We start from the raw sequence: 56,676 nt of genomic DNA, 5'->3' as shown, positions 1-56,676 counted from the left end.
CGATCAGCTCTTTCACCCACTCTTTTTCAGCCTTACTTGCTACGTCAGGTGGCCGGCACCAGTCAAACTCTCCGGATTCTGTGCGGATTTTGTTATAAACATCTGCGCACTCTTTTAATAGAAAGTGTTTAAAGGAAAGCCGGTGCTGATCAATGGCTGGTCCTCTTAACACTGGCGGTGTAAACCCACTGCTGAACTCGAAGATCAGGTCCATTACGAAAGCCGGACAGTCGTTAAACACATTGATCGCTCTTTTGGCAATATCCTTTTGCAATGGACGCCGGTCATTTTTTATGTGACTGCCCATCTGTGGGGAAACACCTATGTCGAATGAAAGCTGATTTACTGACATCCCCTCTTCTTCGATTAGCCGTTCGAATATTTCTCCCGCATTGATTGATTTTTTGATGTCCATAAGCTGGCACCCCCATCTTTTGTATTTTGTTGTAACTTTCTTCATACGTTTCAGTGCTTTACTGTAAAAGAAAGGTTATGCTGACTCGTCACCAGCGAGCCAAGCGTCGATTTCATCAAGGTTAAACAAAAACACTTGAGGTGAAATTTTTCGGTGCGGGATAGTGTTTGCTTTCACCCCGCGGTATAAAGCTGTAAGCGCAATGTCCACGCCGATTTCCTTAAAATATTTGTGAAGGTTCTTTACGCCAGTGACGACTCTTGCTTTTGTTTTCATTGTTTATTCCTCCTTATATGATGTTTCCAAATGTTGAATGACAGCGAGATTCGCTGTTTGTGGAAGGTGAGGCCGTAAAGCACCTCAATTATTGAGCACCTTCCTTTCTTAGCAGGTTCTTCCTTCCTGTGTTACTATTTTCATAGGAAGGAGGTGGAAATATGGACAGCAACCAAACAAATAAAATAAACCGCGTTTCATTAAAAGCAATGACGATTCATAGCTTGCAGATTATGATTGATCAATTTAAAGAATTGAGTCCTAACAATGACTTTCAAATTCTGCTGCTTACTCCCTTTGGATTTATCGCGGGAGATTTAGAGGCACTTGCTTCTACCGAAGAAATGCTGAGTCCCAATGAAAATTCGAATTTCAATTTTGATGTTTCTGCAGTTGTAACTACAAGAAACGAATTTGTTAATAAGATGAAAGATGAAAATCCTGCCGTTGAAGTTATTGATAATGGCGCTGCTCTTAACTTTAAAAATGTAAGAGTGTTTAAAGATCAGCTGTGCGAACCTATCCTGAACATGAATCAAATGCTTGTTTTTGCAGATCAGATAATATCCTTTTCGATAGTTCCTCGGGATTTTGATCAACAGGAATTGTAATTACTACAGGAGCCGCCGTTGCCGCGGTGGCTTTCTTTTCTAATTCAGCAACACGCTGTTCTAATTCCTTAATGCGTTTTTTGGAGAACATTGTTTCACCTCCTTAATGTAACGAGCTTAGATATTGTCCTTGTTTAAATGACAGCAATTTTCGCCATACTGGGAAGGTGAGGCCGTGAAGCACCTCAATTATTAATCACCTTCCTTTCTTAGCAGGTTCTTCCTTCCTGTGCTACTATTTTCATAGGAAGGAGGTGGAAATGATGATTGAAACTTATGATGATCTATTTGTGAAGCAATGTATGAGATGTCATACACCCACACCAACGGATCGAGAAGAAGGAGATGTATATTGCCAAAAATGCGCTTCTCCTCTGGCTAACCGTTGCACAAATATCAGCGACGATAACTTCAGCAACTATGAAGGATGTGGTGTTGCACTCAAGCCAGAAGCTGTGTATTGTCCAAAATGTGCAACCATTTCTCTTTTCGCAAGGGAACAGTTAATCGAGAATAAATATCCCAAAGTTGAGTTAGTATCTAACTTTGAAGATGATGAACCTGTTTTTTAATGAACAACTGTTTTTTGATCAGATAATTTAGTCGCGCAGCGTGTGCAGTAGATAGCGTCATAGTCATGGTCTGTTTTGCCGCACACGGTGCATCTCACATGCTTTTCAGGCTTCTTCACTGGTCGTCCTCCTGTTCTAAACTTAATAATTCGCAAGGCTCTACAAGCAGTAGGTTAATGATCGACCCCACGGTGGCTGGATTTGGAGTTTAGCTTATCTCCTTAGCTGACTTCTTTTTCAATTTCGATACATTCAACAACGGATTCCGTTAGTTTATCATCAAAAAAAACAGCCACTGGTACTCCTAAAACGGAAGAAATGATTTTAAGTCTTTCAACTCCCAAAGTAGTTTCGCCTGATTCTAAGTACCGGTAACCTTGCAAGGACATTTTAAGCGCATTAGCAATGTGAGTTTTAGTTACTCCTTTTGCTTCTCGAATTTTAGCTACATTTTTATGAACCATATTATCACCTCCACCCCACTAACGTTTTCCGTTAATTACATAATACTAACGATTTCCGTTAGTGTCAACTGATAATTTTAAAAAAGTCTCAAATTACGTTAGTTTTATATCATAATCCGTTAGTAGGTGGTAATATTTTGATGAAAGGGGATCTTTTATGGCTATAAACAACAGAATAAAAGAATTGAGAAAAAAGATTGGTCTTACTCAAAAACAGTTAGCAGAGAAGGTTAATGTTTCCCCTCAAGTTATTTCAAACTGGGAAAGAAAATACACCAATCCTGATCATGATGATGTAAAAAAGTTATCTCAAATATTCGATTGCTCTACTGATTTTTTACTCGGATTAGCTGATGAAACGGATTCTTCAAATAGAAATGCTTTACCGGAACTGTCTGCTAAAGACGAGCGCGACATCGCAAGAGACCTGGAAGCAATGATTAACAGCCTTGAAAGCAAAAACGGCATGGCAAGTTTCGATGGCCACACTGTCGATGAATTGGATGAAGAGGATCGGGAGCTGCTCATCGCTTCTCTTGAACAGTCCATGCGTCTTGCCAAAAGAATTGCAAAGCAAAAATACACACCTAAGAAACATCGTAAAGAGCAGGAGTGAGCCTATGCAGGTTAAAGATACCGTACAAACACTCATTCAAAAATATGGTACGAATGATCCGTTTGAAATCGCGGATCGAAACAACATCCTGCTCTCTTATGAACCGCTCGGTCGTATACTCGGTTATTACAATATGTATAAGCGAGTAAAATTCATTCATATCAATCATCAGCTGAATGAGATCGGGCAACGCTTTGTTTGTGCTCATGAGCTTGGTCATGCTGTGCTTCACCCAAAGGCAAATACACCTTTTTTAAAAAGAAATACTCTCTTTTCTGTTGAACGGATGGAAGTCGAAGCCAACACGTTCGCTGTTGAGCTACTTCTTCCAGACGAAAAAATAATTGAATATTCGGACTCGAACTATACTCTTTATCAAATCGGCGAAATGCATGGTATCCCTCGTGAGATCGTGACGCTGAAGAAGATAGAGTCATTTTTTTAGCTGTTCACTGGTACTTTTATCTTATTAAGTAAAATTGAGGTGGGGCAATTGAATCAAAAGAATCCAAACGCTGCCATAGGCTGTATGGCACTGCTTATTGTGAGCGTTCTTGTTTTTTTCGGCATCCTTATTGCGGTGTTAATGATGGATACTGGTGAAGATCAGGCTGAGCCGATGGATAATGCCTCTGGAACTGTTCAAACGGATGCTGAAGCAGCGGAAGAGCAACCTGAAACGGCTAACACAACTGTAAATTGGTCTGCAACCATTTCAACGATTGCCGCTTCAAACAAAACAGAAACAGAAAAATTTGATGAGGTAATGATTTTAGCGAATGACTATTCCCCTTCTCAAGAAGAAGTGACCGAATTTGAGCAATATCTTGTTGCTGAATTTACGAACGGCAGCTATCTGGCCGATATTAAAAATCATGACTATATGCTGGGTAACATTTTTAAAGCTGAGGTTGTGGCTGATTACTACGCTGACGACATGACAAATCCGATGGGAGACTTTTCATTCGATTTCCTCCAAAACACAAAATACACCTATCGCGGCGTTGACGCAGTGGATAGCCAGCCGGTTATGGCAAACGAGGAACAAATGAAAAAATCGTTAGCTGATATGGGGAATTAATAAAGAAGGTGAAAAGAGATGAACCAAAAAGGCTGCATGGGCTGCCTGCTTCCTTTTATCATGTTCTTAATTATGCTGACGGCGCTGTTGTTTAATCATATTTTAACGAAAGACAACATTGTTGCGGAAGAAGCGGTGATCGAGGAAACGGAAGAGCCGGCCATAAATGAGGCACCTATGGAAGAAGTTCCATCTATTGAAGAAACAGAGCCAGTCGTGGAGCAAGAGCCTGTGATCGAAGAAGAGCCGGAAACTGTTGCTCAAACTGAGACAGAAACCGAAGACCCTCTTACTGAAATAGAACAGCAGACTGAACCAGCTGTAGAAAGTGTTTATTATGAAAATTGCGGAGCGGTACGTGAAGCTGGCGCAGATCCAATTCGTACTGGCGACCCCGGTTACGGTACTCATCTTGATCGCGACGGCGATGGCGTTGGCTGCGAACAATCTTAATGAAAGGGGAATAAATCATGGGTTTTAAATTTCGAAAAAGCTTCAAAGTAGCCCCCGGTGTTAAAGTGAATGTCAGCAAAAAAGGCATTGGGACAAGCGTTGGTGGTAAATATGGACGTGTGAGCACTAGCAGCCGCGGCACAACCGTTGGCGGAAGCATTCCCGGTACCGGAGTCTCTTATTCCAAAACGACAGGCAAAGGCAAAAAGAGTACCAAAGAAAAAAATCAGCAGGCTAGTGGTTGCTTGTCCGGATGCCTCGGCTGCTTCGGTTTGATTTTTATTTTCGGTATTTTATTTGCGGCGTGTTCGGCATTTATTGGTGACGATCCGCAGCCAGATGATGTTGCGACAACTAAAGAAACAGAAACTGCTCCTGTTGAGGCTGAGAAAGACACAACGACAATCGACGCAATCAACACAAGAACCGACATGATCAAGTTCAGCCAATCGGACCAGTGGATTTCCATTGGTTCCTCACCTCCTTCTTTAAAAAAATGGCCGGTTCACCAGAGGAACAGCTTGAAGAATTGCAGGAGTTCTGGGAGATCATCAAAAAACGAGGATTAAACAAAAAATAACTCCTTCCACGTATATCAGGTTGTAGACATTTTATTCAGGTAGAAGCGATATCTACAACCTGAAATTATAAAACAGATTGTTTGCTTTTTTGCAGCTAACCTGCTCGTGTAAATTTAAAATAAAAATAGTATTCTTCTCTCACTTATCAAAACACATTAAAAAAGAGAATACCTATACTCACTAAAATGAATATAAATATCCTCTCTGTAAATAATCTTTTCATTCATTTTTCATTTCACAGGGTAGACATGTTTTGTCATCATACATAATGTCATAAGGTACCTTTCTTCCACAAGTTGTACAGATAGTTCCTTTTTCATTAATAACTATACACTTTTCACAAATAGGCCGCTGTTCATAATCAAAATAAATCCCTATTTCTTTACCACACTCTATACACAAATCATCTTCTGTATAAGTACCTACTTCTCTTAAAGCACCGTCGACGATTTCTATATCATCATATAGATTAATATCTGACCAATAATCTAAATATGAGTCTATTTCACGCTGAATTTTTACAGATATTTCGCCCTCTAACTCATGTATCCTAGGGGCTGATAAAATTATCTCTTTAGTATCGTCGTCTCTTCCCCCATATTCTTGAGAAAATGCTTTTAATTTTAAATTAAAAGTTACAATATATTCAGCTATCCCGTCATTGTAACCTTCAAAATTATATGAAATCAAATCATTTTCCAAAAAGTCTTCATCCATTTCAAAATTGCTGCCGTCATATTGAGTTAAAGTAGATGTATCAACAAACCCATCTCCTGCACTAATCAGAGCTTCTTGAACATCACTATATATAAAACTCTCTTTTAATTGTTCAATATAGTTTTCTAAATCATATCCTAAAATCCATTCTGCTGGAGTAGGAACCTCTTCATTGTACATATCAGCTACTGCTGTAAAAAATTCTTGCGAAGTAACTCCCAAAACATCCTTTTTCGTTTGTTTGTGAAATTCCTCGATTAGTTCTAATCTAAACCCTATTCTTTTCGAATCATTTATTTCAAACCAATCCTCTTTAACATCATCTGTGACAAATATCAAATTTAAATTTTTTTCTTGGCAATAAGCAAGCACTTCTTTCCAAATTAATAAGTCCCCATACGCTTGCACGCCTGTCTTTTTCTCTCCATCTTTATAACCAGGAGGTGTACGCTTTTTATATCGTCTTTCTCCTTCCGCACATAGCAAGTATATTTCATCAAGTGTGAAAGCCTCCAAAAGCTTATTATTAATAACTAGTTTATCAACTAGCTGTTTTATCATATCTTTGTTCAAAAAATTCTTATTCAATTCTTCAAAGTTTCCATGTTCTGACACATAGTCCCCAAAAATGTTTTCAAGACGTTCAATTTCATTAATAATATCTTGTCTTAATTCATCAATACGAGGAAATTTAAAAGAATCCAAAATATCAAATTGTTTCTGTAACTTACTTTTCATCTGATCAACTGGTTGAGTTAAGTTAGAAACCGCATTTTTAAACTTATTTTGTTGCCTATTTATCGAGGCTCCGTGGTTATTATCGAACTCCCTTTTCACAGTACTTGGAAGAATTAATTTATTACTAATATGATTAGTTAGTTTTGCAAAAAACTCTGCTGTTTCTGGTGAATATTCATATAGATTTAAATAAATATTTGTATCATACACGATACAAGAATTTTCATTATTAATCAGATTTATTATTTGTTTTTTTTTATTTTCAATACTCTCTGTCATACAACCCATCCTTATTAATTTATCAATCATGGAATGTTTAAATAATATTTGTACTCACTATTCGAATTAATAAAAGAGTGTATAAGAAACCATTGTATAAATGAATAATAGGTTGAAAGAAAAGATCAACTATTCACATATAGTTCTTTATGACCTGATTTACTATGCCTCAATGTTTTTCACCGGATTTTTTTGCATTTTTTGTTTTTATATCTTCCGTTCCTTCAATCCAGCTATCTGGAATTAATGCCTTTCCATCTCTCCAACGCTCAGTTACATGTTCTTGAAAAGACTCATCTTTTAAGTCAGCGTGATCAGTAATTATAACTTGGAAATTTGGTTCTAACTCTTTTACAACTTCGAATATTAAGTCAAACATTTTCTTTACGGCTTCTCTATCCTCATCTTTTAAAAATTCAATTGATCCCAGCAATTTTTCATCTTTTTCTCTTGGATAATATACCTGTGTGGGCTGATCTAAAAATAAAAATCTTGGAACAGGTCTGTTTTGTTTAGTAAAATATTTGTGTAATGCTAGGTGTGCGATCAAATGGTATGCCACCCAGTTTTCCCCACTCCCAATTCTGTAGAGAGGAATTGCTCTGTCTACTTTATCTATTACTACCGTCAACTTGGAAATATCTAAACGAACAGGGTTTCCACTGTGCTCTATATCAAAGTTATTAGCCCACTCGGTCATTTGAAAACCGATACGATTTAAAATGGATTGGATCCTTAATTCTTTTTCTTCATTATCCAGTTGACTCTCTAGGTTGCTTACTTTTTCTTTCAATTCTTCAACTGCTTGCTCTAAATCAGAATAATCTTCATTCAAATTAACGCTTTCTAGCCATAAACTAATACGCCCAATAACTCTGCTTCTTCTTACATTTAGGTCCCTTAATTCCCTTGCAGCTTGTCCTTCATTATATATTCCATCGATTATTTTGTTTATTTGATTTATTTCATCTAATATTTTTTGTTTTTCTTCTTCTTTCTTTTCAATATATTCACGGAGTCTAGGTCTTTCTCTAATAGTAGCTTCTAAATTCTTTTTCACCCTACTCAAAGAATTATTAATGGCACTAATACTTGGAATAGGGGTATCAAGTTTATTCGAACATAGCGGACACAATTCTACGTCAGTTTGAATATTATTGAACAAGTTAATCGACTCAAGTCTAAATTCCTGTTGCTGAATTTCTTTAGCATACCCTTCCGCTTCACTAGTAAACGTTTTGGCTGCGCGGATTTCCTCAGATTTATTGTTGAAATTGTCTTTTAAGTCTTGTAGTTTAAGCTGCAACTGTGTTAATTTGTCTACTTCAGGAAAATTAACTTCACCAGGAATCCAGTTTATTGTCTTTTCCAAGATTGCTATTTGTGCTTCTAATTCAGATGGATATGTCTGCAAATTAGTTAATCCAACTTCATTCGCTTCTGCTAAAAGACTTACTGCCTGGGTAACACCTTCTCCTCTAATTAATTGAACTTCTTTTAGCGCTCTTTCTGCTTTTTTTAATTCTCTTTTACTTCTAGTTAAATTTTGTTCAATGGCTAATCTATCTTCCTGTACAGCTCCTAAAAAATACGGCAAAGTATCTTTTTGTGCAAAACCTATAAATTCTTCTGACTGTCGATGGAACAAAGTCCGCTTGCTAGCAATTTCATCTTGTTGTTGCAGGCAATAAAAGAGTGCATGTTTGATATTAGCTTCCAAAGGCGGTCTTGTTTGTCCCTGTAAAGGGGTATGTAAATTTGGTGATATACCTATTTTCCGAGATAATGTATCTACTAATGCTTCATTAGTAGTATTAGCCTCAGGAGCGTGAAGAGGACTTTGAACTAATTCTCCTTCTTCGATGTAGGCGGAATTTGTAGACGCTCGGCCTAAATCAGGGTTTTCCCTAGCTATAAACATCTCGCCTTGTGAATATTTTATTCTTAATCCATACCAAGATACTGTTTCTCGAATAATTCCCTCTGGAACCATACAAGTATCCCTACCCAAGCAATACTCAATAATATCAATAAGAGCTGACTTCCCTGTACCTGATCCACCTGTAATGATATTGGTTCTACCAACTTCAAATTTCAAGGTTCTTTTTTGACCCTTTTTACTATATAGTACTATCTCGATAATTTGCAATTTATGGTTTCACTCCCCACATCATATAAATGGTTGTTGGGGTGCCTGCGCTGGCAAACCATTGCCCAACAAACTCACTTTTCTTAAAAATATCCGCTATTTCTCCTTGTTCATGTCCAGATATTTTTCTTTTTTTATATTTTTTTAAAAGTATCTTTCCTTCATCATCTATTAACAGCGCTTTATTCTGTAACAAAAAGGAAATACTCTCTTTAGTAACTGGAACTAATGCTTTGGCACGTTTTCCAAATTCAATTCTCAAATACTGATTTTGCTCCAGCCAAACGTGCATTGGTTTGCGCATTCTAGTATTAATTTGTTCGCGAGTAGGTGCATGGAGCACTATAGGAAGAATTAGAAATAATAGTGAGTAGTCAAAAGGTTTGTCGGCGACTTGATTGTATTTTTTTAAACAACGTCTGATTATTTCACTACAGAAAGCAGGGTTTAGTAAATTCGCAATTTCTTCTGGCCTTTCATCCCACGGTTTCATTTCTACCTCCTGTATATTTTTTATATAAATCCTGTAAACGTTCTATATACATACTATGCCATCCTACTTGAAGTTTATTTGATAACATATGATAACTTCCCCTTAATATATATGGCGCTGTACATTTAGGACGAATTGGAATTTCAGCCTGCTGATCAATCCAATTAAATAATGCCCTTCCTTCTTTTTGTAATACTTCTTCAGCAGATTCCTCTCCTAAATCTTCAAGCATTGTTTCGAACCTTCTCTCCCATTCGTCAATAAGCCTGTCTTCATAATTCTCAAGTTCATTAACTAAAATGAGTTCGTCCCTTATCCATCTAGATCTTTGCTCGTATGCTTTGTAATAATCACTGATTGCTTTATTAATTCTAGGTTGCCGAACAGTTATTAATTTTAATTGCTCAATAAAAACTTTTTCCTCATCTTGCAATTCGTGTCCTTCATATGTTTTTATGTTCATAAAATCCATTGGTAAATTGTCTTGTTGAAATTGCTCTTGAAGGTCGTGTATAAATTCTCTAACTTCAATATGTGAAATTGATGACAAGCCATCTAAAGACAAATGCTCAATTGCTTTATTAAACCAAAACCCTTCTAAACGTTCGTATACCGCTTTCACAAATTGTGGTCTCGCAGCATATATTAGCTCTCTTAAAATAAAATCTTTTGTATCTAAAATTGAAGGGGAATTATCTAAAATAAATACTTTACTCAATAATTTTTTTCTTTGGGAATCGCTTAAAGAAAGATATGTATCGTAAGCTTTCTTATTACCCTTGTTTTCGGATTTCTCGGCAATTCCATCTAAAATTTTCATTGCTTCATGGATATCTCTTTTATTAGTTTGACTTGGATATAATTTGCTAGCAGCTGAATCATCCGCAGCTCTATTTGTAGTAATTAACATGTATTTTACATCTTCGAATTTTGATTCATCATTCAAAAAAGCTGTACACCAGACTCGGAGAGTTTTCCACAGATCACTACTGCTATTACTTAATGAAGATTCATTACTTAAATGATGTTTTGTCTGAATGAGTTCTATGGGGGAACCATCTTTTTCAAATGCCACATCGTCAAAACGTTCAATTGATATTAGCGAATCAGGATTAGACTTTAGCAACATTAATAATGCATAGCGAACTTGATATAGATAGCCTAACGCTTGAGCATTAGCTGAAAATTCCGTGCTCAACTTTTCCAACTCCTTACTCTAAAAAGCTTTAATATTAATTTTAAATTTGAAGTATTAATCTGAAATCTTTTTCATTTTATCATAAAATTGGTACTATTTTCTTAATGAATAACAATAGTTTACATAAATCTATTCAATGTATCTCTTTTGAGATAAATTATCTAACTTTGCGACAATTTTCGCGCTTACCTCTTTTCTCCATGGTATGTTTTGTTATATACTAATCAAAACGTATGTTCCTATAATTGTAAATTGGAAAAGAGGCGTCCCTTATGACCTATGTGAAATCCCATCTTGAAAACTTTATTGAGAATTTGTACACAAAAATTTCGATTACTTCTCCAGAGCAGCTAGATATAGAACTAATTGCCAGGAGGCTCAATATAGAGGTGGGGTATAGTCATAAGAAAAGCAAGTGCGCTGAGCTTGATGGCATTATGATGATTAGACTTAATGAAAATTTGTCAAAAGCTGAACAATGGCAGGAATTTGCTCATGAGGTTTGTCATCTATTAAGACACTCAGGCAATCAAACCGAGCTGCCCTTCCCTTTTGTTCAGCTGCAAGAGTGGCAGGCAAATACTTTTGCCCTTCATTTTTGTATACCGACTTTTATGCTTGAAAAAGCAGATCTGCCTTTTGATAGACGGTTGGCTATCAATAAAGCTGCAAAGCTATTTAACGTGGAGCATGCTTTCGCTGAGGAGCGTCTTGCTCTCTGGGAGATTCAAATGATGGGCGCCATGTACGAAAAGTCCTCTTCCTTCTTTTAGGAAGAGTCATCTTTTTTCTGTAAGTGATCGTGTATGCTCCCTTTTACATTAAGGACGTTGAAAAAACCTTTTTGTATTTGTCAGCTGATTGAATACTACTCGATTTTCATAAAAGCTTAAAATGAGGTCAAAGAACGCTGCTTTTGACCAGTCTGGAACATTTGGATTTATGACGGATTTTCCATCGGAATAAGGTAAAATAGAATTAACAAGAATCTTTACTCAAAAAGAAAGGAGCGTGCCTTATGTCGAGTTATATTGTTTTAGATAAGAAAAACCCGGACGACAAGACAGAGCTTCCCCGCATAAAGATAACCGTTGAGTTAGGTTATGATGAGCGCGGCAAACGGATCCGGCGCAAAAAGACTGTTTCTCTCAAAACACTTTCCGCTCGTGCTGTTAAGAAGGCAATCACTGAGTTTGAGATTGAAGTAGCGACCAGCAGCCCGATTGATACGAATAATCTTAAATATAGGGAAGCTGTTGCATTGTGGCTTGAAAATCATGTGTCACACCTCTCTTTTCAATCACAAAAGGCATATCAGCAAAATATCCAGGCGGCATTAGACTTTTTCGGAGAAATGAAGCTAAAGGACTTAAAGAAATTCCATATTGTCGAATTTATGAACCATTTAACAGAAGATGATGTGAAGTCTGCCGATTATAAGATGCGGGTAAACCGGCTGATGCTGCAAAAAATGGTTGAGTGGGACCTAATGCCGGAGAATGTGGCAAAGACAGTCAAAAAGAAAAAGCAACAAAAGAAAGAAATGCTGTTTTACGATGTAAATGAGGTAAAGCGACTATTTGAGATTCTGGAAGACGCCATGCCGAAGCATCGAATGGCTATAAAAATGGCTGTCCTTTCCGGTATGCGCCTTGGAGAAATTTTAGGCTTGACGATGGAAAACGTGAATTTTGCGGACAATACCATTACAGTGAAGCATACGCTGGTTCATGACACAAAAAAAGATATTTATTACCTGGGCGATCCGAAAAACAAGAAAACACGTATCATCCCTATGCCGGATGATTACATGAAAGAATTACGTAAATACATCAATGAAGTGAAGAAAACTCGAATGGCCTATGGTTCCGAATGGAGAGGCATCGAAGGAATGGATTTAATCTTTTGCCGCCCAGACGGATATCCGCACCTTCCACAGACTTTTTTGAAATACTTTATAGAGTTTACGGAGAAACATGGCCTAAAGCGAATTCGATTCCATGATCTGCGCCACACTCACGCTTCCCTTTTATTATCGAACGGCGTGAATATCAAAGTTATTCAAGAACGACTGGGTCACAGCACGATTACATTGACCATGGACACATACTCGCATTTAACGAAGGAAAACGAGCAGGAAGCTGTTACAAAATTAACGAGCATCTTTTAATGTTTTTTATACTTCGGTCCCCTTTTGGTCACCTGAAACAAAAAATAACGATAAAAAATGATAGAAACCCTTGATAAATAAGGGTTTCTATTTTTATGTCCAGATAAGGATAAATTATCTTCACTATACATAATAATATTATCGTTAAGGAGAGATTCCATGAATCAACTTTCTATTTGGGGGTCGCAGGCGGCGTTTTTAGAGCGGCTCCAGTCAAGAAAGCATGTATTAGATGACAACCGCAATTTAACGCTTGAACATTGTTCGGACGAAGAATTTTTAGAGTATTTTTTTGCGGTCGGTATTTTAAAAGATAATCGAACTTTTTCTCCTCATACGATAAAAGCATACCGCAGCGACGCGAAAACGTTTCTTTCGTTTCTTGATGCGCACTCTCTCACTTTTCGGGATATTGGTTTTCCTGAAGTTAAAACATACAACCGCTTTATAATTCAATCGTATAAACCGAAGAGTGCCGTTCGCAAACTGGAGTTTTTTCGCCGCTTTCTTGAATTCGGCTTTAATACACGCTTTTTTTCAGCTCGTCTGTCTGTCTGGATTCAAATTTATTCAATATATAATAAACTGGATCCAGGTGCTGATAAAAAAAGGCTTTCGTATGCCGCGCTATACAAAATTGTAAAAGAAGCTGTTTCACTTGCAGGCAGCGATTCCGCTGTCAGTCCCCACTGGTTCCGCCATACTTTTGTGACATCACTTCTTGAACAGGATGTTCCACTCGCGGTTGTAAAGGATTTGGCCGGACATGCTGATATCTCCATCACGAATTTATATTTAGAGAGAATTCAAGAAGACCGGATGCACGACCATTTAAAAAATGTTCGTTTTTAATGATGCTTGAGATTCGCTCTCTCGCGCATCGAAATTATAAAAGACACATCGTTACCCATCTCGATGCAAAATAAAATAACACCCAAATCGGGTGTTATTTTTGCAGATAAAGCATGATTCCCTGCGCGCAGACAGGCATATCCACTTTGATGATCTCATACACTGGATGCGATTCCGGAACTCCTTTGGAGGACAAATATTGTTTTATTTTTCCCGCGAGCTTTTCAGAAAGTTCATTAACCGATTGACATTCTTGTGCCGTTTCTATAAATAAATCAAGCCATTCCAATACCATCTGAATGGCCTGTTTCGGATTTTCAGTCATTCCGTAGTGTCCAAAATAAATCCGGTCAGGCTGATAAGCCATTATGGTTTCGATCGATTTTTTCATTTCGTCCGGATTAAATTGGTTCGGTGACGTCGTCGGTAAATAAAAGTCTTCTCCTTCATCCACGAGCTGTGCATAGCGGATGCCGGCTGTATCTCCGGTAAATACGCCGTTTGATTTTTTATCATAAATGGAAAAATGATGATTTGCATGTCCAGGTGTGTGGATAAACGTTAACGAGCGTCCCCCCAGATCCAGCGTACCACCGTCTTCCATTTCAATTATCCGTTCGGCCGGTACAGGCAATATCGGATCAAACAGCTCATCAAATCGCTCACCATAAACCGTTTTTGCGCTGGCAATTAACCGTGATGGATCGGCTAAATGACGAGCTCCTTTCGGATGAACGATAATTTTGGCATTCGGACATGATGTTAAAAATAATCCTGCACCGCCGGAATGATCGAGATGAATATGCGTGACAATGATATATTCAATTTCCTTCGGGCTGATATCAAGCTCCTTTAACCCTTCCAGCAAATAAGGAATAGATGGACTGGCACTTGTTTCGATAATTGCTTTTTTCGATTCGTGAAATATGTATGAACCTGTTCGTTTCGTAAAGCCGGAGTCGTGAAGATCAACCATTGCGATGTCAAAACCTAATGAAACCGTTCCCAATTCAATGCACCTCTTTTTTGAAAAATAGACGAACCGCCCGCAAGCAGTCCGTCTTAAGAAACTTATTTTGATTCTGAAATCGGCACTTCCGTTATCCAGCCAAACGGATCTTCCAATGCCCCTTTTTGAATACCTGTAATGGAGTCATAAATTTTCTTTGACAACTCGCCTGTTTTCCCGTTGTTCAACACCATCTTCTCTTCTCCCCAGAGAAACTCTCCGATTGGTGAAATAACGGCAGCTGTTCCGGTACCAAATGCTTCTTCGAGTTTGCCGTCACGGTAAGCCTGAGCAATCTCTTCCATGGACAGGCGTCGTTCTGATACAGGTACATTCCAGTGTTTTAATAATTGGATGACGGAATCACGCGTAACCCCATGCAGGATGCTGCCGTTAAGTGCAGGGGTCACCACTTCACCATCAATTTTAAAGAACACATTCATGCTGCCGACTTCTTCAATGTATTTCTTTTCAACACCGTCGAGCCAAAGAACTTGTGAATATTCTTTGCCGCTGGCCAGTTCTTGTGCTTTCAGGCTTGCAGCGTAGTTACCGCCTGTTTTCGCTTCCCCTGTACCGCCTTGTACCGCGCGGACATAGTCGTTTTCTACTAAAATCTTAACCGGTGCAATACCTTCTTTATAATAGAGACCCACCGGCGACATAATGATCATAAACTTGTAGTTTTTCGCTGGGGCTACGCCTAAAAATGGCTCTGTCGCAATAATAAATGGACGAATATAAAGGGATGTGCCTTCCGCTGTCGGAATCCATTCCTGATCCACCGCAATCAGCTTTTTTAATCCTTCGATCACAAAGTCCCCATCAATTTGCGGGATACAAAGACGCTCATTTGAACGGTTCAAACGCACCATATTTTTTTCAGGACGAAATAAAAAGACCCGTCCTTCTTTTGTCAAATAGGCTTTCATACCTTCAAACACCGTTTGTCCGTAATGGAACACCATAGCCGACGGTTCAAGTGTGAGAGGCTGATATGGGACAATACGTGCATCATGCCATCCTGTCCCTTCCGTATAATCCATCATAAACATATGATCGGTAAAAATACGGCCAAACCCGAGGTTCGATTGATCCGGTTTTTCTCGTCTCGTCTCAGCTAATTGTACGGTAATTTGTTCTGTCATCTTTCAGGACTCCTCATTTTAAAAAATTCGTCAGCATTTTGCTGATGTATGTACTCAATTCATTTTACAATTTTTTCGAATATTTTTACACCATTAAATCAATTTTTTTCACTATCACTTTCATTTCCTTTATAATAGAAGAAAATGAGCTGGGGTTGCCTTTATGAATATTAATGAATTGAAAACGATTTTCGAGAACCGGACACCGGATATTCTCGGCGGTGAAAATTTTGCAAAATTCTCCTTGCTTTTGCCGCTTGTTCAAAAAGATGAAGGTCTGCACGTATTATTTGAAGTCCGATCACTTAACATGCGCCGGCAGCCAGGAGAAATTTGTTTTCCCGGGGGAAAAATTGATCCAGAAGATAAAGGACCCGATCATGCGGCTGTCAGGGAAACACATGAAGAACTAGGCATTGCGGAAGAGGATATACGTGTGTTATTCCCGCTTGATTATATGCTGTCCCCGTTTGGTACGATTATATACAGCTATGCCGGCCTGATCGACTTGAAAGAAATCAAGCTAAACAAAGATGAAGTGCATGAAATTTTTACCGTGCCTCTCGATTATTTACTGAACACGGAACCTGCTCTTCACTACATCCAGCTGCGGCCGGAACCGGAAGAAGATTTTCCTTTTCATTTAATTGCCCGCGGAAAAGACTACAGCTGGCAGACAAAGTCAATGGAAGAATATTTTTATTTTTATGAAGACCGAATTATTTGGGGGTTGACAGCCCGGATATTGAAGCATTTTCTGGATATCGTTCGCTCGATTCGTGCCGATAGTGTTTGACGCTTCACATACTATGTTTACCTGTTCCCATTCAGTTTCCATTGAAAATATGTTAATCGCTTTAGGATTCGGCACATATAACCAATGAGTGAAAAAGAGCCTTCAAAGTCCTGATTAGCTTGACAAATAGTCAGAATATACGATAATAAAGAAGAATAGAGCTAATAATGATGGGACTAGTAAATGGCCCGTATCCGGAGTAGAGAAGGAGTTCACCGGCTGAAAGACTCCTGCGGAAAACACCATTGAACCTGCCCTGTACACACATTGCTTATGAAAACATAAGCCGTCACATCCGCGTTATGGATATTAAGTGGGCGCAATTCAGCGTCAAAAAAGGTGGTACCACGGAAAGCATACCCCGTCCTTTGTTGGATGGCGAGGTGTGCTTTTTTTATTGAAAAGGAATGATACAACATGAAAAAACAGCGCATTGTCGTCAAAATTGGCAGCAGCTCGTTAACGGACGACCATGGAAATATTGTAGAAGAAAAAATTGCTGATCATACCGCCGCAATTGCGGCGGTTAAAGAACAGGGACATGAAGTGATTGTAGTATCGTCAGGTGCTGTGGCAGCCGGTTTTAAGTCTCTCGGCTACGCATCCCGGCCGAAGCTCATGGCAGCCCGTCAGGCATCGGCTGCCGTGGGTCAGAGCTTATTAATTCAGCGGTATATCTCTCACTTATCGCCAAAAGGCCTGACCGCCGCTCAAATGCTGCTGACAAAAGGAGATTTTTATTCAAAGGGCCGGTTTCAAAATTTTTATACAGCAATGACGGAACTGTTAAACCGTGGTGCTGTGCCGATCATTAATGAAAATGATTCCATTTCGATTGAAGAATTGACGTACGGCGACAACGATATGCTATCCGCCCTTGTAAGCGGGTTTTTGCAGGCAGATGCGTTAGTCATTTTAACGGATATTAATGGTTTGTACGACAGCAATCCGAAAACGAATCCCGAGGCGAAGCGGTTTAATTTCGTACCGGCTGTAACAGAAGAACTGTTGTCAATGGCAGGGGGCAGCGGTTCAGCCGTCGGTACTGGCGGCATGAAATCAAAGCTGCTTGCTGCCGATAAAGCACAGTCGCTCGGTGTCTCGGTGTTTATCGGCAACGGTACAGGAGAGCGAAAATTGCTCGATATTATAGAGGGAAAAGGAGACGGAACCTATATTGGATCGCCGATGCAGCCGCATATGCAGCGGAAAAAGCAGTGGCTTGCCCATCACGCAAAGCCGGCCGGTTCCATTACAGTTGATTCCGGGGCGGAAAAAGCGGTGGTGAAAAGCGGGAAAAGTTTACTTCCGGCTGGTGTAAAAGCGGTAGATGGCTTGTTTGACGCACTCGATGTAGTGGATGTGTTAAATGAAGCTGGTGTTTTGCTCGGCCGCGGCCAAGTGTTTTATTCATCGGTCGATCTTGAAAAAATAAAAGGTCTTCCAAGTACAGAGACGAAAGCATATTCAATTAATGAACGTGCAGAAGTCATTCATCGTGACAACTGGGTCACGTTGAAAAACGAACAATAGGAGTGAAAAAAATGAGTGAATTATTACAAAAAGCATCATTATTAAAGCAAGCTTCCTATGAAATGGCAATGAAAACAACCGAAGAAAAAAATACAGCATTATCAATGATTGCAGATGCTTTAATGGAAAAAAAAGTATTCATTTTAGCTGAAAATGAAAAAGATATGGCTTGTGGACGTGAAGCGGGTTTCACAGACTCCCTTCTTGACCGTCTCCAATTAACGGAAGATCGCCTTGCCAAAATTGCCGGTGCCGTCCGCCAATTGACAGAGCTTGCCGATCCGGTTGGTGAAACAGTTGAATCATGGACAACAGAACATGGCCTTGAAATTGAAACGATTCGCGTTCCGCTTGGCGTTGTCGGTATGGTGTATGAAGCGCGGCCGAATGTAACAGTAGATGCCGCGACATTGTGTCTAAAAGCAGGCAACGCGGTTCTTTTAAGGGGAAGTACATCCGCTCTTCATTCAAACAAAGCCCTCGTTTCCGTTATGAAACAGGCGCTTGAATCATCACCTCTTCCAGCAGATGCACTTCAATTGTTAGAAGATACAAGCCGTGAAACAGCGGGCGAAATGTTTAAGTTAAATGAGTATCTTGATGTACTCATTCCTCGCGGCGGAGCGGGCTTGATTCAATCTGTTATTAATCAGGCAACTGTTCCGGTTCTGGAAACGGGTGTCGGAAACTGCCACGTGTATATTGATGAATCGGCGCAAAAGGATATGGCAATTGACATCGCCCTAAATGCCAAGACACACCGTCCATCTGTTTGCAATGCGGCAGAAAGTCTGCTTGTGCACAAAAACTGGCCTTATCAGGATGAATTGTTTAACACGTTGAAGCAGGCAAATGTGGAAGTGCGCGGGGATCAAACATTGGCCCAAAATTACGATTTTGTCAAACCGGCATCTGAAGAAGACTGGGGACAGGAATTTTTGGCGATGACGCTTTCTGCCAAAACAGTCGAGACGACGCAGGAAGCTGTTTTACACATAAATCAATATGGCACGAAACATTCAGAAGCAATCGTCACCGAAAACGAAGACAGTGCGGACTTATTTTTCCGCGGGATTGATGCCGCTGTTTTATACCGGAATGCTTCGACAAGATTTACAGACGGTGAGCAATTCGGCTACGGCGCCGAAATCGGCATCAGCACGCAAAAACTTCATGCACGCGGACCAATGGGTTTAAAAGCGATTACGACCGTAAAATCGCTCGTTCGCGGAAATGGTCAAATTCGAAAATAACAAAAAGTGCCAGGAATCACCCTGGCGCTTTTTACATGAATGCTTTATCAATATAGCTGCTTTCTTTTAAAACAAACCCGTTTGAGATCAATTCTTCCCAGATCATACGGTCAACAGCATACGGCGACCGCTGCTGAAGTAATTTCAACTGTTCTTTTCCCAAAGAAAATTCATACAAAAAGCCATCGATTATAAATGACCCTGAGACATTTTTTTCTTTCTTTTCCCAGTTAAACAGCAGCAGAGGATCACTTCCCCAATCAACAAGCTGTTTTTCCATACAGTTAATAACATGGAAAAAGAAACTTTCCTGATCCATTACTTTTGCTAAATAGCCTCGCAGCATTCCTGAGGTGTTCATTCTCTCCCCCCCTAAGATCCCACCCCCTTGTGCCTTCTTTTAAACGAAAAAGCACATCTTTTCAAGATGTGCTTTTTTATTATTTCAATTCTTTAATCACGAGCTGTTCTCCATTTTCTACAAAGACGAACGTCACGCTGTCGCCTGCTGTTAATTGTTCAAAGCGCGGCATAATATCCCCTTCTGGATCAACTTGATAAGAAGCCGGTACGCCGTCCACCTCAATTTCGACGGTATGAGGATCAACAAGGCCATTAAATGTACCGGTTGCTTCCTGACCATCCGCTTCAATTACATTGTCGACGCTTTCCTGAACATTTGATGATCCTTCTTCCACTGCAGCACCAAGATCAGCAGCTTCCTCTTCGACAGTATCCACCGTATCACTTGCCTTTTTCTGAATATCTTCGGACGCGTTTTCAGTCGCTTTCGATGTATCTTCGGCTGCTTGATCCGTTTCTGCAGGTGTAACTGCTTCGTCTGTTGTATTTTCTTCTGGAGCCGGGTTTTCTGAATCCGCTGAACAGCCGGCCAGGATGCCGCCGGCAAGAAGCGCCGCGCCCATAAAACCTGTTACTTTATTCATTATGTAATTCCCCCTCATGTGTTGATACATCAAATCATACTGGTTTTTTCCATTATTGAAAAGCAATATGATTAAAAACAGCGCAAATGAACTGTTTTCCCTCCTATCCAGTGAATAACACACAGTTTTTAGGGCAATACGTCATAAACAATTGGATGAGTTATTTTTTCATAAATTCCCTTTTTTCAGTATCATTTGTTGTATAGATCAGAATATAAATATGCATTTCCAATTGAATAAAAGTCATGCAGATTTTCAATAACAAAATAAGGAATTTTATGAATACGTTCCCCCGCAAGTGTATTTTCACCAAGATACATAACATTTGCTACCGCCCTTTTTGAATGATTCCTTTTCCGGCTGCGAATAGTAATAGCAAACAAAAGAGGTGGTGAAAAAAATGTCCAGCAATCGAGGTAATCGAAATCCACTTGTCGTCCCTGGTGCAGAACGGGTTCTGGAGCAATTCAAATATGAAATTGCAAACGAATTCGGCGTCACTTTAGGGCCGGACACGACTGCACGCACCAACGGTTCAACCGGCGGAGAAATCACAAAACGTTTAATACGAATGGCACAACAGGATCTGCGGGGTCGTTAAGCTAAATTGTTGACATCCATCCCTCAAACGGATGGATTTTTCTTGACCATTCACTAAAAAGTGGACAGCACCTCCTCTTTTCTACGCATCAAGCAGCATTCTTTCGGTCAGTTGCTCAAACCACTCTTTATCTTCCATGAAAATGGACAAATCGATTAACCCGTCCCAGTCCTCTTTTTCAAGTGTCAAATCCATCTGTGAAACGCTGTTTAAAGGACATGTTTTCCTTGCGGGGGTCATCCACACCGGCTGACCTTTTACATAATTGGCTACCTTCGTAATAAATATCAGGTCCCTTGAAATTGACACATTCTCAACATATCCAATGACCAGTATTTGATCGGATACGGCGTAAACCCAATCACCAATGTTGTACATTACACTGCCTCCTCGTTTTCACATATATCCATTGATATAATTCGTCTCTCCGCTTCCCTTTTACGAAAGAAATGAAATAGCCTATAAATCGTTTATTTCCAAGAAAACGTTATTCTATAACCACTTTTTTCATCTCAAACTGACCAGCTTCTTTAAGTGGCTTTTTCCTTGAAAATCGATTGACATGCACTGTTAAAATTTGTTTGCTTCACATTCTTTTTCATTTGCATGAAAAACAGGTATAATAGGAGGTTGAAAGAAAAAGAGGTGTTGTACGAATGAAAAGAATGATTACGCCCGCGTTCGATCCATGGGAAACCTATATGGATATTGATGAAACTGGGTCCATGCGTCTCTCAAATATTGAATTGACAACCACCACATTATGCAATATGCGCTGTGAGCATTGTGCGGTTGGGTATACATTGCAAACGAAAGATCCGATTGCATTGCCTTTATCTTTACTCTTATCAAAACTCGATGAAATTCCCGAACTCCGGTCATTAAGTATTACAGGCGGAGAGCCGATGCTGTCTAAAAAATCCGTGCAAAACTATGTATTACCGCTTCTTCGCTACGCGCACGAACGCGGTGTGTACACGCAAATGAATTCGAATTTGACGATTGATGCAGAGCGGTATGAACACATTGTTCCCTATCTGGATGTTCTTCATATATCGCATAACTGGGGAACAGTTGATGAGTTTGTGGAAGCGGGATTCGCCAACATGGAGCGAAAACCATCATATAAACAACGTGAACAGCTATTTACACGTATGATTGAAAACAGCCGAATTCTCGCAGATGCAGGAGTGATGGTTTCAGCGGAAACGATGCTTAATAAACGGACGCTGCCGTATCTTGAAAAAATTCACCGGCAAATTGTGACAGAGATGAAGTGTACACGTCATGAAGTTCACCCCATGTATCCGAGTGACTTTGCAAGTGCATTAGAGTCGCTGTCACTGGATGACATGCGCACAGCCATCCATCATTTGCTCGATGTAAGAGATCCGAACGTGTGGATGCTGTTCGGGACGCTTCCGTTCTTTGCCTGCAGCGAAGATGAACGTGACCGTGGCCTTGTGTATCGTTTACAAAAAGAACCGCTTGTCACAGTGCGGAATGATCCTGATGGCCGGTCACGTTTAAATGTAAATATTTTCTCGGGAGATATTATCGTAACAGACTTTGCCGATGCTCCTTCGCTTGGCAATATTCAAACAAATTCATTTCAGGAGGCGTATGAAACGTGGACAGCATCCCAGCTGGCAAAGGAAACAGGATGCCACTGCCCGTCTGTCCGTTGTCTCGGACCTAATATATTAGTAAAACATGCGTATTATCAAAATGATGACTTTACAAAACGGTCAGCGATTTTGGGGAGAAAGGAAGTTCAGCTATGAACAAACAAAAAGCCATTTTTGCGGGCGGATGCTTTTGGTGTATGGTGAAGCCATTTGATCAGTGGGACGGAATTGAATCGGTCGTCTCCGGCTATACAGGCGGCCATGTCGAAAACCCGACATATGAGCAAGTAAAAAGCGGTGGAACCGGACATATGGAAGCAGTCGAAATCACGTATGATTCCGATCTATTCTCCTATGAGCAGCTGTTAGAAATTTTTTGGCAGCAAATTGATCCAACCGATGACGAAGGGCAATTTCAAGACCGGGGGGATTCGTACCGTGCTGCTATTTTTTATGCAAATGATCAGCAAAAAAAAGCAGCGGAACAGTCTAAGCAGCAGCTGGCTGCGAGCGGCAAGTTTATGAAACCCATCGTCACACCGATTTTGCCCGCTTTCCCGTTTTATCCGGCTGAGACATATCATCAGGATTTTTATAAAAACTATAAAGCGGAATACGAACAAGACCGCAAACAATCCGGACGGGACGAATTTATTCAAGCGCACTGGAAAGAGGAGAAATGAAACCAGTAACGAAATCCAATATTGTTGCAGACTGGATTAAAGAACAAATCAGAGCTGGGAAATGGGCACCTGGCGCGAAAATTCCGAGCCAGCGTGTGCTGGCAGATGAATTTTCTGTCAACAGAAGCACTGTTATTGCAGCGCTGGAACAGCTGAAAACGGACGGTATCGTTGAAGCTGTAATGGGAAAAGGCACGATTGTTGCCAATGATACGTGGTCTCTTCTCGCTTCACTGCCCCGTCAAAAAGAAACACATCCTTTACAATCAACTGAATCCGGCATCATCGACTTAAGCAAAGGGGAACTGGCGGAAGATGTGTTTCCAGACGGCTATTTAAACGATGTACTTGGTCGATTGTCCGGGAAAATACAATCGCTTGGGTATGAAGAACGCGGGGGCTACGAGCCGTTACGTGAAGCAGTCGCCGGTTATATGACAAGGCAAGGTACGCCTGTTTCGCCTTCTTCCATTTTAATTGTTTCCGGTGCGATGCAGGGACTGCAGCTTATTGCATCCGGGCTGCTCGAGCGCGGTTCGTCCATTTATTTAGAAGAACCGTCTTACCTTTATTCCATTCATACCTTTCAATCGCTTGGCATGTCACTTGCGGGAGTTGAGATGGATGAAGAGGGGCTTATCACATCCGATTTGCAGGCAAAATGGAAGACAGAGCAGCCTGGTGCGCTATATACCATTCCATGCTTTCATAATCCGACTGGCGTGATGATGAGCGAATCACGCCGAAAAGAGATCCTGTCATTTTGTGCAGCACATCGTCTTCCCATCATAGAAGATGATATTTACCGTGAACTCTGGCTGGACTCTGCGCCGCCGCCTTCATTAAAATCAATGGACACGCACGGAAATGTTCTTTATATTGGCAGTTTGTCCAAAACGCTCAGTCCGGGATTGCGGATTGGCTGGATTGCCGGTGCTGAACCGGTTATTGAGCGGCTGTCTGATTTGAAAATGCAAGCCGATTATGGAACAAGTTCGCTGTCACAGCGTGTGGCCGCAGAATGGTTGGGTGAAGGATTATATGAACACCATCTCGAATATGTGCGTAAAGCACTTTTGAAGCGCCGAACAAGTGCCCAATCTTCACTTGAACGTCATTTATCCGATATTGCGGAATGGCGCATTCCGAACGGTGGTTTTTTCATCTGGCTGCGTTTTAAAATGGATATTTCAATTAAAGATTTATACGCGGAAGCTGTAAATGAAGGCATTTTATTTCATCCAGGCAGTATTTATACAGGAGGGGCTTCGCGCTCGATCCGTCTTTCATACGGATACGCAGGTGCTGCCCAATTTGAAGAAGGCATTAAGCGTATGAAAAAGTGGATTATTGCGCTGGCCAAATAAAAACAGGAGGGAATTACATGAATATTACCGATCATAAATTCGAAAAAATCGAAGACCCGTTTGGCATTTTAGAAGGAGAGCGTTACGAATTTCACCTTTACGCTTCCGTGGATGAAGAAGATGAACTGTATTCCCCTGAAGGATTTTACATTCGCGTACTTTATGCAGTTACAGAAAATGAACAAAAGATTGCCGGTTTATTTTTGCATAATCGTGCAAATGACAGCGTTCTTGATTTTGAACTTGAAGAGGATGAAATCGAACTCGTACGCACTTATTGCGCCGGCCATTTAAACGCATAAACATGTTAAACCCCGTCTACTTATTTATAAGTTGGCGGGGTTTTCAGAAATCTTCTTCGTTTAAAATCACCTTCATAATCAGCCCTTTCAATTAGTTTGCTGTTTGAATGTATTGCTGAATTTGATCTTCTGTTAAGGTATGCATAAATCGATAAAACGGAACACAGTCCATTCCATAATTTTCGCACATCCGCATGTAATATTCATAAGCTTTTTTATACATCTCCATTGTTTCTCCCCTCTGTTATACAACAATATAATTTTAATTGTTACTAATATATAACACATGTGATTGGTTGTCAAATAAAAAAAGCAGAATTTTTCTGCTTTTATACGATCATTATCTCATCTTCATCTGTTGGGTCCACTGCCGCAGGAATAACGACTGTCGTCTTAAGATACCATTTATGCTTTTCATCTGTTTTTTCTGCATTTTGGGGTATCATAATAGTGAATGGAACCTGATCTTGTTCACCTGATTTAATATTTCTCTTTACATCGATTGTCACTTCTTCAATATGTTTGTCATGCCAAGAAAAATCACTATCTTCATGTACTTCTTCATATTGTAAATAAAGAAGCACAATAATTTTATCAATGATTTCATCCGCCAAGCCGCCCTGAATCCTCACTTCCCCTTTTATTGTGTCCCTGGGTTCTGCATGTTTATCATGTATAACCGTATCTACCTTTACACTGTCTAATCCAATGCTCGAAAAAAATTCTTTCCACACGATGATATACCTCCTTTTTTTATTCTATTAATTCTATTCCCTCTTTTTTCTTTTTTTATTTCTGTTTTTAAAAGAATATATTTTGAAATTTGCACATAGTGTATTAATAATTTTAAACCCATTTAAATGGGTTTAAAATTCTTTTTTCCATAATGGATAAAACCATTTTACCCCTTTTTTATTAGCAGGGAGTATTTTCATATCTGCGGCTAAATGGGAGGTATAGCTGATGATCAGTGTTGCAAACAGCCCCGGGATGGGGTAGGTATTTACGATTTCCGAGGCAACAAAACCAAATAACACAATGCCAATGATCGAATGCGTCCATGTGCGATGTGAAACAAGTGATGAAAAAATAATAAAAAGAGCCATATATATAATCCAGAGCTCGTCAATCCTCCGGCCTGCATATAAAACAACTGCCCCTGTTAAAAAAAGCATCGTACGCTGCTTAATGAACAGCCTTGGCAGAAGCAATAGGCCGATGCTGATGAAAAAGCCGCTCATCTGCTTAATACCGAATAGCATGAAATAACTGTACAATGCCAGCATCAGCCCGGCAGCGGTAAAAAATAAAATCAGCCATTTTTTTTCAACTGTAATTTTGTTTGCCAGTTTTCCGTTCACATCAAGATCCGGAACCAGAGCCGAAATTGCACCAATTCCTGACAATACAGCCGTTTCAAGTGGAGATGCATTAATCCAAATCGATACACCGAGACCTGCGGCAGCTCCGATGGCCGCATGCGTAGATCCTTTCATTGAAAGACTCCCTTTCTTTTTGCAAATAAATAACCGCCCTGTGAAAAGGCGGTTCTGCAATGTCATGTTTGATCCATAACACGTAATATCCAGTCTTGAACGGGCTCAATATGTTCAGCTGAAATTTCCATTTCACACAATACTGCGCCTTTACCGATAATTTTCAATACAGGTACAATTGCCGGCTTTTTCGGGTTGTATGAGTAGACAACGGTGTCAATATGAACAATGGGAATACGGGTATTTGTAATCATACCAGTACTTTTTAAATAGCCTTCTTCCACTTTGACTATATTTTTCTTCCAGCAGTATGATGTAGCGGTTACGACCGCTTCTGCCTGCTCATCTGAGATGATCACCATTCTATATAACCCCTTTCTTCATAACTACTATAACGTAACAGCTTCTCATGTCTTTGTAAATAGTCATTTTTGGGTTATCTTTAAAATAAAAAAGAACACTTAAAAGTTAACATAATATTATTACGGTATTCTTTTGATAAAAAAAAAACCGGACGATTGTCCGTTTTAAATCACTTTCGCTTTAATATAGACAGCCGGGTTTTGTGCTTTCACGGATTTTACAAGCCGGTCCGTATTGCGCAGCATAAAGAAATAAGATACATTTGAACGAGTGAATACTGCAACACGCTCTTTTTTAATATATGGCCGAATAATATATTTTTCAAAGAAAGATGGATCTTTAGGGAATTCATCCATTTCAAATACTTCTACAATTTCGTTCATTGGTATAGCGGTTTCTTTGTCTCCTGATTTAATGACAAGAAGCCCTTCTTCCACTTTATGTCCGGCTAAATACCGGTTTGCCAAAAACACACCTGCAACAACAATCAGCGCGACTGCTGCAATATATATCATTTTCATCCTCCTGATCGTTCTGTTTCATTTTCTTTTGTTTCACTTATTGTACTCGTTTTTTGTAAAAAAACACCCTTTTTCAAAGGGGATTTGTAGCATTTTTGTGACAAATTCCCCCGAGTGTATTGACAGCGTTTACAAGTTGAGCTTTAAAAATGAAACAACGAAAAACAGGTGAAGCTATCGCTCCACCTGTTATGGTTTCAATCAGAATTAGTGTTTTTCTACGTTAGCAGCTTGTGGGCCACGTGGTCCTTCAACCACTTCGAATGTCACGCTTTGGCCTTCTTCAAGTGATTTGTAGCCTTCACCTTGAATAGCTGAGAAATGTACGAATACATCGTCTTGTCCTTCAACTTCGATGAAACCGAAGCCTTTTTCTGCGTTAAACCATTTTACTTTACCTTCTAACATGTTATGTCCTCCTCGCGCTTTATGCGCACAATCATTCTTGCTGTTTGCTGCAATTTCAATCCGAAAACACTTGACGTAGTTCTCTTTTGAAATGAACGAACAACTGTCTTTACTATATCATCTTTTTTTTTTCGGTGCAACCGGAACTTTCAAATTTTCTCAATTCCCAGTGATTTTGCCACATGTAATAGATGAGGCGGAATATCCCATTTTACGACACCGTTTGGATAGATCCACATGCGGATAATATCCAGCTTATCCAATCCCCCTGATAGCTTTGACACAATCCATTTTATCCGGTCAAGACCAGGGCAAGCCATAATAAAAAGGCTCGGTGTGTCCGCATCTTCCTGTACACGCATCAGCTTTTCCACTTGATCGGCCGCATTCGCACGGAGTTGTGTATTGTCATACACCATGCCCTCCTTTTGCCGTTTGCTTCTAGAGCCTTTGCATTTTAAATAAGCCGTCCATTCCATTTTTCCAGCCTGAACATCGTGGCCGCCAATTGAAGACTCCACACGAGCCGTCCAGCCGTTTTTCTTTAAATATCGGACGGCTTCTTCTATGATCTCTTCCTGCGTTAAAACAAATTCATCCGGCACTTTTAACCGCTCCAAACTAATCGGCACATTTCCTCCTCCATTTCGCTCATTTTCATTAAACATTCCACTTTAATCGTCAAAAATCCTGTTTAACGGATGACTTTTCGTACGAGATCCACGCGGCTGCCGTATGGCGGAAATAATAGATTGGACTGCAGTAAACCACTTTTCCGCATAATACTTTTCTTATGAGAGAAGACATCGAAACTTGCTTTTCCGTGATAGGCATTTATACCGGACGTGCCGACACCGCCAAATGGCAAATGAAGATTGGATACATGAACGAGTGTATCATTTACACTGGCGCCTCCAAACGGAATGGATGTAATGACTTTTTCTTCAATGGCTTTTTCTTTTGTAAAAACATAGAGCGCAAGAGGTTTCGGTAATTTTTTTACCCGATTGATCGCTTGATCGAGTTCTGAATAGGTTAATACCGGCAGAATCGGACCAAAAATTTCATCTTCCATTAATGAATCCTCCCAGTCTGTTTCGACAATGGTCGGGGCAATATATACATCTTCCCGGTCCGTTTCTCCGCCTTGAATAATTTGTCCATGTGTTTTTTTCAAAATAGAGCTTAAGCGGTCAAACTGCTTTTTATTCACAACCCGGCCATAGTCCGGACTTCTTTGCGGTTCGGCCCCATAAAAATCAAAAACAGCCAGATTCAATTCTTTTAAAAAAACGTCTTTCACATTTTGATGGACAAGAACATAATCAGGTGCAACACACGTCTGTCCGGCATTCGAAAACTTTCCCCAGGCAATTCGCTTCGCTACCATTTTTATATCAGCCGAATAGTCAACAAATGCCGGGCTTTTTCCGCCAAGTTCCAGAGTCACCGGAATTAGCTGTTTTGCTGCAGCTTCCATCACAACTTTGGCAGTGGGGACACTTCCTGTGAAAAATAGGTAATCAAAGGGAGCTTCAAGAAGCGCTGTTACCGTTTCTTTGCCGCCCTCCTGTACGCCGACAAAAGATGAATCAAACGTTTCTTCCAACAGACTTTTTAACACAGCGGATGTATGGGGCGTACTTTCAGAAGGTTTTACAATGGATGTGTTACCAGCAGCAATGGCCCCAATCAGCGGCTCGATCACTAGCTGGAATGGATAATTAAAGGGTCCAATGATCAGTGTAACTCCGTAAGGTTCTGATAATATCATGCTTTCAGCGGGCATTTGATGTATTGGTGTTTTCACTTTTTCAGCGGCGGCCCATTTTGGCAGGTTCTGGATCATAAAGCGGATGCTCTCATATAAAAAACCCACTTCGGTCGTATAGGCCTCAAATTCATTTTTACGCAAATCGAGAAAAAGAGAGCTTATAATGTCTTCTTCACGGGACTTAATAGCCGCTTTCAGCTCTTTTAGGCGGTCGATTCGCCAGCTGACGCTTCGTGTAATTCCGGTATCAAAAAACTCTTTTTGAGCATGGATCATTTCTAATACGTCCAATATCATCATCTCCATAGCGTATTTACTTCATTTTAGCAGTCGGCTATTTCACCGTCAAAATACACCCTTCTCTCTATATAATAAATAAGGTATGATGACAGACAGAGGTGAGTATTTTGAAACTATTAATCTGGACGGCTGGAGCCTTTCTGCAGGCGTCAGCCATGTCCTTATTTTTATTTCCTCATGCGATTTCATCGGGCGGGGCGGCAGGCATCAGTATTATGATGCACCATCTTTTCCACACGCCATATGCTGCAACAATTTGGGGTGTAAATGCTATTATGATTGTTCTGGCAGTAAAATGGCTTGGCGTCAAAACAGCAGCTGGCACGATGTATTGCGTGTCCATTGCCGCACTTGTTATTGATATTTTATCTCCGTATTTTGTTTCACCGATCGGCACCATCTGGACCGACTTACCCGCCGGAGCACTGTTGTTTGGGCTCGGACTCGGCGTTTTATTTAAAAGCGGCGCTTCTTCCGGCGGCATGGATATTCTCGCGCTGATCCTGTCAAAATGGCGCGGATGGCCGCCTGGCCGCACCTTGTTTTATATAAATACGACCATTTTAATTGCAGCAGGTATCGTCGTCGATCTACGAACAATTTTGTACGCAGTTATTTGTCAGTGGATGGCTTCACGTGTCATTGATTTTCTTCAGTCACTGTCCCATCGTACCACATCCGCACGCCAATCATAAAAATCCGCTTCCTGATTCGGAAGCGGATTTTTATGATCATTTTGTCATCGCTGTTTTAAGCGTCTCAATATTTTGTTCCATAATCGATAAATAGTCAGCACCATTTTTAACATCTTCATCAGTTAATGTTGCCAGATTATGCAGACGGAGCGATTCAGCACCAATTTCATTTTGAATGATTTCCGCTACTTTCGGGGTAATGTTTTGCTCAAAAATAACGTATTGAATGCCCTGTTCAGCGGCTGTATCCGCAATTTCTTTTAATTCCTTCTGTGACGGCTCATCTGTCGGTGACAGTCCCGCTACACTGATTTGCTCGATCCCATATGATTTTTCCCAATAGCCGTACGCTGCATGTGAGACTAATATTTCTTTTTGATCAGCATTGTCAGCCATTGCATGAAACTGTTCATCAAGCTTTTCAAGATCTTCTTTCAGCGTCTCGAAGTTTTCATTATACGTTGTTTCCTCATCCGGATTCAGTGCTGTAAGCTCCTCTTTAATAACAGCCGCCATTTGAACAGCCAGCATTGGATCTATCCAAATGTGTGGGTCTATTCCGCCATGATCGTGCCCATCACCGGATGCTTCTTCTTCGTGTCCATGTTCACCATCTGCATCCGTTTTTCCTTCGTGGGCATGTTCATCTCCTATTACGGTTTCTTCATGTGAATGACCTTCATGATCAGCTTCCTCCACATTTACACGTTCACCGACGTTGATAATCACCGCATTTTCTCCTGCTAATGTCTCCTCGGTTTTTTCTGCAAACGGTTCAAGATTTAAACCATTATATAAAAACAAATCGGCTTCCGCCAGGTCCAGCATTGTTTTCGATGTCGGTTCAAATGTATGCGCATCAGCGCCCGGCGGCATAATACTTTCTACAGTAACCGTGTCACTGCCAATCCGCTCGGTAAAATATTCAAGCGGATAAATCGTTGTATAAACAGTCAGCTTTCCTTTTCCATTCTCTTCCGGTACCGGTGTCGCCATCTCCTCTTTATTTCCACATGCCGCCAGTGCCATCGACAGACCGGCTGCAATAACTGCCCATTTTTTCACATTAATACCCTCCAAACATGAATATATAGTCTATCATATAGTAATCATTCCGATTTGTAAATTGTAATAGTTACGATTTAGAAGATCTCTCCCTTAAAGTGATTTGTTTCGTGCAATTCTTCAATTAATTGGGCTGTCCAGCATATGAAGTTATACCACTTTCTATTTCATTTATCAAGTAAACATACTTTTTTCTGGTTATTCATCATGGCAGGGGCTTTTAATATGTTGGGAGGCTTTAGACGTATAATGAGGCAAAGGGCCTCTCATAAATCCGCATGAAAGAAGAAACACGCTGGGGTGTTGACTTCCAGGCGGCGTTTCTTCATTTTATTGAGGATTACTTCGTTAAAATGATCGGCTCTCCTCTCGTTACGACCACTGTATGCTCAATTTGGGCTACCCGGCTTCCATCCGGTGTTTTGAACGTCCAACCGTCTCCTGCCTCTTTAATCATGTCCGCTTTTTCCGACACAAACGGTTCAAACGCAAGGACCATGCCTTCTTTTAAAAGAGCGTTATCCCAAGGATCGAAATAATTTAAAATATGATCCGGTGCTTCATGAAGAGATTTGCCGACACCGTGCCCTGTTAAATTTTTGATGACGGTAAATCCATTCCGGCGCGCCTCATTGGCCACTGCTTTCCCAATTTGATTTTGCTTCGCGCCGGCTTTCATTTTCAACAGCCCTCGTTCAAATGCCTGCTCTGCCGCTTCACATAATTTCGTTAAAATGGGTTCTCCTTCTCCGACGACAAACGAAATGCCTGTATCAGCAAAGTAGCCGTCATAGGAACCGGAGACATCTATATTCACAAGATCTCCTTCTTGAATAACGCGGCTTCCGGGAATTCCATGTGCCACTTCGTCATTTACACTGATACAGGTAAAGCCCGGGAAATCATATTCACCTTTTGGTCCCGAGATTGCCCCATGCTGCTCAAACAAACGGCCGCCAAATTCATCTATTTCTTTCGTCGTCACACCCGGCTTCGTGAAGGCGCGCATTTCATCGCGAATAACGGCAACAATTTTGCCGATTTTTTTCAATGCCTGTAATTCTTCATCTGTTTTTACGATCATTTCGTCCATTCCTTCTCAATTAATTTTCCATCCTCATTATAGCAGAAGGAGGAGGTTATGAAAAAAAATATCTTTTTCATGTTTGACGGGCCTTTTCAGTGATAAACTAACAATATACGCGAATGACTCTGTTCATATTCGAAAGGGTGAAATATATGATAAAGTGTGTCATCTTTGATTTTGATGGAACGCTTTCTGATTCCATCAAAGTATTTATACAGGCATACAATAATTTTGCAGAAGCAGAAGGCTACAATAAAGTAGCACTGGATGAACTGGATGATTTGAAAAAAATGAGCATTCCTGAACGGTGCCGCCATTTAAACTTCCCGATGCGCAGTATTCCGTTTGCCGCGCCTAAATTATACCGCTATGTACGTGAGACCAGAGAAACCCTCCCTCTTTTTTCCGGCATAAAGCAAATGCTTGATGAACTGAACAGCCGCGGCATTCATATTGCTATTATTTCTTCCAATGCAAGCGACATCATTAAAAACTGCCTGGAATCAAATGGAATCAATTATATTCATGACGTTCTTTCATCCAAATACATTTTCAGCAAAGATAAATTAATCAAAAAATTATTAAAGCAATACAGTTATACATCAGAAGATGCCTTCTACGTTGGGGATGAACAGAGGGATATCGATGCCAGTAAAAAGTCCGGACTGCGGGCTGTATGGGTAGCATGGGGATATGACGATGAATCATTGATCAGCGGATCTGACTTTAAGGCTGCTGCACCGGATGACATTGTTGATTATGCCGCAAAAGGATAAAAAAAAGTGCGGCTGCAGCCGCACTTTTTTAATGCATAGAACTGGCGACGTTTTGCCGTTTCCGTCCCCGTGACCAGTTAATGCAGATAATTAATGTTACGCCAATGATAATCGAACCAAAAATATACGGAAGGCCCATGTTGACATCAAACAATGTACCCGCGAGAGCCGGACCGACCATATTGCCAACGCTCATGTACGCATTATTCATTCCAGCGGCAAACCCTTGCTCACTGCCTGCCATTTTAGATACAGTCGTGTTAATGGCCGGACGAAGAAGCGATGCGGCTGTAAAGAACACACCGGAAATAATTAAGACGGAAACAAAACCCGCGGCCCATAAAATACTGAGCATAGAAAGGGCGGCGACGACAAGCATTGTATTCATGACTCGCACCTCGCCAAACCGTTCGAGTACACGATCCAGTACAAAAGCCTGCACGATGACACCAGCGAGACCGCCAACAACCATTAAAATCGAAATATCAGAGGGGCTGAAATCAAATTTCATATCTGTATATAAACTGATTGTCGATTGGTAATTAGCCAAACCGAACGAAAGTGTAAACATCATAATAAGCAAGATAAAATACGGCTTCGTGACGGAGCTCGCCATCTGTTTAAACAATGAATCACGGTGAGCCGGTGCCTTCTGTACAGCCGGGGCTTTATCCGGTTCTTTTAAACAAAAAATGGACATAATGACAGCTAAAGCCGCCACTACACCGGCAATGATAAAAGGAGCGCGCAAACCAAAAGCCGCCAAAAAGCCGCCGACACCTGGTCCAACCACGAAACCAAATGACATGGCTGCACCGAGCCGTCCCATTCCTTTCGCGCGTGTTTCAACGGTCGTAATATCTGCCACAAACGCCATCATGGACGGAATCATAAACGCTCCGCCAATACCGCCTATTAAACGAGATACGTACAGCAATGAAAGATGCTCCGAAAAAGTAAATAGGAATTGCGAAAGGGAAAATAACAAGAGTCCGAAGACAATGGCATTTTTGCGTCCAAATCGATCAGACAAGTCACCAGCAAGAGGAGAGAATAAAAATTGGGCAAAAGCGAATGTCGCAATTAAAAAGCCAAATGTTTTTCCATCCGCTTGGAATTCATGAATAATCGTCGGCATAATCGGAATCACGAGTCCGATTCCCATCATGACGATAAACATATTCATCATTAAAATAAAGAGTGGAAACTGCTGTATATTTTTTCTGGTCATCGTTTAGCCTGCTTTCTTTTATAAATGAATGGTTTCCGGCATTTTTTTTAAAGCTTGTTCAAGTTCTTCCGCCAGTTTTACTGTCATTTTGCCTTTTTTCAAATTAAACAGCATGCCTTCCAAAATGGCATGACGCGGCTTTACCTCAAGGAGTTCCTGTTCAAGAATGATAACGGAATCCATCAAAATTCCTGTTTCTTTTTCTGTCTGCACCGCTTCTTTCAACTTTTTTAAAATATGGAGTGGATGGACGGCTTCTTCTTGTTTACATTCTTTCCCCTGCAATAAATACGATTCAAAAAACGGCATTGGCTTATCATTTAATACCTTCCCAGCCATCGCATCCAGCTGGCTGACTAAATAACGGGCCAGTTCATCAAAATCACACGGGGATTCCTTTTCGATGATTTCCTGCAAATACGAAATCATCATTCCTTTTAGTGAAGCGGTCAAATCAGCGGCATATGGTTTTACATCCGGTCCATACATGTCGATGATCCGCTTTTCTGTCCGCTGCATCAGCTGAAGATTTTCCCGGCGGACAAATTGATTCAGTGTTGGATCTTCAAGACCGCGTATTTCTTTTACCTGCATGAGAAAAAACTCTTGAAAGGCACAATAATGACGCGTTCTGATTGCCACCTCACGTACAAACGCTTCATGAACCGTATCAGATTCCTGCCGCGAAGCCGCAATTTGATCATGTAAGATTTGATAGTAATACACAAAAATATCTGAAAGTAATTCTTCCTTTGATTTAAAGTGTGTGTATAAACTGCCTTTTGACAAACCGCATACATCCGCAATTTGCTGCATCGAGGTTTGATGAAAGCTTTTTTTCGAAAAAAGCTTCATCGCCGCAAGTAAAATTTTTCGTTTTTTTTCGTTCAAAACCATCCACCAACCAATTAGTTTTTAATTTGACTGCTTAGTCAATATTAGCATAATTTATTTCTATACGCACGAAGTATATTTCGATATACGAAATATAGTCAAAAAAAAGATGACGGGCTGCTGCCCGATCATCTTTTATCACTGTTTTTTCTGTAAGAGGCCACGTTTTTCTGTCAGTAATTCTTCTTCTTTCGTTAAAGAAGGAGATGCTTCCTCGACTTTTTTCTCGAGCGTGAAAATGGTGTTAAATAGTTTAATAAATAAGACAATAGAAAAAACGATAATAACAAAAGCAATTTTCGTTTTAATAAAAATGAAAAGCAGGAGGATTATTTCTCATTGTTCAAACGATTTGCCTCGTTAAGTTTGCGGTTTCGTTTTTGCTCCAGTTTAAATAAGCGGACAAACAACGTGATAAAAAAAACGGGGATAGAATAAATAAACAGGTGAATAAAAAAAGCAATGACCTGCATAAAGTCCACCTCATTTTTCAGCTGTTTACAGGCAGTGTAATCGTCGCTTTTGTGCCTTGCCCTTCTTCACTTGTAAACGACAGATCCCCATTATGATGGTCAATAATTTTCATACTGACCATTAGCCCGAGCCCTGTGCCATTTTCTTTATTAGAAAAAAATGGTTCCCCCAGGTGTGGAATGGCTTCAGGAGAAATACCGATTCCTTGGTCGATAATATCGATCGAAACAGCGCCTGGATATTTAGCAGCTGAGACTTTTATAAAGCCTCCTTCGTCCATTGCTTCCATGCCATTTTTAATTAAATTAATTAAGACTTGTTTAATTTGCTTTGTCTCCAAATTCAAAAAAGGTAATTGTTCCTGAAGATCAACCTTGATGTCAATATTTTTCAATAATGCTTCCGCGCTCATAAATGTAACCACTTCATCAATAAGTGCCTTTAGCTCAATCCGCTCCATTTTGTGTGAGTGATGCGGCTTGGCGAGCATCAAAAATTCATTCATAATAAATTCGACCCGCGCCAGTTCCGATAAAATAATCTCGCTGAATGGATTTACAGATTCCTGCTGCCACAGCTGTACAAATCCCTTGATGGCCGTCATCGGATTACGAATTTCATGAGCAATACCAGCCGCGAGCTGGCCAATCGCCCCAAGTGTATCCGCATTTTGAATCAGCTGTTCTTTTTCCTTCAGTTCAGTAATATCTTCTGAGACACTTAACACGCGTACCGGCTCATTGTTCTCGTTGTAAATCACCGTCTTGTTAGAGCGAATCCAGCGAATCGAACAGTCCGGACGAACAATCCGGTATTCGAACGTGCCGCTCCTCCCATTTGTTTCTTTCAAAAACAAGTGCTCATCTATCGGATGAACCATTTTAACAATCAACGCTGGGTTTTCATAAATGGCGTCCCGTTTTGATCCCCATATTCGCTCAAACGCTTCACTTACGTATAAAATTTGCCGATCCGGGACGGTGTAAATACAGAATATTTCGCGAATATTTTCTGTAATCTCCTGAAGACGCTGTTCTGTGTCCATCAGCTTTGCCATCGTTTCATATCGATCATGTACATCTTTCAAGAAGACGGCCATCCCTGTTACTTGCGGCGATATCGTCATTTCACAGCACCGTCTATGCGTTTTGGAAAATACTTCGAATGTTACATTTTCTCTCGTCTCCGCCGCTTCACGAAGACGGTGTTCAATTAATGTACCGGTCCATTCCGGAAACACGTTCCACACATTTTGATCAATTAATTCGCCATGTTCTCTTCCCAAAAGCAATTCCAGTTGCCTGTTTACATATGTTAACTGCCACTCATCATCGACAAACAAAAAACCTTCCGCGAAATGTCCAAAAAATGATTCAAATTGTCCGTCCGTTATATGAATAAATCGGCTTGTCAATGATTCTTCCCGCAGCTGGTGTTTCATTTTTAATAGTTTATCCACCGATGACGTAATCTCCTTTCTAATTATAAAAAATCACGCTACCGCATTTATTCAATTTAACTCATTTCGGTGTTTTCACAGAAATTCCTTCTTCTTTTTACATAAATTATGCGAAATTATTATTATATATTCTTTATTTTATTTTTGAAATAGAATTGAATTTTGCATATAGTGAAAGAGGAATATTAAATAGTCAGCTTTCATAAACGGCACAAAACTCAATTTAACATCAAAAAGCTTCACGTCATGTTGACCGTGAAGCTTTTTGATTAATCAGCCGGCAATTCTGTCACAAGCAATCGCTGAACAGTGCCCTGTTCTTTTTCGTCGACTACAAATGAACCATTTGAATAGCGGTCTACTTTTTTCAGCGACTGCACATCGATTTGAATATCTTCTCCTTTGTTCATACGTAAAAAATACGTGTGATGCTCATCAATCAATGCAGCCCCGGTAATGCGATGAGGATTCGCTTTTAATTCTCTCAGCATGACAACACCGCGTTTTGCCCGGGTTGATTTTTCAAATTGATCAAACCCGCTTCGTTTGACGGCTCCCCGGTTTGTAACAGCAACAAATTGAGCAGAGTCGCCTTCACTTGACACAATAGCTGCAGTGGTATAGTCGCCTTCTTTTAAACTGATTCCTTTTACACCGGCTGCGCGGGGACCGACAACCGGTATTTCTTCTTCGGAAAAACGTAATCCAAAGCCGAAATGGGTGACAAGCAGCACATCAAATGCTCCGTCCGTTAGCGCAACGGCCCGTACTTCATCATCTTTCTTTACATTCATCGCCATAAGCGGGCGGGAATAGCGCTGCACTTTAAACTGTGATAATTCTGTCCGCTTCACCATTCCCGCTTTCGTCACAGCAAGAATATATTTGGGTTTTGTAAAATCCCGAATGGAAAATGCCGCTACAATCGTCTCGTCTTTGATGCCATTTACGAGTCCTGCTGCGTGCTGCCCCGCATCTTTCCAACGGATATCCGGCAGTTCATGCACCGGCAAATACAGATAGCTTCCTTTGTTTGTGAAAACTAGAAGTACATCCGTTGTATTCATTTCCTTTTTAAATAATAGACCGTCCGATTCTTTCATCGCTGGAAGACCGCCTGACGCAGTATAGGATCGGATGCCTGTCCGTTTAATATATCCTTCACGCGTCACTGATACGATGACATCCTCGCTCGGAATCATCGCTTCCCGATCAATTTTAATCTCTTCAATTTCCGCTTCAATTTTTGTACGGCGCTCCGTTGCATACGTTTTTTTCAACTCTTTCAGTTCACGTTTAATAACGGAAGCAAGCTTTTTATCGCTTGCTAAAACGGATTCCAAAAGTTGAATAGTCTTCTCAAGCTCCTCTGATTCTCTTTCAAGAGCGGTAATATCCGTATTCGTTAAACGGTATAACTGCAATGTCACTATCGCCTCTGCCTGTGCTTCTGTAAAGGAAAATTCTGCTATAAGCCGGTTTTTTGCATCCTGCTTATCTTTCGAAGCACGAATGCAGGCGATCACTTCGTCCAGAATCGACAACGCTTTTATTAAACCCGCAACGATGTGATGGCGCACTTTCGCTTTTTCAAGATCGTATTCTGACCGGTTTGTCACCACTTCTTTCCGGTGCTCAATATATGCATCAAGCAGCCGGTTCAGCCCCATTAATACGGGCCGTTTATTATAAATCGCAACCATATTAAAATTGTAGGATACCTGTAAATCGGTCACTTTATATAAATATTGCAAGATGAGCTCTGCATCCGCATCTTTTTTTAAATCAACGACTACGCGAAGTCCTGTCCGGTCTGTTTCATCCCGTACTTCTGCTATTCCGTCGAGCTTCCGATCGACCCGCAGCTCATCCATTTTTTTGACGAGTGATGCTTTGTTAATTTCATATGGAATTTCCGTAATGACGATACGCTGACGGCCGCCGCGGACGGACTCAATTTCTGCACGTCCCCGAATAATGATTTTCCCTTTTCCGGTTTTATATGCTTTTTCAATTCCGTCTACTCCTTGGATAATCCCGCCAGTTGGAAAGTCAGGTCCTTTTATAACCGTCATTAACTGCTCCACGGTGCAGTCCGGCTGTTCCATGCGCATAATGACCGCATCAATAACTTCATCCAGTCGGTGCGGCGGAATTTCAGTCGCATAGCCGGCAGAAATTCCGGTCGAACCATTGACCAGTAAATTCGGGAATCTTGCCGGCAGCACGACCGGTTCATTTGTCGTTTCATCAAAGTTCGGGATAAAATCGACGGTCCGTTTTTCGATGTCTGTTAACAGCTCACCCGCGATGGCTGACAACCTTGTTTCCGTGTAACGCATGGCGGCGGGCGGATCGCCGTCCACTGAACCATTATTTCCATGCATTTCAATGAGTGGCGTCCTCATTTTCCAGTCCTGGCTGAGACGCACCATCGCGTCATAAACAGAAGAATCACCATGTGGATGATAATTACCGATGACATTTCCGACCGTTTTGGCTGCTTTCCGGAACGGTTTTTGATGAGTATTGCCTTCTGTATGCATGGAAAAAAGAATGCGGCGCTGTACCGGTTTTAATCCGTCACGTGCATCAGGAAGCGCCCGTTCCTGAATAATATATTTACTGTACCGTCCGAATCGGTCACCAATTACATCTTCGAGCGGCAAATCTTGAATATGTTCTTTCTCCATTGATTAATCCTCCCTGCTGCCGGTCAACTGATCACTTTCAAGCAGTGCTGCTTCTTCTTCGAGTCCGAATGCGACATTGGATTCGATCCACTTTCTGCGCGGCTCGACCTTATCCCCCATTAACACGGTAACACGGCGTTCAGCACGAGCTGCATCGTCTATCGTGACCCTGATGAGCGTTCTTGTCTCTGGATTCATCGTTGTGTCCCACAGCTGATCGGCATTCATCTCACCTAGCCCTTTATAGCGCTGAATGACCGCACCTTTACCCATTTTTTTCAAAAGGGATTCGAGTTCCCGCTCTGTCCACACATACTCAGCCACTTCTTTTTTACCTGTGCCTTTACTTACTTTAAAGAGCGGCGGTAAAGCAATAAACACTTTCCCGCTTTCGATAAGCGGCTTCATATAGCGGTAGAAAAATGTGAGCAACAGGACTTGAATGTGAGCACCGTCCGTGTCGGCATCGGTCATTATAATGACTTTATCGTAATTCGTATCTTCCACTGCAAAATCAGGTCCTACTCCAGCACCAACTGCGTGAATGATCGTATTAATTTCTTCATTTTTGAAAATGTCCGCGAGTTTTGCTTTTTCGGTATTAATCACTTTCCCCCGAAGCGGCAAAACCGCTTGAAATCTCCGGTCACGTCCTTGCTTCGCTGAACCGCCCGCCGAGTCTCCCTCAACGAGGTACAGTTCATTCTTTTCTGGGTTGCGCGACTGAGCCGGTGTCAGTTTGCCTGATAAAATCGATTCGCCTTTTTTGCGTTTTTTTCCGTTTCGTGCATCTTCACGCGCTTTCCGGGCCGCTTCACGCGCCTGAGCGGCTTTAACGGCTTTTTTAATAAGCAATGCACTTACTTCCGGATTTTCTTCCAAAAAATAAAGCAGTTTTTCTGATATAACCTGGTCAACGGCTGAACGCGCTTCTCCTGTGCCAAGCTTTCCTTTCGTCTGTCCTTCAAACTGCAGCAAATGTTCCGGCACACGTACAGAGACAACAGCGGTTAACCCTTCCCGAATGTCCGTGCCCTCTAAATTTTTGTCTTTTTCTTTCAACAACCCGCTTTTCCGTGCATATTCGTTAAAGGTCCGCGTCATGGCCGCTCTTGCACCAGCTTCATGTGTGCCTCCATCTTTTGTGCGTACATTGTTGACAAAGGATAAGACATTTTCGGAAAAACCGTCATTAAACTGAAAAGCAAACTCGGCTTCTATTTCATTTTGGGTACCGGAAAAAGAGGCGACAGGATGAAGTGTGTCTTTTTCTTCGTTCAAATATTTAACGAACTCTTCAATACCGTTTTCATAAAAATATTCTTCCTTCTGCTCTCGGTCTTTCCGTTTGTCTTCAAGGGTAATTTTTAATCCTTTTAATAGAAAAGCGGATTCGCGCAGCCGTTCGCCAAGCGTATCAAATTGAAAAACAGTGGTTGAAAAAATAGATGAATCCGGTTTGAAATGGATTTCCGTACCGGTCGATTTTGCTTTACCTTTTTTCTCAAGGGTTGTAATCGGCTTGCCGCCATCCCTAAATTGCTGTTCATATTGATAACCGTCACGCCAAATTTTCACTGTTAACGATTCTGACAGCGCATTAACAACTGAAGCACCGACACCGTGCAGTCCACCGCTCGTTTTATAGCCGCCCTGACCGAATTTCCCTCCGGCATGAAGCACTGTTAATATAACTTCTGTTGTCGGTTTGCCGGTACGGTGCATTCCCGTTGGCATACCGCGTCCATAGTCGCGTACGCTGATCGAATTGTCTTCATAAATCGTGACATTAATTTCAGTGCCGTGACCGCCGAGCGCTTCATCTACCGAGTTGTCAACGATTTCATAAACAAGATGATGCAGTCCCCGCCCATCTGTTGAACCAATATACATACCAGGACGCTTCCGGACCGCTTCAAGCCCCTCCAGCACCTGTATGGAATCATCATTATAAACTGCCTTTTGCTTTGAATCCGCCATAAAAATCCCCTCTCTTTCCAAAAACCAGGACAACGAAACGTATGTTCCTAATTATCATATCATACATGTCAATCACTCAACAATTTCCTTTTTATATTCCGTTAAAAGAGTACGTTACTTTTCAGCGAGAATCAACCGAAATATTTTTCCCGCCGCATGATCCGTCATGGTAAAATGATGATTAGACGTCATTCACACGATTATACAATACGAAAAGGGAGAATGAAAAATTGATTCAGGCATTTATTTTACTATTCGCTTATTTACTTGGTTCGATCCCGTCCGGCCTTATTGCCGGAAAAGTTTTTTTCGGCATCGATATACGCGATCATGGAAGCGGTAATCTTGGAGCAACCAACTCTTTTCGCGTTTTGGGCAAAAAAGCAGGCGCGTTTGTGACAGCGGCAGATATTTTAAAAGGAACCGCAGCTGCTCTCCTTCCCCTAATGTTTGATGTTGACGTTCATCAGCTTCTTGCCGGACTGCTGGCGGTCATCGGGCATATGTTCCCAATCTTTGCCGGATTCCGCGGTGGAAAAGCTGTGGCCACTTCGGCTGGTGTTTTACTTGCCTACAACCCGCTGTTTTTCTTGTTTTTAGCTGCTATATTTGTCACCATGATCTTAATGACAAAATATGTATCGCTCGCATCCGTAACAGCGGCGGCGGGGGCATTCATCTATGCGGTTATTCACACAGTATACACGCAGGACATCCCTTTTCTTACAGTTGTTTCCGCTCTCGCGTTTTTCGTTATTTACCGGCACAAGTCAAATATCGTCCGTTTAAAAAATGGGACGGAACCAAAAATTAATGCAGGGAGAAAAAACTGAAACAAGCGGCTTAACTTTTAATGTGTTAAGCCGCTTGTTTTTATAAATCCTTCATCATCACAAAAGACAGTCATTGGACCTTCATTTCGATGAAACGTCATTTTTTTATGCCGATTTGGATCGGCAACATTATTCGCGCACTTCCGGTATAAACCGTATATCGTGAAAATTGGCTACTCCGTTCCAGAAGCAATCATAAACAGATCTTCATACCGGCAATGAATAGCCCCTTTCAAACGAGATTACTAACGGATTTTTATAAATCCATCTTCTGATAGTCTAGCTTTTACACCAACTTCTTTTCTTACAAAATGAAGACGGCGTTTTCCAACCTGTATAATGGTGTCTTCAAATGCTTCTCCTATTTCAATGATACCGCTTTCATTAGTTTTCAACACTGTTTTTACAGCCGTTTCAGAACTGGTTTTCCCCACTTTGATTCGGTTTGCCGCGTACACTTCCCCTCCTTTTACATATCCTTCAGTCAAAAAATCATTGCCTGCTTTCACATAGCAGTTATAAATTCCCTGCCCCGTAATGATCACATCGCCGCTTGAAAAAAGACGGCTGTTTAACGCATAAGGAAGAATCATTTTTGCCTCTATATCTTCCATCATTTTATTCATTTCATATACAGCGATGGCTTCGCTCATCGTCTCCTCCATATATTCAATTACGTTCCGGTCTCCCGGAGGAAGGGTAAAAAATAATTTGTATAAGTGAGTAGACAAATTGCTCCATTCTTCGTCAATAAGACTGTGATAACGGGCGGTTTTATGAATAAAGCTTTTCAGCTCATCCATCATAAGCGCATTTTTTTTGCCAACAATCAACCGAAAAGCACCCCATGTTTGACCGATTGAAAGCTGGCGTACTTTTTCATCGTTTAACAGAAAATTTAGGGATTTGCTGACAAGTTCCAAATGTACGATAATGCCGCTTAACTGCGCCGTTAATTCCGAAATCACAATACTCGATTTTCCGGTTGAAAGCGTTGATGAAAACACGTTTCCCTTCATTTCAATACAGCTGCCTGATTGAATAGAGGCTTTTGAAATGGAGCCGGTGATGGTAATATCACCTTTTGCTTCCACCTTCATTAAATCCTTTACATTTCCTTTTATTTGCACATCTCCGTCAAAGTAAATATTTCCGCTTTTTAAACTGACGTCACCTTCATGCTCATATTGTTTTAACAAATGAATTTTCACGAGATTCCCGCTTCTTTCCACATGAGGACGACCGGATGTTAACGAGATGATTTCTTCACCGCCAAGCATTCTGACTCCTTTGCCAGTCCGGACAATCACGTCTTTGGCAGGTTTCGGTTTTAATTCATAACCGGTAACGGAAATACCTGGTTTCCCTTGCTGGGCCGGTTTGATATGCGCAATCAGCACCCCTTCTTCAACAGAAGGAATAAAGCCCGTTTCCCGATAATCCACTTTTCCATTTTCCGTTACTTTCGGTCCTGTATCAAAAGCGCGATTTACTTCTACAACAAAATCAATGGAACCATCCACTCCGTCTACAGGAGGAATGCCCTTTGCAATGACAAATGTGCCCGGTTCAAGTGTTTCGGCTGCTTTGACAATTTCAGCATGTTGTATGCCTGTTGTGATACCCATTTCCTTTAACTCATCTCGAATTTCTTTTTCAGTTAAAGGGTTATGGACATCAATCACTTTCTCCACTTGAAGTTTTAATGTTTCAAGTCTAGGTGATTCTTTTACTTTGTACGTTATACGACGCTCTGGTTGAACATCAATTGAAACCGACAGCTCATCCTGCGCGACGTTCAGTGACCACTTTGCCTGCTCAACAGTTTCGCGGGGTCTGACTTCAATCTCATCACTTTCCGTCACTGTTCTTCTTCCCGTCAGTAAACGACTGTTCACGTACACTGCCACATGCGGGTGCGGCACAATAAACAGCTGCTCATCGCCTGGAGAAGATACGATTACTTTTTCATTCAAAACTTGAATATAAGGTTTTGTATCTTTTTTTCGAAAAGACAAAGATGCTGCTTCCGCTTCGTATATATGGTTTGTTGTTCCTTCATCCATCAACGCTCCAACTGCAGTCTCTTTCGATTTAATTTCAGCGGCTTCTTTTTTAATGACCTTGACAACCGCTGCCTTTTGTCTCATGCCCAAAAAAGAACGGCCGCCGTTTTCAAGTATAATAATATCTACTTCCGGCAATGTAGCATTGAGCAGCTTGAGCGCATTTTGCACCGCTTCTTCCGTAGTAGCACCTTTCGCAACAATCGACGTTTCCATGACGATATCCTCCTTAAGCTATCCTGCTCCGGCAGCGCTGTGTATTATGTTGACTCAACATGATTCTATGCTACACTTAAAAAAAGAGCGGAGTTGATTATCGTGAAAATTGAAATAGACAGTCAGGCAAAAAAATGGTTTGAAGAGGAGATGCAGGCAGCTAATGGTGACTTTATCCGCTTTTACGTCCGATATGGCGGTTCGAGCCCTCTTCATGATGGTTTTTCACTCGGTGTTTCAAAAGAAGAACCGATCGAAGCAGCTGTAACGGCGAAACTCGATGGTGTCACATATTTTATTGAAGAAAAAGATGTTTGGTATTTTGATGGGCATCACCTTGTCGTCGGCTATAACGAGAAGCTCCAGGAACCGGCTTACGAATACATACGTGATTCATTTACTCAAGATGAAATTTTCGGATGTGATGGTGCAAACCTTCCTGTTTTAAAATAAAGAGCTGTTTGTCACCGAGTAAATCATAATGCGGACGGGATGGATTGCGCATGTCAATCCAATCCGGCCGCAGTCCGTATTGATCTCCCCATTCAATAAGCTTATCTACATGAATACAGCCCGCTTTTGTTACGGTGCGGCAATGAGGAAACCGTTCATCATACCAATAATGAGTTAAAAAAGTGATATGGCCCTGTTCAAGTTCCCGCTTCCATCTTTCCACATCGATTCGGTTGATTCCAAATGCCATTACACCGGTTTCTTTTCTTTCTCATATACGCTATGCCACTCCGGAAATTCTTTTTTAAATTTCACCGGACGAAACGTTTCTGTTTTCACCACCGTATGAACGCTTTCACCTGTCACACAAATATCCCCTTCCTTATTCACAATTTCGTAGCCGTATGTTGTCCGGATGCCGCTGTGGCTCTCAATCCACGTCCGTACTTTCGCTGTTTCACCGTAACGGAACGGTTGTTTATATGATATATGAATATCAACGACCGGCGAGACAAAACCCGCTTTTTCCATTTCCGCATAATCAAATCCAAGATCCTTGATTAAACGGGTGCGGCCAATTTCAAACCAGACGACATATTGTCCGTGATATACGACTTGCATCGCATCTGTTTCTGCATAGCGAACTTCTACTTCTGCTTCTGAAATAAACAATGTTCAAAAACTCCTTTATATGACTTGCTTCTATATCTATTTTACCATGTTTTCCCCAAACGTTTATCTTTTTTGTCTTTTCGGGTAAAAGTAATCATCAGCATCAAGGAGGAGTTTAGTTGATTACGCATTTAAAAAAAGAAAAAGGAAACATGATTGCTCTATTAGAAAAGCTGGTCAATATAGACAGCCATTCATACAATAAAGAAGGCGTTGATAAAATTGGAACTATTTTACAAAAAGAATTTGAAGCCCTCGGCATGAAAGTTGATGTTCATAGAGAAAAAAATTTGGCAACCATTTAAGCATTACATCCCCAAACGCAAAACAGCCAGCGATCTTAATTATCGCCCATATGGATACCGTGTTTCCGGATGGTGAAGCTAAAACGCGGCCATTTAAAATTATTGGGGATAAAGCATACGGTCCTGGCGTAAATGACGAAAAAGCGAGTCATGTTCAGGTTTTATATGCTTTAAAAGCGTTAAAAAAAAGCGGGCTCTCCTCTTTTCATAACGTGCATATCCTATTTAACAGCGATGAAGAACTCGGGTCCCCCTCTTCAAAAGCCATTATTAAAGAAGCAGCTGAAGGGAAAGATTATAGTCTTGTCGTTGAATGCGGACGCCCAAATGATGGTGTTGTGACATCACGAAAGGGCGTCGGACGATTTACCATGAGTGTAACCGGTAAAAGTGCCCACGCCGGTGTCGAACCCGAAATCGGCCGAAGCGCAATTGAAGAAATAGCCTATAAAGTGATTAAACTGCAGCACTTGAATGATTATGAAAACGGCCTTACGGTTAATGTCGGGTTAATTAACGGCGGAACATCAGCCAATACGGTTTCACCGGAAGCAGAGGCGGTCATAGACGTGCGCGTTCAAAATAAAGAACAGACAGAGGGCGTCGTGAAAGACATATACGCCATTGCAGAGGAAGATACTGTGCAAGGAACGGATACGAAAGTGGCCGGACAAATTTCACGGCCTCCTATGGAAATGACCAGAGCTTCAAAAAAGCTTCTTAACCGTATCGTCGAAATAGGAAGGGAAATTGGACTTGAGATTCACGGAGAGTCAACAGGCGGAGCTTCAGATGCCTCTTTCACCGCAAGTGAAGGAATCCCCACCATCGATGGACTCGGACCGATTGGAGAGTTTTCCCATAGTGAGACGGACGAATATACACTTGTCGATTCACTCATTGAACGGACCGCCCTTCTTGCGAAAACGATTGAACAACTGTCAAAAAAAGAGACGGAGGAACACGCATGACAATGGAGCACATCTGGGCCAATCAGAAAGAAGGTTTAAACAAACAGCAGGCACGCGGAAAAAACGGCATGACCGCCAGTGCAACGGAAGAATCTTCTAAAATCGGCGCTGAAATTTTATCCAGCGGAGGCAATGCCATGGATGCACTTGCCGCAATGCAGTTTGCACTCGCTGTATCAGAACCGTTTAATACGGGGCTTGCGGCAAGTGGATTCATCATGTATTACGATGCAAACAAGAAGAAGGCATTTGTCGTAAATGGTCATTCCATTGCGCCCCAAAAAGCACATAAAAATATTTTTGTGGATGAACATCAGGATATTATTCCTTTTTTGAAGCGTTCAACACCAGGAACAGCCGTATCCGTTCCTGGTATTTTAAAAGGATTTGAAAAAGCATTGGCTGAATTCGGCACGATGAAATGGCCTGACGTCATTGCACCTGCTGTCCGGTTATCCGAAGAAGGTGTACGCGTTAACTTAACATGGAATACCGGCCTCGAACGATTCAGTGACCGGCTCGGCACAGAAGCGCGGAAGTTTTTCTTCCCGGATGACGTTCCCCTTACAGAAGGAGAAGTCGTCACAAATGATAATTTGACGAAAACGCTAAAAATTTTACAGGAACAAGGCGCAGATGCCTTTTATAAGGGCGAAATTGCGGATGCTATTGTTGAAACCGTCCAATCGTTTGACGGTTTTATGAAAAAAAACGATTTAATGGAGTATGAAGCGGTTGTTACAGAGGCGATGACGGGTACATACGGTGATTACACTATTGCCGTCCCATCCCCTCCGAATGCTGGCGGCTTTTCACTTTTGTATATGTTAAAGCTGCTTGAAAACAAGAATATTTCAAAATACGATGTTCGTTCATGGGAAAAATATTATCTTATAGCGGAAGTGCTTCGAGTCATGACAGCCGATAAACTAGCTTTTATGGGGGACCCGAACTTTTATGATATTCCTCTCGACGGTCTTCTTCATGATGAATATGTAGAAAAAAGAGGAGAATTGTTGAATTTCAAATTCCGAAACGATTCTATTACAGAAGGAAATCCATGGAACTATGACAAAAAGAAACAACACCACACAAAAAAAGCAAGTACGAAAGAACCCGGACCGGAAACGACTCATTTTATCGCTGTAGACAAAGAGGGAAATATTGCCGCCTGTACTTCTTCACTTGAACACTTTTTCGGTTCCGGCATTATGGTACCGGAATACGGATTTTTATTAAATAATGACATGACGGATTTTGACCCGGATCCGGCTGGCATTAATGCGGTTGAACCCGGCAAATACCCAGTCAGCATGAAAACGCCGACAATCGTATTTAAAGATGGCCACCCTGTCCTGACCCTTGGTTCTCCGGGCGGTCCCACTATTCCCGCATCGGTTTTACAGACGATGATTCATATTCTCGACTACGGAATGGATGTGAAAGATGCGATTGAGGAACCCCGGATTTATAACGGAACCGGACCGCTTATCTGGCAGGAAGAAGGCATTCCAGATCAGGCAAAAAGAAAACTTGAGCAGATGAATTATCAATTTGATTCTATTGCGCTGTCAATCGGCAATGTACAGGCCATTCTCATCCATACACTAACCGGTGAGCTTTACGGTGCCTGTGATTCTTCGCGACCTGGTATACCAGTAGCTGTAAATACCGTTTAATTTGGAAAGACTCCCTCTGAAAAGTGTTGATTAGAGGGAGCCTTTCATTTCATGTTAAATTGACCCCAGCGCTGCCCATTTATTGTGAAAGATTAATTCTTTTAATCTTTCTCTTTTTCTCCATTTCTCTGTTTCTAAAATAGGAGCCTTCGGATACACATCTGTCCAGCCAATTGAAAGCAGCGCAACTGGATCAATATGAGGGGGAATACCTAAAATGTCGCGCACATCCGCTTTTTTATAAAAACTGACCCATCCCATCGCCAATCCTTCCGCACAGGATGCCAGCCACATGTTTTGAATGGCACAAGCCGTTGACATCATGTCCGTTTCCGGGATTGAGTTTCGCCCCAGCACATGTGAACCTCCCCTGGATGGATCGCATGTGACACAAATCGTTAATGGTGCTTCTTTCAGCCCCTCAATTTTTAAATCCAGAAATTTTTCCGACCGGTCATCATTTTCATAATGGATGGCAAGTGCCCTCCGTTCTTTATCGGCTGCCCATGCTAATTGTTCTTTTATGTGGTCATCATCTATTAAGATAAAGTTCCAAGGCTGCATAAACCCGACGGATGGTCCGTGATGAGCCGCTTCTAAAATGCGGTCAACTGCCGATTGAGGGACAGGATCCGGTAAAAAACTCCGAACATCTCTTCTTGTAAAGATCACTTTATAGACCGCTTCTTTTTCTTCATCTGTAAACATTTTAAAGTCCTCCATTAATCGCGATTGGAAATTTGCGCTGTTTCAAAGGTAGCCATTTCTTTCAACATGACAACGGCGGATTGAAGAATAGGAAAAGCAACCGCCGCCCCGCTCCCTTCACCGAGCCGCATCCCTAAATCGAGAATCGGTTTTTTTCCTAATAAATCCATCACAATCGCATGACCCGGCTCTACCGAACGATGCCCCATAATCATATAATCCGTCACCTGACTCGATATCATTTGCGCGACCAGACCGGCTGTTGCCGCAATAAACCCGTCGACAAGAATCGGTATTCTGTTGCTGGCAGCAGCAAGCATCGCTCCGGCCATCCCGGCAATTTCAAGCCCGCCGATTTTCGATAAAAGATCGATCGGATCCGTATTGCTCGGTTTTCTCTTTTCCAGAGCCCTCTTAATCACCTGTTGTTTAAATTGAATTTTTTCATCCTCAATTCCTGTCCCTGTTCCGACCAGGCTTTCGATGTTTTTCCCGCTGACAGCCGCCAAAATAGCACTGCTTGTCGTCGTGTTGCCGATCCCCATTTCCCCTAAAATCAGACATTTAATGCCATCGTCAATTAATTTTTGTGCTTGTTCATAGCCCACTTCAATTGCTTGTATCGCTTCAGAGGGTGACATCGCATTTTCTTCATAAAAATTAGCTGTAGCATATCGAACTTTTTTATTAATGAGGTTTTCATCATCCATATCAACCGCAACGCCAATATCTACAATGTTTAACCGGGCACGGATGGCTTTACTGAATACATTTATGGCTGCTCCGCCATTTAAAAAATTCCGCACCATTTGATAGGTTACTTCCTGTGGAAAAGCAGACACCCCTTCAGCAGTAATCCCATGATCAGCTGCAAAAACAATTATTCCTGGCGGTGAAACCTCCGGAAAAGCGTGTCCTGTCATTTTTGCTAATTCTATGACCAATTCCTCCAGCCTGCCCAGACTGCCTGGCGGTTTCGTTAGAGAATCAACATATTTCTGTACAAGAACACCCGTTTCTTCATCCAGTTTTGGTATATGTATCGATTGTAACGCGCTCATCATATCTTAGTATCATCCTCTCATTGTCTGCTTCCTTATCTATACGAAAAAACCTTAACCGGTGGGGTTAAGGTTTCAAATAAGCACTCTATTTATAGGCAATACAAAAAGTGTTTATAAAATCCTTATCTTCCCACCGAAGAATACAGAAACATTTATAAGCAGGTCTCCTGACTTAGTATTTGTTTATAAAAAACAGCTTTTACAGTAGCGGGGGCTGCTCCGGATTTTCACCGGATTCCCTATTATCTCTCAACGAAACGGTCTCGAGCACTTATAAATTATTATTCAGTTCTATGTTTCATTAAACTATAATTAAACGGTAATAGCAACTTACTTTTTCAAATGAAAAAAGGAGGATTTCTCATGATTGATGACCAATGATGAATACTTTCATTACATATGACTGCAAGCTCATTCTGCTGATTTAGCACGGGCAATAAATTTCGATTCAACCCTTTTTTCAAGTACTTCCATTGCTTCCTGATCAGCAAGTAATTCTTCCTTATTTTCTTTTATAAGATTCGCTAATGTTTTTTTTCTGATTTTGCTCATCCTACTCTCTCCTTTCTATATAGATTTATTATTCCCGCAAAAAAATTTTTTATACTAAATATTCATACAATTATGACATGCAAAAAAGCCAGCTCCATTTGATTGGAGCTGGCTTTGTTATTTATCTTTATTTACCTGCGTTAACACTTTGTAATTTACCGCGAAGGACCATTTGCAGGATGCCGCCGTGACGGTAGTAATCTACGTCTACTTCAGAATCGAAACGAACAAGCGCTTCAAATTCTGTTTTCTTGCCATCTTTATCAGTCGCTGTTACTTTCACAACTTCACGTGGTTTCACGTTGTCATTAATGGCTACTTCGATCGTTTCTTCACCAGTCAATCCAAGAGTCGTTGCATTTTCGCCCAATTTGAATTGAAGCGGAAGTACACCCATCATAACAAGGTTAGAACGGTGAATACGCTCATAGCTTTCTGCGATGACTGTTTTCACACCAAGCAGATTTGTTCCTTTTGCTGCCCAGTCACGTGAAGAACCCATTCCGTAATCTTTACCAGCAAGAACAACAAGACCTGTTCCTTGCTCTTGATATTTCATGCATGCATCATAAATTGGCATTACTTCTCCTGTTGGCCAGAATGTTGTGAAGCCGCCTTCCGTGCCAGGAGCGATTTGGTTACGGATGCGGATATTCGCAAACGTACCGCGCATCATGACTTCGTGGTTACCGCGTCGTGAACCGTATGAGTTGAAGTCACGAGGCTCAACGCCTTTTGAACGAAGATATAAGCCTGCTGGTGTATCTTTACCGATTGCACCTGCTGGAGAGATATGGTCTGTTGTTACAGAATCACCGAATTTACCCATTACCCGCAAGCCAGTAAGAGCTTGGATCGGTTCAGGATTTGGTGAAAGATTTTGGAAGAATGTCGGATTCGCAATGTATGTTGAATCCTCATCCCAGCTGTAAAGCGCTTCGTTGCTCGTTTGAATTTGGTTCCATTTCGCATTGCTGTTGAATACTTGCTCATATTCTTTACGGAATAATTCAGGCGTTACAGTCCGTTTAACAACTTCTTTTACTTCTTCTGTTCCAGGCCAGATATCTTTAAAGAAAACATCCTGACCATCTTTTCCTTTGCCGATCGGCTCATTTTTAAGGTCTACGTTTACATTACCAGCCAGTGCATACGCAACAACAAGCGGTGGTGATGCTAAGTAATTTCCTTTTACAAGCGGATGAATACGGCCTTCAAAGTTTCGGTTACCTGAAAGAACAGATGTAACAAGAAGATCAGAATCAATGATCGCTTTTTCGATTTCTTCCTTCATTGGACCAGAGTTACCAATACATGTTGTACAGCCATAGCCAACTACATTAAAGCCGATTTGTTCCATATAAGGAAGTAAACCGGAATCACGCAAATAGCCCGTTACAACCTTTGAGCCCGGTGCGAGTGATGTTTTCACATATTTCGGCACTTGAAGACCAAGTTCAACGGCTTTTTTCGCTACAAGCCCTGCCGCAAGCAATACGTATGGGTTCGATGTATTTGTGCAGGATGTAATCGCTGCGATGCCGATTGCACCTGTTTTCATTTCAGCAGTAGTGCCGTCGTTGAATGTAACCGTTGTTGTACGGTCAAGCTCATCTGCTGTCAAACCGAAGCCGTGGTTGCCTTGTGGAGCGCTGACAGCTTCCTGGAATGATTTTTTCATTTGAGAAAGTGGAATTAAATCTTGCGGACGTTTCGGACCGGACAAGTTTGGCTCGATCTCTGCAAGGTTAAGTTCTACCACTTCTGTGTATATTGGATCTTCGTTTGCAGAAGTGAAGAACATGCCATTTTCCTTCAAGTACTGTTCCACAACTTGAATATGGTCTTCGTCACGGCCAGTTAAGCGCATGTAATCAAGCGCTTCCGCATCAACAGGGAAGAAACCGCATGTTGCGCCATATTCAGGTGCCATGTTGGCAATCGTTGCACGGTCTGCAAGCGGAAGTGTGGATACACCCGCGCCGAAAAATTCAACAAATTTACCAACTACGCCTTGCTGACGAAGAATTTGTGTTACTTTAAGCGCAAGGTCAGTAGCCGTTGCCCCATCTGGGAGTTCTCCTGTCAACTTTACGCCAACCACTTCCGGAATCGGGAAGTATGAAGGCTGCCCAAGCATTCCTGCTTCCGCTTCAATACCGCCAACACCCCATCCAAGAACGCCGATTCCATTAATCATTGTTGTATGAGAGTCCGTACCAACAAGGGTATCTGGATATGTTTCGAATTCGCCTTCAGTTGTTTCAACTGCATGAACAACACTGGCAAGGTATTCAAGGTTTACCTGATGAACGATTCCCGTTGCCGGTGGAACCGCACGGTAGTTATCGAACGCTTTTTGCGCCCAGCTTAAAAACTCATAGCGCTCCGCATTGCGGTCAAACTCAAGTTCCATATTGCGCTCAAGCGCTTCCGGTGTTCCGTAAGCATCTACCTGAACAGAGTGGTCAATGACAAGGTCAACCGGAATTTCCGGGTTGATGACTTGCGGATCGCCGCCGATGTCAGCCATTGCTTTGCGTAGAGACGCAAGGTCAACGACAACCGGTACACCCGTAAAATCCTGTAAAATAACGCGTGATGGCTTAAAAGGAACCTCTGCTTCTTTATCAGCGTCCACTCCCCATTTCGCCAAGTTTTCAACGTGGTCTTTTTTAATGACATAGCCATCATATTGACGCAGCACAGATTCAAGCAATACTTTAATCGAATATGGCAGGCGTGAAATTTTTGCCGTTCCCGCTTCTTCAAGAGCCGCCAGACGGTAGTAATTGTAGCGCTTACCATTCAGGTCAAAGCTAGCGCGGGCGTTAAATACATCATTTTTCGCCATTTCGGTTCCCCCTCTAAAATATGAATATGTAAGACATCCGAAAAATTAGTTCTTTTCATTAATATTCTAATTTTCCACACCCTTTATCTTATTACAAGGATCTATATAAGTAAATAACAAGAAGTTAATCACGGATCATAAGAAAAACTAATCACTTAAAAAAAGATTTTTTTGATTTTACAGCCAGTATATCACCCATCCAGCCTTTTTTCTTTAAAAACACATATAGTGCAAATGTACTGGCTGCGATTAACACACCAGAGAATAAATATCCGTATTTCCATTCCAGCTCCGGCATGTGTTTAAAATTCATTCCCCAGACAGCCCCCAGTGCCATGACAGGAGTAAACAGCGTCGTAATCACAGTCAATGTTTTCATAATTTCATTTCCACGATGGGTAGAGACGACATTTTCCAAATCTAAAAGCGCATCAATTTCTTCTTCATATTCGCGGATTAATTCCCTTGCACGTGTAATACGGCGCTTTGTTCGTTTATACTGAGTCCCTTCCATTGCTTCATCGCCAAATGCTTCTCCCACAGCCATGCGAATTTCCATCATCGGAATGATTAAATTTTTCCAAATTAAAAGCTCATGATCTGCATTAGCCGTTCGATCCAAAATTTTTGTATTATTCCTCTCTTTTATATCCCAGAGCAAATCACGCAGCCTGATCTCAAATTTGTCAATCTCCATAAGAAAGTGCGACATTATTTCACCGAGCAGCACAAGAAATCCTTCGATTGGTGTTTCAGACAAATTCATTTTTTCTCTCATTGCTTTTACATTGGCATGGTCAAGTTCCTTTAAATCCAGATCGGCAGTGACGAGCTCGTCGCGTGTCAAGTAAAAATGAAACACACATTTTTTCTGTTTCTCGTGTATGTCCTGCTTGTACACGATCGATCCCCAGATCACTTCATCATCCGGTGTACCCGTGTACATTTCAAGGGAATTTGTTTGATTCGTTTTCACCGCGTCAATCCACTTTTGACACGTATGATGCTTCCTGGCAAGTTGTTTTGCCTGTTCCTCATCCTTTATATCAAACTCTTTCCATTTCCATTGCGAAGAGTGGAATGTATGTTCCATTCAAATCCAATCCTTCCCCTATATCGTTCTTCAGCTCTTCAATAATATACCCTGTATTATTTATTCAAAACGCTTTCCTTTTTCAATTGACAATGTTTTGAAAGTGCAGAGGGCGGGTACACTGATTTTAAGTAAGAGCCCAAGCGGCAAATAAGCAAGGAGGATTTTTATGTATAACAACTTCGTAAATAAAAAAGCAGCAAAACAAAAGAGCGGCGGTCTTGGCTATCTTCTTCTTGGCGCCGGAGTAGCAGCATGGTGGCTGTCGAAAGACGAAAACCGCACGAAATTTGAGGGCTGGATGACACAGGCAAAAAAGAAACTAAATGGCGAAACGTCACCTTCTAATGATACGTTCCCGGTTCATAAAGCCGGCAACCCGTATCCGGACGATATTGGAGATAACAAAATGGTCGATGAAGGTGCACAATTTGCTGTTGACTATTACAATAAAAAAGAGCAGTAAGATCCCTTAAATGCGGGTGGAAGGCCGGATTCTGCTTCATGAAGGGCGAATTCATGGACATTCCGGCCAAAAGTACAAGAAAACCATCCAAAAACTAGAAAATCCGGCTATAGAAATGAAGAAGGGAGGTCTCAAAAGCACATTGAGACCTCCCTTCTTCATTTTTTAATCGGCAAAAAGGTTCTTTTACTTTATACCGTTATCGTTATTCTTCATGCCTGTTTGCATATTCATCGACATAATACAATATGTCAGATACATATTTATCGCTTTTATTGTAAGCGAAAATGGCCCGCTCCAAGTCACCTTCGGCCGCCCCGTTTGACTGCAAATAATTTGCTGCACTGAACACGGCATCTTCAATATCAAATGGATCGGCTTTGCCGTCTCCATTTGCATCCACCCCATACCCTCCGTATTTTTCAATCACTTTCGGATCTACTTTTTCTTTTTCCGGAATATTTCCTTTACCAAGTCCGCTGCAGGTAGGATGCTGCCAGCCGACAAACGTACATGGCATAAAGTAGAGTAAGCACCCGGCGCCTTTTCATGTTTCCATGACAGGTTTCCAAGCACTCCTCCCAGAACCGTACGAA

At 41.3% G+C, this 56,676-nt stretch carries 61 protein-coding genes, 1 pseudogene and 1 riboswitch (1 of these 63 only partly in view); of the genes and pseudogenes, 26 read left to right on the top strand and 36 right to left on the bottom strand.

What is annotated here, in order from left to right; translation table 11 throughout:
* Together BTO30_RS14180 and BTO30_RS14175 are read right to left on the bottom strand one after the other, a co-directional pair.
* Positions 1-415: the 5' portion of a helix-turn-helix domain-containing protein gene (locus BTO30_RS14180; protein WP_075399366.1), read on the bottom strand. It extends 134 nt beyond the left edge of the window; the window shows 415 of its 549 coding nt (coding positions 1-415); its start codon is at positions 413-415; the stop codon falls past the left edge of the window.
* A 75-nt stretch (positions 416-490) separates the two neighbouring features.
* A complete protein-coding gene (locus BTO30_RS14175) occupies positions 491-691 on the bottom strand; it encodes a helix-turn-helix transcriptional regulator (protein ID WP_075399365.1) in 201 nt (66 codons plus the stop codon).
* 161 nt (positions 692-852) lie between these two features.
* On the opposite strand from BTO30_RS14175, the gene BTO30_RS14170 reads away from it, so the two are divergent.
* Both BTO30_RS14170 and BTO30_RS14165 read left to right on the top strand, forming a co-directional pair.
* Positions 853-1,302: a hypothetical protein gene (locus BTO30_RS14170; RefSeq protein WP_075399364.1), complete on the top strand. Its 450-nt coding sequence runs from the start codon at positions 853-855 to the stop codon at positions 1,300-1,302.
* 263 nt (positions 1,303-1,565) lie between these two features.
* Complete coding sequence (locus BTO30_RS14165; protein WP_075399363.1) at positions 1,566-1,874, top strand: hypothetical protein; 309 nt, start codon at positions 1,566-1,568, stop codon at positions 1,872-1,874.
* 221 nt (positions 1,875-2,095) lie between these two features.
* On the opposite strand, the gene BTO30_RS14160 is transcribed toward BTO30_RS14165, so the two are convergent.
* Positions 2,096-2,338: a helix-turn-helix domain-containing protein gene (locus tag BTO30_RS14160; protein ID WP_075399362.1), complete on the bottom strand. Its 243-nt coding sequence runs from the start codon at positions 2,336-2,338 to the stop codon at positions 2,096-2,098.
* Positions 2,339-2,495: 157 nt separating this feature from the next.
* On the opposite strand from BTO30_RS14160, the gene BTO30_RS14155 reads away from it, so the two are divergent.
* Genes BTO30_RS14155 through BTO30_RS14135 form a run of 5 tightly spaced genes read left to right on the top strand, consistent with a single transcriptional unit; the run spans position 2,496 to position 5,057 of the window.
* Positions 2,496-2,954, top strand: coding sequence for a helix-turn-helix domain-containing protein (locus tag BTO30_RS14155; protein ID WP_075399361.1), 459 nt, complete (start codon positions 2,496-2,498; stop codon positions 2,952-2,954).
* 4 nt (positions 2,955-2,958) lie between these two features.
* Complete coding sequence (locus BTO30_RS14150; protein ID WP_075399360.1) at positions 2,959-3,399, top strand: ImmA/IrrE family metallo-endopeptidase; 441 nt, start codon at positions 2,959-2,961, stop codon at positions 3,397-3,399.
* A gap of 48 nt (positions 3,400-3,447) precedes the next feature.
* Positions 3,448-4,035, top strand: coding sequence for a hypothetical protein (locus tag BTO30_RS14145; RefSeq protein ID WP_075399359.1), 588 nt, complete (start codon positions 3,448-3,450; stop codon positions 4,033-4,035).
* Positions 4,036-4,053: 18 nt separating this feature from the next.
* Positions 4,054-4,488, top strand: a complete 435-nt coding sequence (locus BTO30_RS16920; protein WP_143331980.1) for an excalibur calcium-binding domain-containing protein — start codon at positions 4,054-4,056, stop codon at positions 4,486-4,488.
* 17 nt (positions 4,489-4,505) lie between these two features.
* A complete protein-coding gene (locus BTO30_RS14135) occupies positions 4,506-5,057 on the top strand; it encodes a DUF4236 domain-containing protein (protein ID WP_075399358.1) in 552 nt (183 codons plus the stop codon).
* A 231-nt stretch (positions 5,058-5,288) separates the two neighbouring features.
* Here the strand turns inward: BTO30_RS14135 and BTO30_RS14130 are convergent, their stop codons facing one another.
* The 4 genes from BTO30_RS14130 to BTO30_RS14115 form a co-directional block, all read right to left on the bottom strand.
* Complete coding sequence (locus BTO30_RS14130) at positions 5,289-6,803, bottom strand: PIN domain-containing protein (protein ID WP_075399357.1); 1,515 nt, start codon at positions 6,801-6,803, stop codon at positions 5,289-5,291.
* 169 nt (positions 6,804-6,972) lie between these two features.
* Positions 6,973-8,952, bottom strand: coding sequence for a DUF3732 domain-containing protein (locus tag BTO30_RS14125; protein ID WP_075399356.1), 1,980 nt, complete (start codon positions 8,950-8,952; stop codon positions 6,973-6,975).
* Between the two features lies 1 nt (position 8,953).
* Positions 8,954-9,445 (bottom strand): three component ABC system middle component, encoded by a 492-nt coding sequence (locus BTO30_RS14120; protein ID WP_075399355.1) that lies wholly within the window; start codon positions 9,443-9,445, stop codon positions 8,954-8,956.
* Entirely contained in the window at positions 9,429-10,643 is a 1,215-nt protein-coding gene (locus tag BTO30_RS14115) for an ABC-three component system protein (protein ID WP_075399354.1), read from the bottom strand. Before BTO30_RS14115 ends, BTO30_RS14120 begins: the two co-directional genes overlap by 17 nt.
* A gap of 272 nt (positions 10,644-10,915) precedes the next feature.
* On the opposite strand from BTO30_RS14115, the gene BTO30_RS14110 reads away from it, so the two are divergent.
* From BTO30_RS14110 to BTO30_RS14100, 3 genes are all read left to right on the top strand, one after another.
* On the top strand, positions 10,916-11,416 hold the full coding sequence (locus BTO30_RS14110) for an ImmA/IrrE family metallo-endopeptidase (protein ID WP_075399353.1): 501 nt from the start codon (positions 10,916-10,918) through the stop codon (positions 11,414-11,416).
* A 245-nt stretch (positions 11,417-11,661) separates the two neighbouring features.
* Positions 11,662-12,813: a tyrosine-type recombinase/integrase gene (locus tag BTO30_RS14105; RefSeq protein WP_075399352.1), complete on the top strand. Its 1,152-nt coding sequence runs from the start codon at positions 11,662-11,664 to the stop codon at positions 12,811-12,813.
* A gap of 159 nt (positions 12,814-12,972) precedes the next feature.
* The gene (locus tag BTO30_RS14100) at positions 12,973-13,665 is read left to right on the top strand and encodes a tyrosine-type recombinase/integrase (protein ID WP_075399351.1); all 693 of its coding nucleotides are present in this window, start codon (positions 12,973-12,975) and stop codon (positions 13,663-13,665) included.
* 94 nt (positions 13,666-13,759) lie between these two features.
* Here BTO30_RS14100 and BTO30_RS14095 read toward each other — a convergent pair whose 3' ends face one another.
* Both BTO30_RS14095 and BTO30_RS14090 read right to left on the bottom strand, forming a co-directional pair.
* Positions 13,760-14,641: an MBL fold metallo-hydrolase gene (locus BTO30_RS14095; RefSeq protein ID WP_075399376.1), complete on the bottom strand. Its 882-nt coding sequence runs from the start codon at positions 14,639-14,641 to the stop codon at positions 13,760-13,762.
* A 95-nt stretch (positions 14,642-14,736) separates the two neighbouring features.
* A complete protein-coding gene (locus BTO30_RS14090; protein WP_075399350.1) occupies positions 14,737-15,822 on the bottom strand; it encodes a branched-chain amino acid aminotransferase in 1,086 nt (361 codons plus the stop codon).
* A 163-nt stretch (positions 15,823-15,985) separates the two neighbouring features.
* Here BTO30_RS14090 and BTO30_RS14085 point away from each other — a divergent pair, with 163 nt between their 5' ends.
* The 3 genes from BTO30_RS14085 to BTO30_RS14075 all read left to right on the top strand — a co-directional run bounded on the left by BTO30_RS14085 (position 15,986) and on the right by BTO30_RS14075 (position 19,404).
* A complete protein-coding gene (locus tag BTO30_RS14085) occupies positions 15,986-16,618 on the top strand; it encodes an NUDIX hydrolase (protein WP_075399349.1) in 633 nt (210 codons plus the stop codon).
* A 417-nt stretch (positions 16,619-17,035) separates the two neighbouring features.
* On the top strand, positions 17,036-18,151 hold the full coding sequence (proB, locus tag BTO30_RS14080; RefSeq protein ID WP_075399348.1) for a glutamate 5-kinase: 1,116 nt from the start codon (positions 17,036-17,038) through the stop codon (positions 18,149-18,151).
* Between the two features lie 11 nt (positions 18,152-18,162).
* On the top strand, positions 18,163-19,404 hold the full coding sequence (locus BTO30_RS14075) for a glutamate-5-semialdehyde dehydrogenase (protein WP_075399347.1): 1,242 nt from the start codon (positions 18,163-18,165) through the stop codon (positions 19,402-19,404).
* Positions 19,405-19,435: 31 nt separating this feature from the next.
* On the opposite strand, the gene BTO30_RS14070 is transcribed toward BTO30_RS14075, so the two are convergent.
* Positions 19,436-19,765, bottom strand: coding sequence for a hypothetical protein (locus tag BTO30_RS14070; RefSeq protein WP_075399346.1), 330 nt, complete (start codon positions 19,763-19,765; stop codon positions 19,436-19,438).
* Between the two features lie 79 nt (positions 19,766-19,844).
* The gene (locus BTO30_RS14065; RefSeq protein ID WP_075399345.1) at positions 19,845-20,351 is read right to left on the bottom strand and encodes a nucleotide exchange factor GrpE; all 507 of its coding nucleotides are present in this window, start codon (positions 20,349-20,351) and stop codon (positions 19,845-19,847) included.
* 400 nt (positions 20,352-20,751) lie between these two features.
* Here BTO30_RS14065 and BTO30_RS14060 point away from each other — a divergent pair, with 400 nt between their 5' ends.
* Complete coding sequence (locus BTO30_RS14060) at positions 20,752-20,952, top strand: alpha/beta-type small acid-soluble spore protein (RefSeq protein WP_075399344.1); 201 nt, start codon at positions 20,752-20,754, stop codon at positions 20,950-20,952.
* An 81-nt stretch (positions 20,953-21,033) separates the two neighbouring features.
* Here the strand turns inward: BTO30_RS14060 and BTO30_RS14055 are convergent, their stop codons facing one another.
* Positions 21,034-21,330, bottom strand: coding sequence for a hypothetical protein (locus tag BTO30_RS14055; protein ID WP_075399343.1), 297 nt, complete (start codon positions 21,328-21,330; stop codon positions 21,034-21,036).
* A 278-nt stretch (positions 21,331-21,608) separates the two neighbouring features.
* Between BTO30_RS14055 and yfkAB the strand changes: the two genes are divergently transcribed.
* The 4 genes from yfkAB to BTO30_RS14035 are packed head-to-tail and all read left to right on the top strand — an operon-like array spanning position 21,609 to position 24,932.
* Positions 21,609-22,736 (top strand): radical SAM/CxCxxxxC motif protein YfkAB, encoded by a 1,128-nt coding sequence (gene yfkAB, locus BTO30_RS14050; protein ID WP_075399342.1) that lies wholly within the window; start codon positions 21,609-21,611, stop codon positions 22,734-22,736.
* A complete protein-coding gene (gene msrA / locus BTO30_RS14045) occupies positions 22,733-23,263 on the top strand; it encodes a peptide-methionine (S)-S-oxide reductase MsrA (RefSeq protein ID WP_075399341.1) in 531 nt (176 codons plus the stop codon). Before yfkAB ends, msrA begins: the two co-directional genes overlap by 4 nt.
* A complete protein-coding gene (locus tag BTO30_RS14040; RefSeq protein WP_075399340.1) occupies positions 23,260-24,630 on the top strand; it encodes an aminotransferase-like domain-containing protein in 1,371 nt (456 codons plus the stop codon). Before msrA ends, BTO30_RS14040 begins: the two co-directional genes overlap by 4 nt.
* 17 nt (positions 24,631-24,647) lie before the next feature.
* Positions 24,648-24,932: a DUF6509 family protein gene (locus BTO30_RS14035; protein WP_075399339.1), complete on the top strand. Its 285-nt coding sequence runs from the start codon at positions 24,648-24,650 to the stop codon at positions 24,930-24,932.
* A gap of 91 nt (positions 24,933-25,023) precedes the next feature.
* Here the strand turns inward: BTO30_RS14035 and BTO30_RS17420 are convergent, their stop codons facing one another.
* The 8 genes from BTO30_RS17420 to BTO30_RS14000 all read right to left on the bottom strand — a co-directional run bounded on the left by BTO30_RS17420 (position 25,024) and on the right by BTO30_RS14000 (position 29,800).
* Positions 25,024-25,161 (bottom strand): hypothetical protein, encoded by a 138-nt coding sequence (locus BTO30_RS17420; RefSeq protein WP_169829358.1) that lies wholly within the window; start codon positions 25,159-25,161, stop codon positions 25,024-25,026.
* A 100-nt stretch (positions 25,162-25,261) separates the two neighbouring features.
* Positions 25,262-25,666 (bottom strand): sporulation protein, encoded by a 405-nt coding sequence (locus BTO30_RS14030; protein WP_075399338.1) that lies wholly within the window; start codon positions 25,664-25,666, stop codon positions 25,262-25,264.
* 132 nt (positions 25,667-25,798) lie between these two features.
* Complete coding sequence (locus BTO30_RS14025) at positions 25,799-26,428, bottom strand: metal-dependent hydrolase (protein WP_075399337.1); 630 nt, start codon at positions 26,426-26,428, stop codon at positions 25,799-25,801.
* A 62-nt stretch (positions 26,429-26,490) separates the two neighbouring features.
* Positions 26,491-26,790 (bottom strand): hypothetical protein, encoded by a 300-nt coding sequence (locus BTO30_RS14020; RefSeq protein ID WP_075399336.1) that lies wholly within the window; start codon positions 26,788-26,790, stop codon positions 26,491-26,493.
* 165 nt (positions 26,791-26,955) lie between these two features.
* On the bottom strand, positions 26,956-27,306 hold the full coding sequence (locus tag BTO30_RS14015) for a hypothetical protein (protein WP_075399335.1): 351 nt from the start codon (positions 27,304-27,306) through the stop codon (positions 26,956-26,958).
* Positions 27,307-27,519: 213 nt separating this feature from the next.
* On the bottom strand, positions 27,520-27,720 hold the full coding sequence (gene cspD, locus BTO30_RS14010; RefSeq protein ID WP_045851116.1) for a cold-shock protein CspD: 201 nt from the start codon (positions 27,718-27,720) through the stop codon (positions 27,520-27,522).
* Positions 27,721-27,869: 149 nt separating this feature from the next.
* Positions 27,870-28,352, bottom strand: coding sequence for a hypothetical protein (locus BTO30_RS14005; protein ID WP_075399334.1), 483 nt, complete (start codon positions 28,350-28,352; stop codon positions 27,870-27,872).
* A 62-nt stretch (positions 28,353-28,414) separates the two neighbouring features.
* A complete protein-coding gene (locus BTO30_RS14000; RefSeq protein WP_075399333.1) occupies positions 28,415-29,800 on the bottom strand; it encodes an aldehyde dehydrogenase in 1,386 nt (461 codons plus the stop codon).
* A gap of 92 nt (positions 29,801-29,892) precedes the next feature.
* Here BTO30_RS14000 and BTO30_RS13995 point away from each other — a divergent pair, with 92 nt between their 5' ends.
* Entirely contained in the window at positions 29,893-30,489 is a 597-nt protein-coding gene (locus tag BTO30_RS13995) for a YitT family protein (RefSeq protein WP_075399332.1), read from the top strand.
* A gap of 36 nt (positions 30,490-30,525) precedes the next feature.
* Here BTO30_RS13995 and BTO30_RS13990 read toward each other — a convergent pair whose 3' ends face one another.
* Both BTO30_RS13990 and map read right to left on the bottom strand, forming a co-directional pair.
* Entirely contained in the window at positions 30,526-31,554 is a 1,029-nt protein-coding gene (locus BTO30_RS13990) for a metal ABC transporter solute-binding protein, Zn/Mn family (RefSeq protein ID WP_143331978.1), read from the bottom strand.
* A 340-nt stretch (positions 31,555-31,894) separates the two neighbouring features.
* Entirely contained in the window at positions 31,895-32,638 is a 744-nt protein-coding gene (gene map / locus BTO30_RS13985) for a type I methionyl aminopeptidase (RefSeq protein WP_075399331.1), read from the bottom strand.
* 155 nt (positions 32,639-32,793) lie between these two features.
* On the opposite strand from map, the gene BTO30_RS13980 reads away from it, so the two are divergent.
* Positions 32,794-33,417, top strand: coding sequence for an HAD hydrolase-like protein (locus tag BTO30_RS13980; RefSeq protein ID WP_158023608.1), 624 nt, complete (start codon positions 32,794-32,796; stop codon positions 33,415-33,417).
* Between the two features lie 28 nt (positions 33,418-33,445).
* Here BTO30_RS13980 and BTO30_RS13975 read toward each other — a convergent pair whose 3' ends face one another.
* The 5 genes from BTO30_RS13975 to parE form a co-directional block, all read right to left on the bottom strand.
* Positions 33,446-34,648, bottom strand: a complete 1,203-nt coding sequence (locus tag BTO30_RS13975) for an MFS transporter (protein WP_075399330.1) — start codon at positions 34,646-34,648, stop codon at positions 33,446-33,448.
* Positions 34,649-34,666: 18 nt separating this feature from the next.
* A complete protein-coding gene (locus BTO30_RS13970; RefSeq protein ID WP_075399329.1) occupies positions 34,667-35,539 on the bottom strand; it encodes a TetR/AcrR family transcriptional regulator in 873 nt (290 codons plus the stop codon).
* A gap of 493 nt (positions 35,540-36,032) precedes the next feature.
* A complete protein-coding gene (locus tag BTO30_RS13965) occupies positions 36,033-37,475 on the bottom strand; it encodes an ATP-binding protein (RefSeq protein WP_075399328.1) in 1,443 nt (480 codons plus the stop codon).
* Between the two features lie 269 nt (positions 37,476-37,744).
* Positions 37,745-40,168: a DNA topoisomerase IV subunit A gene (gene parC, locus BTO30_RS13960; protein ID WP_075399327.1), complete on the bottom strand. Its 2,424-nt coding sequence runs from the start codon at positions 40,166-40,168 to the stop codon at positions 37,745-37,747.
* Between the two features lie 3 nt (positions 40,169-40,171).
* A complete protein-coding gene (gene parE, locus BTO30_RS13955) occupies positions 40,172-42,148 on the bottom strand; it encodes a DNA topoisomerase IV subunit B (RefSeq protein WP_075399326.1) in 1,977 nt (658 codons plus the stop codon).
* Between the two features lie 233 nt (positions 42,149-42,381).
* Between parE and plsY the strand changes: the two genes are divergently transcribed.
* On the top strand, positions 42,382-42,981 hold the full coding sequence (gene plsY / locus BTO30_RS13950) for a glycerol-3-phosphate 1-O-acyltransferase PlsY (RefSeq protein ID WP_075399373.1): 600 nt from the start codon (positions 42,382-42,384) through the stop codon (positions 42,979-42,981).
* 245 nt (positions 42,982-43,226) lie between these two features.
* Here plsY and BTO30_RS13945 read toward each other — a convergent pair whose 3' ends face one another.
* Positions 43,227-45,263: a FapA family protein gene (locus BTO30_RS13945; protein WP_075399325.1), complete on the bottom strand. Its 2,037-nt coding sequence runs from the start codon at positions 45,261-45,263 to the stop codon at positions 43,227-43,229.
* Between the two features lie 102 nt (positions 45,264-45,365).
* On the opposite strand from BTO30_RS13945, the gene BTO30_RS13940 reads away from it, so the two are divergent.
* Complete coding sequence (locus BTO30_RS13940; RefSeq protein ID WP_075399324.1) at positions 45,366-45,716, top strand: HesB/YadR/YfhF family protein; 351 nt, start codon at positions 45,366-45,368, stop codon at positions 45,714-45,716.
* Here the strand turns inward: BTO30_RS13940 and BTO30_RS13935 are convergent.
* Both BTO30_RS13935 and BTO30_RS13930 read right to left on the bottom strand, forming a co-directional pair.
* On the bottom strand, positions 45,661-45,966 hold the full coding sequence (locus BTO30_RS13935; protein WP_075399323.1) for a hypothetical protein: 306 nt from the start codon (positions 45,964-45,966) through the stop codon (positions 45,661-45,663). The genes BTO30_RS13940 and BTO30_RS13935 overlap by 56 nt on opposite strands.
* The gene (locus BTO30_RS13930; RefSeq protein WP_075399322.1) at positions 45,966-46,388 is read right to left on the bottom strand and encodes an acyl-CoA thioesterase; all 423 of its coding nucleotides are present in this window, start codon (positions 46,386-46,388) and stop codon (positions 45,966-45,968) included. The genes BTO30_RS13935 and BTO30_RS13930 overlap by 1 nt, the downstream gene beginning before the upstream one ends.
* 119 nt (positions 46,389-46,507) lie before the next feature.
* Between BTO30_RS13930 and BTO30_RS17960 the strand changes: the two genes are divergently transcribed.
* Genes BTO30_RS17960 through ggt form a run of 3 tightly spaced genes read left to right on the top strand, consistent with a single transcriptional unit; the run spans position 46,508 to position 49,343 of the window.
* The gene (locus BTO30_RS17960) at positions 46,508-46,693 is read left to right on the top strand and encodes a hypothetical protein (protein ID WP_342743418.1); all 186 of its coding nucleotides are present in this window, start codon (positions 46,508-46,510) and stop codon (positions 46,691-46,693) included.
* Positions 46,694-46,743: 50 nt separating this feature from the next.
* Entirely contained in the window at positions 46,744-47,664 is a 921-nt protein-coding gene (locus tag BTO30_RS13925; protein WP_342743417.1) for a M20 family metallopeptidase, read from the top strand.
* Positions 47,661-49,343, top strand: coding sequence for a gamma-glutamyltransferase (ggt, locus tag BTO30_RS13920; RefSeq protein ID WP_075399321.1), 1,683 nt, complete (start codon positions 47,661-47,663; stop codon positions 49,341-49,343). The genes BTO30_RS13925 and ggt overlap by 4 nt, the downstream gene beginning before the upstream one ends.
* Positions 49,344-49,397: 54 nt before the next feature.
* Here ggt and bluB read toward each other — a convergent pair whose 3' ends face one another.
* The 5 genes from bluB to BTO30_RS13895 form a co-directional block, all read right to left on the bottom strand.
* Positions 49,398-50,051: a 5,6-dimethylbenzimidazole synthase gene (gene bluB / locus BTO30_RS13915; RefSeq protein ID WP_075399320.1), complete on the bottom strand. Its 654-nt coding sequence runs from the start codon at positions 50,049-50,051 to the stop codon at positions 49,398-49,400.
* Positions 50,052-50,065: 14 nt separating this feature from the next.
* Positions 50,066-51,112, bottom strand: coding sequence for a nicotinate-nucleotide--dimethylbenzimidazole phosphoribosyltransferase (gene cobT, locus BTO30_RS13910; RefSeq protein ID WP_075399372.1), 1,047 nt, complete (start codon positions 51,110-51,112; stop codon positions 50,066-50,068).
* Between the two features lie 143 nt (positions 51,113-51,255).
* Positions 51,256-51,405, bottom strand: a riboswitch (cobalamin riboswitch).
* Between the two features lie 121 nt (positions 51,406-51,526).
* Positions 51,527-51,667: an FbpB family small basic protein gene (locus BTO30_RS13905; protein WP_075399319.1), complete on the bottom strand. Its 141-nt coding sequence runs from the start codon at positions 51,665-51,667 to the stop codon at positions 51,527-51,529.
* Between the two features lie 127 nt (positions 51,668-51,794).
* Complete coding sequence (acnA, locus tag BTO30_RS13900; protein ID WP_075399318.1) at positions 51,795-54,521, bottom strand: aconitate hydratase AcnA; 2,727 nt, start codon at positions 54,519-54,521, stop codon at positions 51,795-51,797.
* Between the two features lie 151 nt (positions 54,522-54,672).
* Entirely contained in the window at positions 54,673-55,614 is a 942-nt protein-coding gene (locus BTO30_RS13895) for a magnesium transporter CorA family protein (protein WP_075399317.1), read from the bottom strand.
* A gap of 169 nt (positions 55,615-55,783) precedes the next feature.
* On the opposite strand from BTO30_RS13895, the gene BTO30_RS13890 reads away from it, so the two are divergent.
* The gene (locus BTO30_RS13890) at positions 55,784-56,080 is read left to right on the top strand and encodes a hypothetical protein (RefSeq protein ID WP_075399316.1); all 297 of its coding nucleotides are present in this window, start codon (positions 55,784-55,786) and stop codon (positions 56,078-56,080) included.
* A gap of 205 nt (positions 56,081-56,285) precedes the next feature.
* Here BTO30_RS13890 and BTO30_RS13885 read toward each other — a convergent pair.
* Positions 56,286-56,606, bottom strand: a pseudogene (locus BTO30_RS13885) (lytic murein transglycosylase); the annotation flags it as partial.
* Between the last annotated feature and the right edge of the window lie 70 nt (positions 56,607-56,676).

This window comes from Domibacillus antri (genome assembly GCF_001936625.1).
In the GTDB taxonomy this organism is placed as follows: domain Bacteria; phylum Bacillota; class Bacilli; order Bacillales; family Domibacillaceae; genus Domibacillus; species Domibacillus antri.
Note: the sequence above shows the minus strand (reverse complement) of the source record. Positions and strands in the feature narration are given on the sequence as shown.

Excerpts from the sequence above, each read along its gene's own strand:
- BTO30_RS14165 (WP_075399363.1), top strand. The coding sequence starts at position 1,566 with ATGATTGAAACTTATGATGATCTATTTGTGAAGCAATGTATGAGATGT.
- BTO30_RS14040 (WP_075399340.1), top strand. The coding sequence starts at position 23,260 with ATGAAACCAGTAACGAAATCCAATATTGTTGCAGACTGGATTAAAGAA.
- ggt (WP_075399321.1), top strand. The coding sequence starts at position 47,661 with ATGACAATGGAGCACATCTGGGCCAATCAGAAAGAAGGTTTAAACAAA.
- BTO30_RS17420 (WP_169829358.1), bottom strand. The coding sequence starts at position 25,161 with ATGGAGATGTATAAAAAAGCTTATGAATATTACATGCGGATGTGCGAA.
- BTO30_RS13890 (WP_075399316.1), top strand. The coding sequence starts at position 55,784 with ATGTATAACAACTTCGTAAATAAAAAAGCAGCAAAACAAAAGAGCGGC.
- BTO30_RS14120 (WP_075399355.1), bottom strand. The coding sequence starts at position 9,445 with ATGAAACCGTGGGATGAAAGGCCAGAAGAAATTGCGAATTTACTAAAC.
- BTO30_RS14060 (WP_075399344.1), top strand. The coding sequence starts at position 20,752 with ATGTCCAGCAATCGAGGTAATCGAAATCCACTTGTCGTCCCTGGTGCA.
- parE (WP_075399326.1), bottom strand. The coding sequence starts at position 42,148 with ATGGCGGATTCAAAGCAAAAGGCAGTTTATAATGATGATTCCATACAG.
- yfkAB (WP_075399342.1), top strand. The coding sequence starts at position 21,609 with ATGAAAAGAATGATTACGCCCGCGTTCGATCCATGGGAAACCTATATG.
- BTO30_RS16920 (WP_143331980.1), top strand. The coding sequence starts at position 4,054 with ATGAACCAAAAAGGCTGCATGGGCTGCCTGCTTCCTTTTATCATGTTC.
- BTO30_RS13935 (WP_075399323.1), bottom strand. The coding sequence starts at position 45,966 with ATGGCATTTGGAATCAACCGAATCGATGTGGAAAGATGGAAGCGGGAA.
- BTO30_RS14015 (WP_075399335.1), bottom strand. The coding sequence starts at position 27,306 with ATGATATATATTGCAGCAGTCGCGCTGATTGTTGTTGCAGGTGTGTTT.
- parC (WP_075399327.1), bottom strand. The coding sequence starts at position 40,168 with ATGGAGAAAGAACATATTCAAGATTTGCCGCTCGAAGATGTAATTGGT.
- cobT (WP_075399372.1), bottom strand. The coding sequence starts at position 51,112 with ATGAGCGCGTTACAATCGATACATATACCAAAACTGGATGAAGAAACG.
- BTO30_RS14105 (WP_075399352.1), top strand. The coding sequence starts at position 11,662 with ATGTCGAGTTATATTGTTTTAGATAAGAAAAACCCGGACGACAAGACA.
- proB (WP_075399348.1), top strand. The coding sequence starts at position 17,036 with ATGAAAAAACAGCGCATTGTCGTCAAAATTGGCAGCAGCTCGTTAACG.
- BTO30_RS14020 (WP_075399336.1), bottom strand. The coding sequence starts at position 26,790 with ATGGTGATCATCTCAGATGAGCAGGCAGAAGCGGTCGTAACCGCTACA.
- BTO30_RS14065 (WP_075399345.1), bottom strand. The coding sequence starts at position 20,351 with ATGAATAAAGTAACAGGTTTTATGGGCGCGGCGCTTCTTGCCGGCGGC.
- BTO30_RS14135 (WP_075399358.1), top strand. The coding sequence starts at position 4,506 with ATGGGTTTTAAATTTCGAAAAAGCTTCAAAGTAGCCCCCGGTGTTAAA.
- BTO30_RS14070 (WP_075399346.1), bottom strand. The coding sequence starts at position 19,765 with ATGAACACCTCAGGAATGCTGCGAGGCTATTTAGCAAAAGTAATGGAT.
- BTO30_RS14025 (WP_075399337.1), bottom strand. The coding sequence starts at position 26,428 with ATGAAAGGATCTACGCATGCGGCCATCGGAGCTGCCGCAGGTCTCGGT.
- BTO30_RS14035 (WP_075399339.1), top strand. The coding sequence starts at position 24,648 with ATGAATATTACCGATCATAAATTCGAAAAAATCGAAGACCCGTTTGGC.
- BTO30_RS14150 (WP_075399360.1), top strand. The coding sequence starts at position 2,959 with ATGCAGGTTAAAGATACCGTACAAACACTCATTCAAAAATATGGTACG.
- bluB (WP_075399320.1), bottom strand. The coding sequence starts at position 50,051 with ATGTTTACAGATGAAGAAAAAGAAGCGGTCTATAAAGTGATCTTTACA.
- BTO30_RS14170 (WP_075399364.1), top strand. The coding sequence starts at position 853 with ATGGACAGCAACCAAACAAATAAAATAAACCGCGTTTCATTAAAAGCA.
- BTO30_RS13980 (WP_158023608.1), top strand. The coding sequence starts at position 32,794 with ATGATAAAGTGTGTCATCTTTGATTTTGATGGAACGCTTTCTGATTCC.
- BTO30_RS14100 (WP_075399351.1), top strand. The coding sequence starts at position 12,973 with ATGAATCAACTTTCTATTTGGGGGTCGCAGGCGGCGTTTTTAGAGCGG.
- BTO30_RS14090 (WP_075399350.1), bottom strand. The coding sequence starts at position 15,822 with ATGACAGAACAAATTACCGTACAATTAGCTGAGACGAGACGAGAAAAA.
- msrA (WP_075399341.1), top strand. The coding sequence starts at position 22,733 with ATGAACAAACAAAAAGCCATTTTTGCGGGCGGATGCTTTTGGTGTATG.
- BTO30_RS14075 (WP_075399347.1), top strand. The coding sequence starts at position 18,163 with ATGAGTGAATTATTACAAAAAGCATCATTATTAAAGCAAGCTTCCTAT.
- cspD (WP_045851116.1), bottom strand. The coding sequence starts at position 27,720 with ATGTTAGAAGGTAAAGTAAAATGGTTTAACGCAGAAAAAGGCTTCGGT.
- acnA (WP_075399318.1), bottom strand. The coding sequence starts at position 54,521 with ATGGCGAAAAATGATGTATTTAACGCCCGCGCTAGCTTTGACCTGAAT.
- BTO30_RS14110 (WP_075399353.1), top strand. The coding sequence starts at position 10,916 with ATGACCTATGTGAAATCCCATCTTGAAAACTTTATTGAGAATTTGTAC.
- BTO30_RS13945 (WP_075399325.1), bottom strand. The coding sequence starts at position 45,263 with ATGGAAACGTCGATTGTTGCGAAAGGTGCTACTACGGAAGAAGCGGTG.
- BTO30_RS14155 (WP_075399361.1), top strand. The coding sequence starts at position 2,496 with ATGGCTATAAACAACAGAATAAAAGAATTGAGAAAAAAGATTGGTCTT.
- BTO30_RS14085 (WP_075399349.1), top strand. The coding sequence starts at position 15,986 with ATGAATATTAATGAATTGAAAACGATTTTCGAGAACCGGACACCGGAT.
- BTO30_RS14160 (WP_075399362.1), bottom strand. The coding sequence starts at position 2,338 with ATGGTTCATAAAAATGTAGCTAAAATTCGAGAAGCAAAAGGAGTAACT.
- BTO30_RS14000 (WP_075399333.1), bottom strand. The coding sequence starts at position 29,800 with ATGGAGATGATGATATTGGACGTATTAGAAATGATCCATGCTCAAAAA.
- map (WP_075399331.1), bottom strand. The coding sequence starts at position 32,638 with ATGATCGTAAAAACAGATGAAGAATTACAGGCATTGAAAAAAATCGGC.
- BTO30_RS14175 (WP_075399365.1), bottom strand. The coding sequence starts at position 691 with ATGAAAACAAAAGCAAGAGTCGTCACTGGCGTAAAGAACCTTCACAAA.
- BTO30_RS13895 (WP_075399317.1), bottom strand. The coding sequence starts at position 55,614 with ATGGAACATACATTCCACTCTTCGCAATGGAAATGGAAAGAGTTTGAT.
- BTO30_RS13925 (WP_342743417.1), top strand. The coding sequence starts at position 46,744 with ATGGATACCGTGTTTCCGGATGGTGAAGCTAAAACGCGGCCATTTAAA.
- BTO30_RS14055 (WP_075399343.1), bottom strand. The coding sequence starts at position 21,330 with ATGTACAACATTGGTGATTGGGTTTACGCCGTATCCGATCAAATACTG.
- BTO30_RS14095 (WP_075399376.1), bottom strand. The coding sequence starts at position 14,641 with ATGGTTGATCTTCACGACTCCGGCTTTACGAAACGAACAGGTTCATAC.
- BTO30_RS13975 (WP_075399330.1), bottom strand. The coding sequence starts at position 34,648 with ATGACCAGAAAAAATATACAGCAGTTTCCACTCTTTATTTTAATGATG.
- BTO30_RS13905 (WP_075399319.1), bottom strand. The coding sequence starts at position 51,667 with ATGAGCAAAATCAGAAAAAAAACATTAGCGAATCTTATAAAAGAAAAT.
- BTO30_RS14130 (WP_075399357.1), bottom strand. The coding sequence starts at position 6,803 with ATGACAGAGAGTATTGAAAATAAAAAAAAACAAATAATAAATCTGATT.